Annotated in this window: 34 protein-coding genes; 16 read left to right on the top strand and 18 right to left on the bottom strand. The window is 71.6% G+C overall.

All coding sequences use genetic code 11. The features are described 5' to 3' along the window. Nucleotides 1-112: 112 nt before the first annotated feature. From HW130_RS31955 to HW130_RS31935, 5 genes are read right to left on the bottom strand one after another with little or no spacing between them, the layout of a single operon-like run. Entirely contained in the window at nucleotides 113-1,423 is a 1,311-nt protein-coding gene (locus tag HW130_RS31955; protein ID WP_177153264.1) for a DUF58 domain-containing protein, read from the bottom strand. Nucleotides 1,424-1,431: 8 nt separating this feature from the next. Continuing rightward, on the bottom strand, nucleotides 1,432-2,415 hold the full coding sequence (locus tag HW130_RS31950; RefSeq protein ID WP_177153263.1) for a MoxR family ATPase: 984 nt from the start codon (nucleotides 2,413-2,415) through the stop codon (nucleotides 1,432-1,434). After that, nucleotides 2,412-3,626 (bottom strand): DUF4350 domain-containing protein, encoded by a 1,215-nt coding sequence (locus tag HW130_RS31945; protein ID WP_177153262.1) that lies wholly within the window; start codon nucleotides 3,624-3,626, stop codon nucleotides 2,412-2,414. The genes HW130_RS31950 and HW130_RS31945 overlap by 4 nt, the downstream gene beginning before the upstream one ends. Further along, nucleotides 3,623-4,312 (bottom strand): DUF4129 domain-containing protein, encoded by a 690-nt coding sequence (locus HW130_RS31940; RefSeq protein ID WP_177153261.1) that lies wholly within the window; start codon nucleotides 4,310-4,312, stop codon nucleotides 3,623-3,625. The genes HW130_RS31945 and HW130_RS31940 overlap by 4 nt, the downstream gene beginning before the upstream one ends. A 4-nt stretch (nucleotides 4,313-4,316) precedes the next feature. Then, nucleotides 4,317-5,525 carry a glycerophosphoryl diester phosphodiesterase membrane domain-containing protein gene (locus HW130_RS31935; protein ID WP_177153260.1) on the bottom strand — a complete coding sequence of 403 codons (1,209 nt, stop codon included), beginning with the start codon at nucleotides 5,523-5,525 and terminating at the stop codon, nucleotides 4,317-4,319. Between the two features lie 179 nt (nucleotides 5,526-5,704). Between HW130_RS31935 and mtnA the strand changes: the two genes are divergently transcribed. The 7 genes from mtnA (at nucleotide 5,705) to HW130_RS31900 (ending at nucleotide 14,193) form a co-directional block, all read left to right on the top strand. Then, nucleotides 5,705-6,850: an S-methyl-5-thioribose-1-phosphate isomerase gene (gene mtnA / locus HW130_RS31930; RefSeq protein WP_177153259.1), complete on the top strand. Its 1,146-nt coding sequence runs from the start codon at nucleotides 5,705-5,707 to the stop codon at nucleotides 6,848-6,850. A 4-nt stretch (nucleotides 6,851-6,854) separates the two neighbouring features. Continuing rightward, nucleotides 6,855-7,544: a two-component system response regulator MtrA gene (gene mtrA, locus HW130_RS31925; protein WP_305737816.1), complete on the top strand. Its 690-nt coding sequence runs from the start codon at nucleotides 6,855-6,857 to the stop codon at nucleotides 7,542-7,544. A 1-nt stretch (nucleotide 7,545) separates the two neighbouring features. Further along, a complete protein-coding gene (gene mtrB, locus HW130_RS31920) occupies nucleotides 7,546-9,552 on the top strand; it encodes an MtrAB system histidine kinase MtrB (protein ID WP_177153257.1) in 2,007 nt (668 codons plus the stop codon). Continuing rightward, nucleotides 9,542-11,389, top strand: coding sequence for an LpqB family beta-propeller domain-containing protein (locus tag HW130_RS31915; protein WP_309140643.1), 1,848 nt, complete (start codon nucleotides 9,542-9,544; stop codon nucleotides 11,387-11,389). Before mtrB ends, HW130_RS31915 begins: the two co-directional genes overlap by 11 nt. Before the next feature lie 89 nt (nucleotides 11,390-11,478). Next, a complete protein-coding gene (locus tag HW130_RS31910) occupies nucleotides 11,479-12,195 on the top strand; it encodes a ComF family protein (protein WP_177153256.1) in 717 nt (238 codons plus the stop codon). 344 nt (nucleotides 12,196-12,539) lie between these two features. Then, complete coding sequence (gene hpf, locus HW130_RS31905) at nucleotides 12,540-13,229, top strand: ribosome hibernation-promoting factor, HPF/YfiA family (RefSeq protein ID WP_177153255.1); 690 nt, start codon at nucleotides 12,540-12,542, stop codon at nucleotides 13,227-13,229. A gap of 208 nt (nucleotides 13,230-13,437) precedes the next feature. After that, a complete protein-coding gene (locus HW130_RS31900) occupies nucleotides 13,438-14,193 on the top strand; it encodes a response regulator transcription factor (RefSeq protein ID WP_177153254.1) in 756 nt (251 codons plus the stop codon). Between the two features lie 23 nt (nucleotides 14,194-14,216). On the opposite strand, the gene HW130_RS31895 is transcribed toward HW130_RS31900, so the two are convergent. Both HW130_RS31895 and HW130_RS31890 read right to left on the bottom strand, forming a co-directional pair. Then, nucleotides 14,217-15,380 (bottom strand): winged helix-turn-helix domain-containing protein, encoded by a 1,164-nt coding sequence (locus HW130_RS31895; RefSeq protein ID WP_177153253.1) that lies wholly within the window; start codon nucleotides 15,378-15,380, stop codon nucleotides 14,217-14,219. A gap of 46 nt (nucleotides 15,381-15,426) precedes the next feature. Beyond that, nucleotides 15,427-16,002, bottom strand: a complete 576-nt coding sequence (locus HW130_RS31890) for a GNAT family N-acetyltransferase (RefSeq protein WP_177153252.1) — start codon at nucleotides 16,000-16,002, stop codon at nucleotides 15,427-15,429. A gap of 241 nt (nucleotides 16,003-16,243) precedes the next feature. Here HW130_RS31890 and secA point away from each other — a divergent pair, with 241 nt between their 5' ends. Further along, a complete protein-coding gene (gene secA, locus HW130_RS31885) occupies nucleotides 16,244-19,060 on the top strand; it encodes a preprotein translocase subunit SecA (protein ID WP_177153251.1) in 2,817 nt (938 codons plus the stop codon). A gap of 917 nt (nucleotides 19,061-19,977) precedes the next feature. Here secA and HW130_RS31880 read toward each other — a convergent pair. After that, nucleotides 19,978-20,409 carry an Rv3235 family protein gene (locus HW130_RS31880; RefSeq protein ID WP_177153250.1) on the bottom strand — a complete coding sequence of 144 codons (432 nt, stop codon included), beginning with the start codon at nucleotides 20,407-20,409 and terminating at the stop codon, nucleotides 19,978-19,980. Between the two features lie 280 nt (nucleotides 20,410-20,689). Here HW130_RS31880 and HW130_RS31875 point away from each other — a divergent pair, with 280 nt between their 5' ends. Together HW130_RS31875 and HW130_RS31870 are read left to right on the top strand one after the other, a co-directional pair. After that, the gene (locus HW130_RS31875; RefSeq protein WP_177153249.1) at nucleotides 20,690-21,196 is read left to right on the top strand and encodes a DUF6912 family protein; all 507 of its coding nucleotides are present in this window, start codon (nucleotides 20,690-20,692) and stop codon (nucleotides 21,194-21,196) included. Nucleotides 21,197-21,245: 49 nt separating this feature from the next. Continuing rightward, nucleotides 21,246-21,923 (top strand): HAD family hydrolase, encoded by a 678-nt coding sequence (locus HW130_RS31870; protein ID WP_177153248.1) that lies wholly within the window; start codon nucleotides 21,246-21,248, stop codon nucleotides 21,921-21,923. A gap of 39 nt (nucleotides 21,924-21,962) precedes the next feature. On the opposite strand, the gene HW130_RS31865 is transcribed toward HW130_RS31870, so the two are convergent. After that, nucleotides 21,963-22,535: a DJ-1/PfpI family protein gene (locus HW130_RS31865; protein WP_177153247.1), complete on the bottom strand. Its 573-nt coding sequence runs from the start codon at nucleotides 22,533-22,535 to the stop codon at nucleotides 21,963-21,965. A 367-nt stretch (nucleotides 22,536-22,902) separates the two neighbouring features. On the opposite strand from HW130_RS31865, the gene HW130_RS31860 reads away from it, so the two are divergent. Further along, nucleotides 22,903-27,837, top strand: a complete 4,935-nt coding sequence (locus tag HW130_RS31860) for an NAD-glutamate dehydrogenase (protein WP_177153246.1) — start codon at nucleotides 22,903-22,905, stop codon at nucleotides 27,835-27,837. A 382-nt stretch (nucleotides 27,838-28,219) separates the two neighbouring features. Here HW130_RS31860 and HW130_RS31855 read toward each other — a convergent pair whose 3' ends face one another. Genes HW130_RS31855 through HW130_RS31845 form a run of 3 tightly spaced genes read right to left on the bottom strand, consistent with a single transcriptional unit; the run spans nucleotide 28,220 to nucleotide 30,894 of the window. Further along, nucleotides 28,220-29,161: a serine/threonine-protein kinase gene (locus HW130_RS31855; protein ID WP_177153245.1), complete on the bottom strand. Its 942-nt coding sequence runs from the start codon at nucleotides 29,159-29,161 to the stop codon at nucleotides 28,220-28,222. A gap of 43 nt (nucleotides 29,162-29,204) precedes the next feature. After that, entirely contained in the window at nucleotides 29,205-29,984 is a 780-nt protein-coding gene (locus HW130_RS31850; RefSeq protein WP_177153244.1) for an ABC transporter ATP-binding protein, read from the bottom strand. Next, nucleotides 29,977-30,894, bottom strand: coding sequence for an ABC transporter permease (locus tag HW130_RS31845; protein ID WP_177153243.1), 918 nt, complete (start codon nucleotides 30,892-30,894; stop codon nucleotides 29,977-29,979). Before HW130_RS31845 ends, HW130_RS31850 begins: the two co-directional genes overlap by 8 nt. A gap of 118 nt (nucleotides 30,895-31,012) precedes the next feature. Here HW130_RS31845 and HW130_RS31840 point away from each other — a divergent pair, with 118 nt between their 5' ends. The 5 genes from HW130_RS31840 to HW130_RS31820 all read left to right on the top strand — a co-directional run bounded on the left by HW130_RS31840 (nucleotide 31,013) and on the right by HW130_RS31820 (nucleotide 38,602). Further along, nucleotides 31,013-31,630, top strand: a complete 618-nt coding sequence (locus tag HW130_RS31840; RefSeq protein WP_177153267.1) for a TetR/AcrR family transcriptional regulator — start codon at nucleotides 31,013-31,015, stop codon at nucleotides 31,628-31,630. Between the two features lie 156 nt (nucleotides 31,631-31,786). Beyond that, nucleotides 31,787-35,212, top strand: coding sequence for a bifunctional glycosyltransferase/CDP-glycerol:glycerophosphate glycerophosphotransferase (locus tag HW130_RS31835; RefSeq protein ID WP_177153242.1), 3,426 nt, complete (start codon nucleotides 31,787-31,789; stop codon nucleotides 35,210-35,212). 142 nt (nucleotides 35,213-35,354) lie between these two features. After that, nucleotides 35,355-36,587, top strand: a complete 1,233-nt coding sequence (locus HW130_RS31830; RefSeq protein WP_256356473.1) for a hypothetical protein — start codon at nucleotides 35,355-35,357, stop codon at nucleotides 36,585-36,587. Between the two features lie 34 nt (nucleotides 36,588-36,621). Next, nucleotides 36,622-38,196, top strand: a complete 1,575-nt coding sequence (locus HW130_RS31825; RefSeq protein ID WP_177153240.1) for a bifunctional glycosyltransferase/class I SAM-dependent methyltransferase — start codon at nucleotides 36,622-36,624, stop codon at nucleotides 38,194-38,196. A 34-nt stretch (nucleotides 38,197-38,230) separates the two neighbouring features. Beyond that, nucleotides 38,231-38,602 (top strand): hypothetical protein, encoded by a 372-nt coding sequence (locus HW130_RS31820; protein WP_256356472.1) that lies wholly within the window; start codon nucleotides 38,231-38,233, stop codon nucleotides 38,600-38,602. Between the two features lie 55 nt (nucleotides 38,603-38,657). On the opposite strand, the gene HW130_RS31815 is transcribed toward HW130_RS31820, so the two are convergent. From HW130_RS31815 to HW130_RS31790, 6 genes are all read right to left on the bottom strand, one after another. Then, entirely contained in the window at nucleotides 38,658-40,904 is a 2,247-nt protein-coding gene (locus HW130_RS31815; RefSeq protein ID WP_177153239.1) for a bifunctional glycosyltransferase family 2 protein/CDP-glycerol:glycerophosphate glycerophosphotransferase, read from the bottom strand. Nucleotides 40,905-40,925: 21 nt separating this feature from the next. Beyond that, a complete protein-coding gene (locus HW130_RS31810) occupies nucleotides 40,926-43,184 on the bottom strand; it encodes a bifunctional glycosyltransferase family 2 protein/CDP-glycerol:glycerophosphate glycerophosphotransferase (protein WP_177153238.1) in 2,259 nt (752 codons plus the stop codon). Between the two features lie 142 nt (nucleotides 43,185-43,326). Continuing rightward, nucleotides 43,327-44,235 (bottom strand): carbohydrate ABC transporter permease, encoded by a 909-nt coding sequence (locus HW130_RS31805; protein WP_375256606.1) that lies wholly within the window; start codon nucleotides 44,233-44,235, stop codon nucleotides 43,327-43,329. Between the two features lie 97 nt (nucleotides 44,236-44,332). Continuing rightward, nucleotides 44,333-45,679, bottom strand: coding sequence for a carbohydrate ABC transporter permease (locus HW130_RS31800; protein WP_177153237.1), 1,347 nt, complete (start codon nucleotides 45,677-45,679; stop codon nucleotides 44,333-44,335). 4 nt (nucleotides 45,680-45,683) lie between these two features. Next, nucleotides 45,684-47,039 (bottom strand): ABC transporter substrate-binding protein, encoded by a 1,356-nt coding sequence (locus HW130_RS31795; RefSeq protein ID WP_177153236.1) that lies wholly within the window; start codon nucleotides 47,037-47,039, stop codon nucleotides 45,684-45,686. Nucleotides 47,040-47,201: 162 nt separating this feature from the next. Then, the coding region (locus HW130_RS31790) for an FtsK/SpoIIIE domain-containing protein (protein WP_256356471.1) at nucleotides 47,202-50,085 on the bottom strand (2,884 nt) is incomplete at its 5' end.

The following is a 50,085-nucleotide window of genomic DNA, read 5'->3' as shown; positions in this document are numbered from 1 at the left end:
CCGGGGCTTTCCTGCGTTCCGGGGTGTTTTTGGTGTGATGCTTTTCGTGCTCGGCCGGCCCACAGGACGTGGACGGCCGAGCATGCTGAGGCTGTTTACGCCTTCATCGGCGTCACAGGCGACCGGCGGCCTTCAACGCGAGGTAGGCATCTGCCAGTGCGGGGGCGAGCTTTTCCGGTGTTGCGTCGACGACCGTGACTCCGTGGCGCTGGAGTTGTTCGGCCGTTCGCTGTCGCTGGCTTTGGGCCTGTGTGCCGGCTGCGGCCTCGTAGACGCCCTCTGCGCTGCCGCGCTTGATGGTCATCTGCTCGACGTGCGGGTCGGCGACGGACGCGACCAGCACGGTGTGCCGACGAGTGAGCTGAGGGAGAACCGGCAGCAGCCCCTCCTCGATCGGGGTGGCATCGAGACTGGTCAAGAGGACGACGAGTGATCCGCGGGGAGCGTTCTGCAGTGCGGCGGCACTGAGTCCACGGGCGTCGGTTTCGACGAGTTCCGGTTCCAGCGGCGCGAACACGTTCACCATGGCGGGGAGGATGTCACCGGCCGAGCGGCCTTGAACCTGAGCACGTACCCGCCGGTCATAGGCCAGCAGACCGACTCGGTCGCCGGCGCGTGAGGCAAGGGCGCTGAGGAGCAGTGCCGCGTCCATGGCGGCGTCCAGTCGAGGGACGTCGCCGACCCGGCCCGCCGACGTCCGGCCGGTGTCGAGGACCACGAGAATGTGCCGGTCCCGCTCCGGCCGCCAGGTGCGGACGGCGACGGTGGTCCTGCGGGCGGTGGCACGCCAGTCGATCGAGCGGGTGTCATCGCCGGGGACGTAGTCGCGGAGGCTGTCGAACTCTGTGCCCTGCCCGCGGATCAGGGTGCTGGTCCGGCCGTCGAGTTCGCGGAGCCTGGCCAGCCGCGAGGGCAGGTGCTTGCGGCTGGTGAAGGGGGGCAGCACGCGTACGGTCCAGGGGACATGGTGGTTGCCCTGGCGGGCGGCGAGGCCCAGCGGGCCGTAGGAGCGCACGGTGACGCGCTCGGAGTGCCGGTCGCCTCGACGGGTGGGAGTGAGCAGCGTCGTGATCCGTCGGCGCTCTCCTGCGGGCACTCTCAGACGGTGCCTGGAGGCCGACTGCTCGGTCCCGGGAGCCCAACTGCTCGGGGGCCATGCGTCCCGAAGATGGGCCCGGAGGGGTCGGCCGGACGGATTGGTGAGGGTCAGCTCGATCTGAGCCACGTCACCAAGTCGAACAGATGTATCACCAGATCGGGTGAAACGGAGTGTCCGCACTGGCGCGGCGAGGGCGTAGTCGCACAGGATTGCGAGTGAAAGAGGCGCGTTGACGGCGAGCATCCCCGTCCAGCTGGGGGCGAGGATGCCGACGGGGAGAGAGCCAAGAGCTGCGAGAAGCGCCGTTCGTCCGGTGAGGGCCATGGCCAGCCTCAGCGGGGGACGGGGACGTGGGCGAGGATGGCGGTGATGACGGAGTCGGCGGTGACTCCTTCCATCTCCGCTTCGGGGCGCAGCTGGATCCGATGACGCAGAGTGGGCAGGGCCAGAGCCTTCACGTCGTCCGGGATGACGTAGTCCCGGCCCGTGAGCCAGGCCCAGGCGCGGGCGGTGGAGAGCAGGGCTGTCGCACCGCGGGGTGAGGCGCCCAGGGTGAGCGATGGGGATTCGCGGGTGGCGCGGCAGATGTCGACGACATAGCCCGCGATCTCGGCCGACACCGAGACCTTGGCGACGGCGGCCCGGGCCGCCGCCAGGTCTGCGGCGCCGGCTACGGGACGGACGCCCGCGGCAGCGAGATCGCGCGGGTTGAAACCCTCGGCGTGACGCGTGAGGACATTGATCTCGTCCTCGCGTGAGGGGAGGGGCACGGTGAGCTTGAGGAGGAAGCGGTCGAGCTGTGCCTCGGGGAGCGGGTAGGTGCCCTCGTACTCGACGGGGTTCTGCGTAGCGGCGACGAGAAAGGGCTCGGGGAGGGGCCGCGGTGTGCCGTCGACCGTCACCTGGCGCTCTTCCATCGCTTCCAGCAGGGAGGACTGCGTCTTGGGAGGGGTGCGGTTGATCTCGTCGGCCAGCAGGAGGTTGGTGAACACCGGGCCTTGCTGGAAGGAGAACTCCGAGGTGTGCGTGTCGTAGACCAGGGACCCGGTGACGTCACTGGGCATCAGGTCGGGGGTGAACTGGACGCGCTTGGTGTCGAGTTCGAGGGAGGCGGCGAGTGCGCGGACCAGCAGCGTCTTGGCGACTCCGGGGACTCCTTCGAGCAGGACGTGGCCGCGGCAGAGCAGAGCCACGACGAGACCGGTGACAGCAGGGTCCTGGCCGACCACCGCCTTGGCGATCTCGGTGCGCAGGGCCTCCAGGGAGGTGCGGGCGCGGTCCGAGTTCTCGGCTGTCTCGGGGGTCGGGGCGCTCATGAGGTGCGTACCTCTCTTTCGAGGGCGTCGAGTTGGTCGGCCAGGTTGACAAGGCTGAGGTCGTCGGCCGGGGCGGGGCCGAAGAGCAGGTCGCGGATGTCCCGGGCGGTGTCGGGCAGTTGGGCCGAGACTGCGGGGATCAGGGCGTCGGGGGAGTGCGCTTCGGCCGGCGGCAGACCGAGGAGCGGGGCGAGGCGGGTTCGGGTGGCGGAGCGCAGGGAGGCGGCGGCGCGGTCGCGGGCGTTGACCTTGCGGTAGAGACGGGCGCGGCCTTCGGTGGCCTCTGAGGCGCGGATGGCGACCGGCAGGCGCTCGGTGACCAGCGGGCCGAGGCGGCGTGCACGCCAGATGGCGGCGAGGACGGCTGCGAGCGCGAGTTGGAGCGTGCCCCAGAGCCAGCCGGACGGGATGAGGTCGAGGAAGGCGCTTTCACCCTCGGCACTCTCCTCGCCGTCGTCCTGCTCTTGACCGCTGTCTACGGCGGAGGGATCGCTGAGAGACGGCATGTACCAGACCAGTTCGGGCCGTGACCCGAGGAGTTGAAGCGCAAGGGAGGCGTTGCCCTGTTTGTCGAGACGGTCGTTGTAGAGGATGTCCGGGGCGCCGAGAAGGACGGTGTCACCGTCGGCCGGGGTGTCGACCCTGAGCAGGGACGGCAGTCCGTCGCTCGGGTAGCAGCTGTCGGCGCCAGGTGCGTCGGTGCTGTAGCGCTCCCCGCCGAGTTCGGCGTCGCCCGCCCGGCGCGCGACCGGATAGGTGCACTGCGGAGTGAGGGGCGCGACCCGTGCCGGGACGTCGGCACGGACGCCCGGAGCCAGAGTGTCGATGGAGGCGGAGCCTGCGGCAAGGAGTACTATGCGCCCGCCGGAGGACGACGTCGCCGAGTGAAGGGCCTCTTGCTGGCCGCTGGTCAACAGGTCGGGTTCGGTGACGAGGAGTGTGGTGTCGGGGCCGGCGGCTGCGCCTGCCGCATCGAGTGTGGTGACGACCCGGACGGAGACCCCGCGGTTCTCGAGGAGTTCGGCAACCGCGCGGCTGCCGTACTGGTCTGCGGAGCGGGGGTCGAGGCGGCCGTGGTGATCTCCCGAGCGCACGGCGGCCATGGCGATGCCCGCCGCGACGAGCAGGAGGAAGACGACGAGGACTCCGCGAGCACGCGTCCACACCTGGCGCGCGGTGGGGGACATGGAGCTGGTGGCGGCCCCGGTCATTCGGCGGCTCCTTGGGCGGCCTGTGTCAGTTGGGGCTTGGCGCGCTCCAGTTCGAGGTCCAGGTCTCGCAGGCGTTCGTACGACTGCCGGTCCGCGGTGCGGCCGCCATATGTGATGTCGTCGAACGCTCTGGCGGCTGCCCGGAGTTCATCGGCATGGGGCGGCAGGGAGCGGCCGGCTTCGGCGGCCGCCTCGTCGGCGGTGCGCCCGGGGCGCGGCGCGAGCAGGGCTCGCTCCTCCAGGGAGCGGACGACGGCGCGCATCCGCTCCTGGACGGCCTGGTTCCAGCGAGTAGCGGCGGCGTGTTCCTCGGCGGCGATGCGGTGTTCGGCAGCGCTGCGGGGCCCGGCGTCGAAGAGGGAGTCCGCCGAGACGGGGGTGCGCTGTGGTGTGCCGAGACGCCACCACAGGGCTGCCGCCAGGGCGATGACGACGAGGAAGATGACGACCAGTCCGGCCGTTCCGCCGAAGCCTGCACCGGCTGCGCCCTCGAAGAGACCGCCGACCCAGTCCCAGAACCTGTCCAGTGCCCGCTCGAGCAGGTTCGGATCGTCCTCGCCGTACATCGGGTCGGACAGCTCCCGTTCCGCCGCCTCACGGGCGGGGACACGCGGAATGTCCACCGGCACGTCGTCGCTCGCTCGGATCAGCGGCCCAGCTGCCGTTGCGCCCCCCGCACTCAGCACCGCATCAGCCCCTGGTGGAGTGGTTGCCGGGCGGCTCGGTTCCGTAGCCGGGGAGGCCTGCGGCGCGGGCGAGCTCGAGGTCGAGTGCTTCGCGGCGGATGCGCTGGTCGACGTAGAGAAGCGCGGTCACGCCGGCCGAGATCGGGTACGTGATCGAGGAGGCGATCACGGATCCGATGCCGGTGATGATCAGGAATGGCCAGCCGAACTCGGGGGAATTGCCGCTGAAGAAGTCGCTGAGGCTGACACCGTCCACGGCGAAGCCGATGACGGTAAAGGGGATGGCGATGACCATGCTGACCAGGAAGGCCAGCAGGACGGTCAGCAGGGTGATGCCGAAGACGCGCCACCAGGCGCCCTGCACCAGCTTGGCGGAGCGACGCAGCGAGGCGATGACGCCCTGGCGTTCGAGTACGAGCGCGGGGGGCGCGAGGGCGAAGCGGATCATCAGCCAGATGACGGCCACGATCGCGGCGATGCCGCCGATGACCGACAGGAGCACTCCGGCTCCGCCGATCAGCACGCCGGGGAGGATGCCCACGCACAGGACCAGCGCGCTGCCCAGCGGCAGCAGCAGGATGAGGACGAGCAGGTGGGGCAGCCGGGGCCGGGCTTCCCGCCAGGCCTCGGGGAGCGTCACGGAACGGCCCAGGACGGAGCGGCTGATCACCACGGTGAGCAGGGCGGTGGTGAGGAGCGTGCCGATCAGCATGATGAGCAGCGCCGGGCCCATGGCGATCATGCTGGCCTGCAGGGACTCCACGGACTGCTGCAGAGCTTCCTCGGGGGTCGCGTCGGGGTTGACCTCGGGCGGTTCGGGCAACAGATAGCGCTCGACGAGGATGCTGGCGATCTGAGTGACGACGGAGACGCTGACCGTCACGGCCAGGACTGTGCGCCAGTGAGCGCGCAACGTCGACACAGCGCCGTCGAGGATCTCGCCGACGCCGAGAGGGCGGAGCGGGATCACTCCGGGCTTGGCCGCGGCAGGCGGACGACCCCAGCCTCCCTGCGGCGCGCCGCCCCAGCCGGAGGCGGGAGGCCGCGGGACAGAACCGGATCCGCTCGGCGCGGACCACTGGCCGGGCGGCGGCTGCTCCTTGGACCACTTCGAGGAAGGAGCGTCGGCGGGCTCGGCGGGATTCGGCACGCCGGCGTTCTGCCCGTTGGAGGGAGCCGATCCGGGCGAGGCCCAGCCCGGAGTGTCGTTCACGGTGGTCCACCTCATGGATTGGTCGCGGGGCCGGCTCGCCGAGCCGGCAGTTCACGGTGCCCTTCCGCCCGGCAGGGCGGCTGTGGCAGCCATCGTGCCACGCGGCGGCCGCCGGTGGGCGGGGGCATCGGTCACCTTCGCACCTTCATTGTTGGAGCCTCACCGGGCAGACTGGGCGGATGGCTGATCAGTACGCACAAAACCCTGCCGAGGCGGTGCCGCCGAAGCTTCCGGTGCTGCGCTGGGACGAGCCGCCCGAAGGTCCTGTACTGGTGCTTCTCGACCAGACCCGGCTGCCGGTCGAGGAGGTGGAGCTGGTCTGCACCGATGTTCCGGCCCTCGTGCGGGCCATCCATACCCTGGCGGTGCGCGGGGCGCCCCTGCTGGGGATTGCGGGCGCCTACGGTGTCGCTCTGGCGGCTGCCCGGGGCTATGACGTCGAGGAAGCGGCGGCGCTGCTCGAGAATGCGCGGCCCACCGCGGTGAACCTGGGGTACGGAGTGCGCCTGGCGGCCGCCGCGTACCGGACGGCAGTGGAAGCGGGTGCGGACGGCGAGCGGGCGGCGGCAGCGGCGCTCGCGTCGGCGCGGGAGCTGCACCGTGCGGACGCGGAGGCGAGCCGGCGAATGGCCGCGCACGGGCTGGCGCTGCTCGGGGAGCTGCTGCCCGGGGGCGGGCACCGGATCCTGACGCACTGCAACACCGGGGCACTGGTGTCCGGTGGGGAGGGCACGGCGTTCGCGGTCGCGTTGGCCGCGCACCGGGCCGGTGAGCTGCGCAGGCTGTGGGTGGACGAGACGAGGCCGCTTTTGCAGGGTGCGCGGCTCACGGCGTACGAGGCGGCGCGCAACGGTATGCCGTACAGCCTGCTGACGGACAGCGCCGCGGGCTCGCTGTTCACCGCGGGGGAGGTGGATGCGGTGCTGATCGGCGCGGACCGGATCGCCGCGGACGGATCGGTGGCCAACAAGGTCGGCAGTTATCCGCTCGCGGTGCTGGCCAAGTACCACCATGTGCCGTTCATCGTCGTGGCGCCGACCACGACGATGGATCCGAGTACACCGGACGGCGCCTCGATCGAGGTGGAGCAGCGATCCGGCAGCGAGGTGACGGAGGTCACATCCCCGCAGGTGGGGGCAGCGGGGGCCGCAACTGGTGGAGTGTCCGTAGCGCCGCTCGGAACTCAGGCGTACAACCCCGCGTTCGATGTCACGCCGCCCGATCTGGTCACGGCCGTCGTCACCGAGGAGGGTGTGGTGTCGCCGGTCACGAGGGCCGGCATAGCCGAGCTGTGTGCCAGGTCACGCCAGGTAACGATTAGCTAATGGGATGATGTCGAATATGAAGGGACGAGTCCTTGTCGTCGACGACGACAACGCGCTGGCCGAGATGCTCGGGATTGTGCTGCGTGGTGAAGGTTTCGAGCCGTCGTTCGTAGCGGACGGTGACAAGGCACTTGCCGCCTTCCGGGAGAGCAAGCCGGACCTGGTGCTGCTGGACCTGATGCTGCCCGGCAGGGACGGCATCGAGGTGTGCCGGCTCATCCGGGCGGAGTCCGGTGTGCCGATCGTGATGCTGACGGCCAAGAGCGACACGGTGGATGTGGTGGTGGGTCTCGAGTCCGGGGCCGACGACTACATCGTCAAGCCGTTCAAGCCGAAGGAGCTTGTCGCCCGTATCCGGGCGCGGCTGCGGAGGTCGGAGGATCCTGCTCCGGAGCAGCTTGCCATCGGTGACCTGGTGATCGATGTGGCGGGGCACTCCGTGAAGCGGGACGGTCAGTCGATAGCGCTGACGCCGCTGGAGTTCGACCTGCTGGTCGCGCTCGCGCGCAAGCCGTGGCAGGTGTTCACCCGCGAGGTGCTCCTCGAGCAGGTCTGGGGTTACCGACATGCGGCGGACACCCGACTGGTCAACGTCCATGTGCAGCGGCTTCGCTCCAAGGTCGAGAAGGACCCGGAGCGGCCGGAGATCGTGGTGACCGTCCGGGGTGTCGGTTACAAGGCCGGGCCGAGCTGACATGTCCCTTGGCAGCGTTGCTCCGAAGCCCGGGGAGCCGGGAGTCCGTACGGGGCGGGCTGCCGGACCGGGGCGCAAGCCCGCGCGATTCGGCCGCCTGTTCCAGGGGGGCCTGCTGCTCCCGGACGGGGCGGCGTCCGGCGGGCCTGTGCCTCGGCTCGTGATGCGCTGGTTGCGCCGTCCCCTGCTGCCCGCTGTCCGCCTGTGGCGGCGGAACATCCAGCTCCGCGTGGTCGTGACCACGCTGCTGATGTCGCTCGGTGTGGTTCTGCTCCTCGGTTTCGTCGTGATCGGGCAGGTGCGCAACGGTCTGCTCGACGCGAAGAGCAAGGCGGCGCAGAGCCAGGCGGCCGGCGGCTTCGCCGTCGCGCGGGAACTGGCCAGTGCGCCGGTCGACCCCGTGGGCCCGGACGGTGCGGCATCGGGCAGGAACGCCAACTCATGGCGGTCCGATCTCGTCGTGCAGCTCGCCAGCGGCGGTCAGGGCTCGTACAACGTGGTGGCTCTCAGCGCCGACTCCCAACAGGACGGGTCCGGGCGCGCGCCGCGTACGTCGGGTCTGGTGGACCCCGCGAGCATTCCGCAGGCGCTGCGGGACGCCGTGGGCCAGGGCTCGGGGACGTACGAGACGTACGTCAGCATCCGGTACTGGAACAACGCGTTCGACCCAGAGCCCGGGCTGGTCGTGGGCACCCGGCTGAACGACATCGAGGGGCAGCCGTACGAGCTGTACTACCTGTTCCCGCTGGCGCAGGAGGAGCAGTCCCTCAACCTCGTCCGGGGGACGCTCGCCACGGCCGGGCTGTTCGTCGTGGTCCTGCTGGGCGCCATCGCGTGGCTCGTCGTGCGCCAGATCGTCACACCCGTGCGCATGGCCGCGGGGATCGCCGAGCGGCTTGCCGCCGGGCGGCTCCAGGAGCGCATGAAGGTCACCGGTGAGGACGACATCGCCCGGCTCGGTGAGGCCTTCAACAAGATGGCGCAGAACCTTCAGCTGAAGATCCAGCAGCTCGAGGAGCTGTCCCGCATGCAGCGCCGCTTCGTGTCGGACGTGTCGCACGAGCTGCGGACGCCGCTCACGACCGTGCGCATGGCGGCCGATGTCATCCACGAGGCGCGCAGCGACTTCGACCCGGTGACGGCCCGTTCCGCCGAGCTCCTCGGGGACCAGCTGGACCGTTTCGAGTCGCTGCTGTCCGACCTGCTGGAGATCAGCCGTTTCGACGCCGGGGCCGCGGCGCTGGAGGCGGAGCCGATAGACCTGCGCGAGGTGGTACGGCGCGTGATCGGCGGCGCCGAGCCGCTGGCCGAGCGCAAGGGCTCCCGGATACGGGTGGCCGGCGACGAGCAGCCGGTGGTGGCCGAGGCCGACGCCCGCCGGGTGGAGCGTGTGCTGCGCAATCTCGTGGTCAACGCCGTGGAGCACGGCGAGGGCCGGGACGTCGTGGTGCGCATGGCGGCCGCCGGCGGGGCCGTGGCCGTCGCCGTGCGGGACTACGGGGTCGGACTCAAGCCGGGCGAGGCGACCCGGGTGTTCAACCGGTTCTGGCGCGCCGATCCGGCGCGCGCCCGCACCACGGGCGGGACCGGTCTGGGGCTGTCGATCGCCGTCGAGGACGCCCGTCTTCACGGCGGCTGGCTGCAGGCCTGGGGGGAGCCGGGCGGGGGTTCGCAGTTCAGGCTGACCCTGCCGCGTACGGCGGACGAGCCGCTGCGCGGTTCACCGATCCCGCTCGAGCCCGAGGACTCGCGGCAGAACCGTGAGCGTGCGCGGTCCTCGGCCGAGGCACCGGTGAACGGGCACCGGCTGACGTCCGTGCCCGTGCAGGCGGGGGCCGAGTTCGCGCCGCTGCCCGGCCAGGTGCGGGGCGCGGCGCCGCGGGGCGTCGACCCGGCGGCGCTGCCGGGCAGTGGTGCCCGGGTCGTGGCGCGGCCGGCCGGGGAGCGGGGCGACGAGGCCGCGGGCAAGGTTCCGACCGAGCAGGAGGGCACGAGTCGTGGGCGCTGATCCCCGTCGTCAGGGGCGCGCGGGTGGGGCACGTGCGGTGGCGCTGCTCGGTGCGAGCGGTGTGCTGCTCGCCGGATGCGCGTCGATGCCGGACAGTGGCGACGTGCACCCCGTGAAGGCGTCGCAGCGCGGCGACTCGCAGGTCCGGGTGTACGCCGTGCAGCCGCGCAAGGGCGCGACGCCCGACGAGATCGTCACGGGCTTCCTCGAAGCGATGACCAGTGACGACTCGAACTTCGCCACGGCCCGTTCGTACCTCACGCCGGAGACGTCGCAGAAGTGGCGGCCCGAGGCGAGCACGACGGTTCTGGAGGCCGCGCCCGTCCCCGGCATGCCGGTCCTCGGCGACCGGGACGACCCGGGCATGAACTATCCGCTGTTCGGCCGCCAGATAGCCACGGTGGATTCCCAGCGCGCCTATCAGCCGGTGACGCCCGCGGACTACCGCAGGACCATTCACCTGTCGCAGCAGAGCGGTCCCGACGGCAAGGAGTGGCGGATCGACAGTCTGCCGCCCGGTCTGCTGCTCGGTGCGTCGGACTTCGAGCGCAACTACGTCTCGGTCAACAAGTACTACTTCGCCTCCGGGCGGAGCGTCATGGTGGCCGATCCCGTCTACATCCGGCAGCGGCAGGACCCGGTGACCCGGCAGGACCCGGTCACGCAGGCCGTCTCCGCGCTGCTGGAGGGCCCGACGAACTGGCTGAAGCCGGTGGTCGAGTCGCGTTTCCCGACGGGCACGGCCCTGAAGAAGGGCACCAGGTCGCTGTCGTTCGACGACCGGAACGGACTGAGGGTCCCGCTGAACGGCAAGGCGTCCGGCGTGGGCAGGCCGCAGTGCACGAGGATGGCCGCGCAGATCCTCTTCACGCTCAAGGACCTGTCGTCCTCGCGTGCCGAGCAGGTGGAGCTGCTGCGGTCGGACGGCAGCCAGCTGTGCGTGCTCACCGCCGGCCAGGCCGAGGAGTACGCGCCGGACCACGGCTCGGACACCCACGACAACCAGTACTTCGTCGACGAGAAGCACCGGCTGGCGCTGCTCGCGGCCGGGACCAAGGAGATCGGCGCGCCGCAGAACGTGCCGGGGCCGTTCGGCGACGGCGCTCTGTCGATGAGTTCGGTGGCGGTCTCCCGCGACGAGCGCACGGCGGCGGCGGTCTCCCCCGACGGGAGCAAGCTGTACGTGGCGTCCATCACCTCCGGTACGGAGCTGGGCGGTCCCTTGGTGACCAGCCGGGGCAAGGGCGGCAACCGTCTGTCCGCACCCAGCTGGGACGGCAGGGGAGACCTGTGGGTCGCGGACCGGGATGCCGCCGATCCGGCGCTGATGCGGGTGCCCGGTGGTGAGGAGACTCCTCAAGACGTCAAGATCGTGCCGGGGCTCGACGGTGCCCGGATCGAGGCGGTGAAGGTGTCGGCGGACGGTGTCCGCGTGGCGCTGCTGCTGACGAAGGACGGCAGGACGACGCTGAAGATCGGGCGCGTGGAGCGGCACGGCCCGAGCGACGACCTTGCCGTGACCGTGACCGAACTGCGTCCGGCGGCTCCTCAGTTGGAGACGGTGACGGCGGTGTCCTGGGCGGGTCCCAGCCGGCTGGTCGTGGTCGGCAAGGAGTCCGGCGGGGTCCAGCAGGTGCGCTACATGCAGACCGACGGGTCCACGTCTCCCAACGCGATCCTGCCGGGCCTGAACCAGGTCAAGGCGGTCGCCGCGTCGGACGACGAGAGCAGGCCGCTGGTGGCGCATTCGGAGGAGGACGGCATCGTGCGTCTGCCGGCCGGCGCGAACTGGCAGACGGTGGTCGAGAAGGGGTCGTCACCCGTCTATCCCGGCTGACAGGGACCTTTTCCCGTCCGGTGGGCGGGTTCCGGTGCGTTGTCCACAGGGGTGGCCCCCGGGTGGGGACCTCGGCACAGTGGATTTCCGTGCGGGGATGGTGGCGGGAGATCTCCGGTCTGGTGCTGCCGGTTGCCTGCGGCGGCTGCGGCAGGCCGCGTACCGAGCTGTGCGAGCGCTGCGCGGCCGCGTTGCACGGGAGGCCGGCACGGCGTGCGAGACCGGTGCCGGAGCCGGAGGGCCTGCCGGTGGTGCATGCCGCCGCCAAGTACACCGATGCCGTGCGGGCCGTGTTGCTCGCGCACAAGGAACGGGGTGCGCTGGGGCTCTCCAGGCCGCTCGGCCGGGCCCTCGCGGGCGCGGTGCGGGCATCTGCCCGGCGGCCCCATGGTGCGGCGCACGGGGCGCTGCTGCTGGTGCCGGTGCCGTCCGCCCGCAGGGCGGTGCGGGCTCGCGGTCATGATCCGGCGCGCCGGATCGCGCTGGCGGCGGCGGCCGAGCTGCGGCGCACGGGGTGCCCCGCTCAGGTGCTGCCGGTACTGCGCCAGCACCGGCCGGTGGCCGATCAGGCGGGGCTGACCGCCCGCGAGAGGCTCGTCAATCTCTCAGGGGCACTGCGGCTGCGGCAGGGGGCGGCGCGGCTGCTGAAGGGCGGTACAGCAGTGCTGGTGGACGACGTCATGACGACCGGCGCTTCTTTGGTGGAGGCGGCGCGGGCACTGAGTGCCGTGGAGGAGGCGGCGGGTCCGGGATCAGTACGGCCGAGTGCGGCAGTCGTGGCGGTGCCACCGGTGTCCTTCGAATAAACCGGAACTGAAGAGGAACTTGCATCGTTGCAGGTAGTGAGAGGGCAAAAACGCCTGATCGGAGGTACCTTCAGGTATCGGGTGCCGACATCCGTCCGAGCGAGCTATGTTCGGTTGTGAGGAATGGCGATGCCCGAACCTCACCGAATGCGCTGCCGATTTCCCGGCCGGGGATTCGGGACAGGGACAGCCTCGAAATTGGGTGGGGTGGGGATCTTGTCGACTGGGGAGGAGGAGGTGAAAGTCGCCAAGTCCGAGGCCCCGGTGATCACCGGAGCCTGGTGCAAGAGGGAGATGCTCCGCGGCCGGTGAGCCGTCGGAGTTATCCGGGAACGGAGTTCTGCGTGGACATCGTCGTCAAGGGCCGCAAGACCGAGGTGCCCGAGCGGTTCCGCAAGCACGTGGCCGAGAAGCTGAAGCTGGAGAAGATCCAGAAGCTCGACGGCAAGGTGATCAGCCTCGACGTCGAGGTGTCCAAGGAGCACAACCCGCGGCAGGCAGACCGTTCCGACCGTGTGGAGATCACGCTTCGCTCCCGCGGCCCGGTGATCCGGGCGGAGGCAGCTGCCGCCGACCCGTACGCAGCGCTCGACCTCGCCACCGGCAAGCTGGAGGCCCGGCTTCGCAAGCAGCACGACAAGCGCCACACCCGGCGCGGCACCGGTCGGCTGTCGGCGGCAGAGGTGGCCGATGTGGTGCCCGGTGTCGCCGAGTTGAACGCCAATGGCAAGACTCTCGCCGAAGAGGCGACGGAATCCATTCCCACCACCCGGATCGGTTCGCTCGAAGTACAGGGCGAGGGACCGCTGGTGGTTCGCGAGAAGCTGCACACGGCAGCGCCGATGTCGCTCGACCAGGCTCTCTACGAGATGGAGCTGGTCGGCCATGACTTCTATCTTTTCGTCGACTCCGAGACGAAGCAGCCCAGTGTCGTCTACCGGCGGCATGCCTACGACTACGGCGTGATCCGCCTGGAGACCGACCCGCTGGCCGGTTCCGAGGCAGGTGGAGCCGGAGGTGCGCTGGGCGGCTGACCCCGGCGCGTACTGAGCCCCGTCAGCGATGAAGTGGTGCCCCTGGAGCGCCCTGTGCGCCCCCCAGGGGCACCCCCGTGCAACCACTGGATCACCGCTCTGTCGTCCGGGCATGAAAGCATGGTGTGGCAAGCCAACGGATCTGCGTCGCAATGAGGTTGGCAGACCAGACATGATCTTCGGGCCACGGCCTTCAGGGGGAGGAACGATGGCGGACAGCTTCGGGCCGGTGCACAGCGAAGCGGGCGGCCGCCCCGCAGTCGTCGACACCGAGGCGGAGGAGCCGCGCGGCTCCTGCGCGGCCGAGCCGATCCGGGTGCTCGTGGTGGACGACCACGCGCTCTTCCGGCGAGGGCTGGAGATCGTCCTCAAGCAGGAGGAGGACATCCAGGTCGTGGGCGAGGCCGGTGACGGGGCGGAGGCGGTGGACAAGGCGGCCGACCTGCTGCCCGACATCGTGCTGATGGACGTGCGGATGCCCAAGCGCGGCGGTATCGAGGCATGCACCTCCATCAAGGAGGTGGCCCCCAGCGCCAAGATCATCATGCTGACGATCAGCGACGAGGAGGCCGACCTCTACGACGCGATCAAGGCCGGCGCCACGGGCTATCTCCTCAAGGAGATCTCCACGGACGAGGTCGCGACCGCGATCCGCGCCGTCGCCGACGGCCAGTCGCAGATCAGCCCCTCCATGGCCTCCAAGCTGCTCACCGAGTTCAAGTCGATGATCCAGCGCACCGACGAGCGCAGGCTCGTGCCGGCCCCCCGGCTGACCGACCGGGAGCTGGAGGTGCTCAAGCTCGTCGCCACGGGGATGAACAACCGCGACATCGCCAAGGAGTTGTTCATCTCCGAGAACACCGTGAAGAACCACGTCCGCAACATCCTGGAGAAGCTGCAGCTCCACTCCCGGATGGAGGCCGTGGTCTACGCGATGCGGGAGAAGATCCTCGAGATCCGCTGAGACCGGCGGCGGTGCGGGGCGCGTCAGCCCAGTGCCCGGACCAGATCCGCCGCGAGCTCGGGACGGTCGGCCTTCTCGACGCGGACGGCGTCGCACCCCACCCATTCGGCTGCCTCGCGCAACGCCTGCGCCATCGGGGCGACCGCCTTGGGGCCCGCCAGGGACACCTGCCGGGCCACGAGCGTCCGGCCCTCGCGCGCCGGATCGACCCGGCCGAGGAGCCGCCCGCCAGCCAGCAGCGGCATCGCGAAGTACCCGTGGACGCGCTTCTGCTTGGGGACGTACGCCTCCAGGCGGTGGGTGAAGCCGAAGATGCGCTCGGTGCGCGCCCGCTCCCAGATGAGCGAGTCGAACGGGGAGAGCAGCGTCGTCCGGTGCCGGCCGCGCGGCGGGGACGCGAGGGCCGCGGGATCGGCCCATGCGCGCTTGCCCCACCCCTCGACCGTGACCGGCACCAGACCGGAGTCCGCGACCACGGCGTCGAACTGCTCTCCCTTGAGACGGTGGTAGTCCGCGATGTCCGCGCGGGTGCCCACGCCCAGCGCCTGGCCGGCCAGGCGGACGAGACGGCGCAGGCACTCCCTGTCGTCCAGGTCGTCGTGCAGGACGGCGTCCGGGATCGCCCGCTCCGCGAGGTCGTACACGCGCTTCCAGCTGCGCCGCTCGGTGCACACCACCTCCCCGTACATCAGGGCACGCTCGACGGCGACCTTGGAGGCGGACCAGTCCCACCACTCGCCGCCGTTCTTCGCGCCGCCCAACTCGGTCGCGGTGAGCGGACCTTCGGCGTGCAGCTGCTTGATCACCGCGTCGTACGCACCGTCCGGCAGGTCGTGGTACCACTGCGGGCGGGTGCGGTAGGCGCGGCGGCGGAAGGCGAAGTGCGGCCATTCCTCGACGGGGAGGATGCACGCGGCGTGCGACCAGTACTCGAAGCTGTGGCTCTCCGTCCAGTACGCGTCCTCGACCGTCCTGCGGCCCACGGCGCCCAGACGCGCGTACGGGATGAGCTCGTGCGAGCGTGCCAGCACCGAGATCGTGTCCAGCTGCACCGCTCCGAGGTGGCGCAGCACGCCGCGGACGCCACCGCGCCGGTCCGGCGCGCCGAGGAGTCCCTGGGCGCGCAGCGCGATGCGGCGCGCCTCGTCGGCGGACAGGTCGATGACGGGCGGTGGCAGCGTGGTCATGGTGGGCACCCTAGAGGCCGTCACTGACAACCGGCCGGGGAATGGGTCACGTACTGGCGGGCAGATAGGGGTGGGCGCTCGTCAGGCCGAGATCGGAGGGCAGCAGGGAGCCGACCCACACGTCACGCAGCGTGCCCTTGTTGAGCAGGGCGGCGCGCAGCTCGCCCTCGATGCGGAATCCGGCCTTCTCGGCGACCGCGCGTGAGCCCTTGTTCCCCACCTCGGCCCGCCATTCCAGCCGGGTGGCACCGAGCCGCATGAAGGCCCAGTGCGAGACGGCGGCGACGGACTCGGCCATCACCCCGCGCCCCCGGTGCTCCTTGCCGGTCCAGAAGCCGATCTCCCACGTGCCCGAGAAGGTACGCAGAGTGACCGCGACCGAGGCCATCAGCGGCCCGCCCTCGCGCGGCAGCACGGCGAAAGTGCACATGGTGCTGTTGCGCCAGCCGTCCGGGACCATGTGCTCGGTGAACTCGACGGCGTGCTGTCGTTCGTACGGCGACGGAACCGTCGTCCACCGCTGGATGTCCGGGTCCTGGCAGGACTGGTAGACGGCCTCGGTGTCCGCGGCCGTGAAGGTACGCAGCAGCAGGCGCTCGGTGGTGAGTGTGATCGGCTCCATGCCGGGATTGTGGACACCTCCTCCGCCCGATGCGAGCACTTTTGGCCGCTCCCCGGCACCTTCGGCGCTTCCCGTGCGTTCTCCTGTAGGGCGGACGGCAGGCCCGCGTGGCGATGGACCTCCCGACGTGGCGGTGTCCTCGCTTACGATGGCCGATGCGGTGGGGACCACCTGCCGTGCCCGCGCCAGTGTCCGTCACACGACCCAGTGCCAGGCCCGACCGGCAAGGAGACCAGCCTCAGTGTCCGTCTTCAACAAGCTCATGCGTGCAGGCGAAGGCAAGATCCTGCGCAAACTGCACCGCATCGCGGACCAGGTCAACTCCATCGAAGAGGACTTCGTCAACCTCTCCGACGCCGAGTTGCGGGCGCTCACCGAGGAGTACAAGCAGCGCCACGCCGACGGCGAGAGCCTGGACGATCTGATGCCCGAGGCGTTCGCGACCGTCCGCGAGGCCGCCAAGCGCGTTCTCGGCCAGCGCCACTACGACGTCCAGCTCATGGGTGGCGCCGCGCTCCACCTCGGGTACGTCGCGGAGATGAAGACCGGTGAGGGCAAGACCCTCGTCGGCACGCTCCCCGCGTATCTGAACGCTCTGTCGGGCAAGGGCGTCCACCTGATCACGGTCAACGACTACCTCGCCGAGCGTGACTCCGAGCTGATGGGCCGGGTGCACAAGTTCCTCGGCCTGACCGTCGGCTGCATCCTGGCGAACATGACGCCCGCGCAGCGCCGCGAACAGTACAACTGCGACATCACGTACGGGACGAACAACGAGTTCGGCTTCGACTACCTGCGCGACAACATGGCGTGGTCCAAGGAAGAACTGGTCCAGCGCGGCCACAACTTCGCCTGTGTGGACGAGGTCGACTCGATCCTCGTCGACGAGGCCCGTACGCCGCTGATCATCTCCGGGCCCGCCGATCAGGCCACCAAGTGGTACGGCGACTTCGCCAAGCTCGTGACGCGTCTCACCAGGGGCGAGCCGGGCAACCCGCTCAAGGGCATCGAGGAGACCGGCGACTACGAGGTCGACGAGAAGAAGCGCACCGTCGCCATTCACGAGGCCGGCGTCGCCAAGGTCGAGGACTGGCTGGGCATCGACAACCTCTACGAGTCGGTCAACACCCCGCTCGTCGGGTACCTGAACAACGCCATCAAGGCCAAGGAGCTGTTCAAGAAGGACAAGGACTACGTCGTCCTGGACGGCGAAGTCATGATCGTCGACGAGCACACCGGCCGTATCCTCGCCGGCCGCCGCTACAACGAGGGCATGCACCAGGCGATCGAGGCGAAGGAAGGGGTGGACATCAAGGACGAGAACCAGACCCTCGCCACGATCACCCTGCAGAACTTCTTCCGCCTGTACGACAAGCTCTCCGGCATGACCGGTACGGCCATGACCGAGGCCGCCGAGTTCCACCAGATCTACAAGCTCGGCGTCGTGCCGATCCCGACCAACAAGCCGATGGTCCGCAAGGACCAGTCGGACCTGATCTACCGGACCGAGGTCGCCAAGTTCGCGGCCGTCGTGGACGACATCGCGGAGAAGCACGAGAAGGGGCAGCCGATCCTCGTCGGCACCACCTCCGTCGAGAAGTCCGAGTACCTCTCGCAGCAGCTCAACAAGCGCGGCATCCAGCACGAGGTGCTCAACGCGAAGCAGCACGACCGTGAGGCGACGATCGTCGCCCAGGCCGGCCGCCGCGGCGCCGTCACCGTCGCCACCAACATGGCCGGCCGTGGTACCGACATCAAGCTCGGCGGCAACCCGGACGACCTGGCGGAGGCGGAGCTGCGCCAGCGCGGGCTCGACCCGGTCGAGCACGTCGAGGAGTGGGCCGCGGCCCTGCCCGCCGCGCTGGAGCGCGCCGAGGCGGCCGTGAAGGCGGAGCACGACGAGGTCAAGGAGCTCGGCGGACTGTACGTGCTGGGCACCGAGCGGCACGAGTCGCGCCGCATCGACAACCAGCTGCGCGGTCGTTCCGGCCGTCAGGGCGACCCGGGCGAGTCCCGCTTCTACCTGTCGCTGGGCGACGACCTGATGCGACTGTTCAAGGCGCAGATGGTCGAGCGCGTCATGGCGATGGCGAACGTCCCCGACGACGTCCCGATCGAGAACAAGATGGTGACCCGGGCGATCGCCTCCGCGCAGTCCCAGGTCGAGCAGCAGAACTTCGAGACGCGCAAGAACGTCCTCAAGTACGACGAGGTGCTCAACCGTCAGCGCGAGGTCATCTACGGCGAGCGCCGGCGCGTCCTGGAGGGCGAGGACCTGCACGAGCAGGTGCGCCACTTCATGGACGACACCATCGACGACTACATCCGCCAGGAGACGGCCGAGGGCTTCGCGGAGGAGTGGGACCTCGACCGCCTGTGGAACGCGTTCAAGCAGCTCTACCCGGTCAAGATCACGATCGAGGAGCTGGAGGACGAGGCGGGCGACCGGGCGGGCATCACCGCGGAGTTCATCGCCGAGACGATCAAGGAAGACATCCACGCGCAGTACGACGAGCGCGAGAAGCAGCTCGGCTCGGACATCATGCGTGAGCTGGAGCGTCGCGTGGTCCTCTCCGTGCTGGACCGCAAGTGGCGCGAGCACCTCTACGAGATGGACTACCTCCAGGAGGGCATCGGCCTGCGCGCGATGGCGCAGAAGGACCCGCTGGTCGAGTACCAGCGCGAGGGCTTCGACATGTTCACCGCGATGATGGAGGGCATCAAGGAGGAGTCCGTCGGCTACCTGTTCAACCTGGAGGTCCAGGTCGAGCAGCAGGTCGAGGAGGTCCCGGTGCAGGACGCCGCCGAGAAGACGTCGCTGGCCAAGGAGGACGCGGTGCCGGCGGGCGCGGCGCGCCCGGAGATCCGCGCGAAGGGCCTGGAGGCCCCGCAGCGTCCGGACCGCCTGCACTTCTCGGCGCCGACCGTGGACGGCGAGGGCGGCGTCGTCGAAGGCGACTTCGAGAACGACGGCGGGCCGCGGTCGGAGACGGACGGCATGACCCGTGCCGAGCGCCGCAAGGCGGCGAAGGGCGGCGGTCGCCGCCGCAAGAAGTAACGCGGCGGGTTGATCGATCCGGGGCCGGACACCGAGGGGTGTCCGGCCCCGGTGTCGTGTGTGGCCCCGCGGGCCCGCTGGGCCGGGAGGGCGGACTTGGCTGGTTTTGGAGGGGCCTCCTGCCTCGTGCCCAGGTGACGTTCTGGCCCCGTGGAGGCCGGCTGGGGCTCTCGGACGGGTCCCGGGAGATGGGTCCTCCGGCCTGTGGCAGCACTCCGCTGCGCGGGTGTCCGGTCTGTTCGGTTGGAGCGTCGCCCTCTGTCGCGAGGTCTTCGTCTGCGCCCGCCCGGTCGGCGGGCTGCGTCCGGACCCACGTGTCTGCGTCCCCGCTGGCTGCAGGTGCCGCCACGGGGCTGACCAGCGCCCATGCCGATCCCGACGGGCCCCACCCCCGCGCTACGCCCAGCGGGGGCCGTTCCTGCGCCCGCACATGGGCGGAGTGGCATCTCCAGTAGGTTGCACCGCGCGCCGCCGGTCGGCCGGCACCCGCGCCCGTGCCTTCGGCGGCGGGCACGTGGCCGGAGCCGGTCGTCTGCACGCGCGTACGCCTGCGTCGGCCTGCGGCCCCGGCGGACGGGCCCCGCCAGCCCCGGTGCCACCGCGGCCGGAGCCGGTCGGCTGTCGGCATGTTCGTGCGTGGGCCTGTCACCCACGGGCCGCGCCCCCAGCCGGGCCACCCGGCCCAATGGGCTGCCGCGGACGCGCCCCGGCGCCGTCGCGGCGGCCGCCCAGCCGCCCCTGCGGGCGGGCTGCTTCCTTGTCCACCCGCGGACGCGCGCCCGCGCCTCCAGCGGTGGGCGCCTGGCCATGGTCGCGGTGTCGACACGCGTGCATTCGCTTCGGCCCGCGGGCCCGGCGACCGGGCCGCCGTGCCCACCCAGCACGGCGGGCCGTGCCCGGCGCCCAGCCCGCGCGGGTCAGGCGCGGCCCTCCGTCGTGTTGCGTTCGCCGCCCAGTTCCACCGCTGCGCAGCGCCAGCGGCGGTCCGAGCCCTGTTCCAGGCGGAACGCCATCGCGGTGACCCGGTCGCCCGAGCCGATGCGGGCGAACGCCTCGATCACGCCCGGCCCCGGGTGGAACTCGCCGCAGTGGCGGACGACCGGCATCACCCGGTCCGCCGGGCGCAGCGGCGCTCCCGGGGCCAGGTGGACCAGTTGCTCGTACGCCTCGCCGATCGTGTGCCCGAGCATCCAGTGCACCGGGCGCTGGCCGCTCAGGACCGCCAGCAGGCGGTCGGCGAACCAGTAGTGCGGTTTGTGCTGCCTGCCTCGTGCGCGCGTCAGCGCCGTGGCCGCCGCCGCGGCGGGCCTTCGCTGGTCGCGTCGGCCCGCGGGCCGGGTCCTGTCCATGCAGATCGCCCCCGATGTGCCTGGTTCCCAAGGGGATACCGGGAAGTAGCTTCGACGGGGAACTTGTACGGCGCGTCCGGACCGGCTGCAACAACCCCGGCCCTCCTGTCGGCTGCCCGGGAAGGATCACCTATCAGGGTGGACCGGCCCGTGGCACGCCTGCGCGCACGCCGTTCCAAAAGTGCGTGCGGTGGACGCTCTGAGAGGCCCGGGCAGACCCCCGAAGGGGGACGTCGCACGTATCCTGAGGGCGCATTTCCGACTACGAAAGCGGCCAGCCATGCGCGTCTACGTCCCCCTGACCCTTCCCGGTCTCGCAGAGGCGCACAAGACGGGCGAGCTCGGCCCCGGCCCGCTGTCCGCGTACGCGGTCACCCCGGGCCTGCGCGAGTGGTACGTGTCCGACGACATCGAGGAGCTGGAGTACGCGGCGCTCAGCCGTGCCGCCGCCGCCTCCCTGCGCCTGCTGGCCGGCGCCCCCGACGCCCCCCGCCGCCGCGTCGTCGTCGCCGTCGACGTGCGTGACCAGGACGCCATCGCCGATCCCGACCAGGTACTTGACGCGAGCGCGCTCGGCGAGGTCCGCATCGCCGCCGCCGTGCCCATGTCCAAGGCCGCGGCCGTCCACGTCGACGCCGACGACGCCGTGGCCGACGTGACCGCGGCGGTGGACGCGCTCGGCGCCGCCGACCACGGGGACGACGACGCCCGGTTCACCGTCGACGGCGCCGAGGACCACGAGCTGCTCTGGTACGGCGTGCAGGAGATCCCGAACATCGTCGGCTGACACGGGGCCGGAGCACTGTTGTCGTACCCGGCCGGTACCGTTTCTCGGCATGGGGACTTCGGGGCACCACAGCGCCCACCTGGTGTGGGACTGGAACGGCACACTGCTCGACGACATCGCCGCGGTCATCGACGCGACCAATGCCGCCTTCGCGGAGATAGGGCTCGAGCAGATCACGCTCGAGCGCTACCGCGAGCTGTACTGCGTGCCCGTCCCGCGCTTCTACGAGCGGCTGATGGGCCGGCTGCCCACGGACGCGGAGTGGCTCGTCATGGACGCCGCCTTCCACAAGCACTACTGGGCGAGGGCCGACGCGTGCGGTCTGGCGGCGGGCGCTGCCGAGCTGCTCGCGGGGCGGCAGCAGTCCGGGCTGACCCAGTCGCTGCTGTCCCTGGCCCCGCACGAGCATCTGATACCGATCGTGCGCCGGCACGGCATCGAGGAGCGGTTCGTCCGTGTGGACGGGCGCGTCGGGGCCTCGACCACGGGCAAGGCGGAGCACATGGTGCGCCATCTGGCCGCCCTGGAGGGCGTGATGCCGGACCGCGTCGTGGTCATCGGTGACGCGGTGGACGACGCCGTGGCGGCGGGCCACGTCGGGGCGAAGGCCGTGCTCTACACAGGCGGATCGCACAGCAGGGGCAGCCTGAAGAAGGCGGGGGTGCCGGTGGTGGACTCGCTGCACGAGGCCGTGGCCGTGGCGGAGGAGCTCGTGACCGCGGCGTAGCCGCCCGACCGGGGCCGGGCGGCGGTGTTCGCCCGCCTGTCAGTCCCGCGTGACGGGCGCCTTCTCGCGCAGTACTTCGAGGAACGCGCGCATCCAGGCGGGGTGGTCCGGCCATGCTCGCGACGAGACGAGGGTGCCGTCGACGACGGCCTCCGAGTCCTTGAACGACGCTCCGGCCGCCTGCATGTCGAGTTCCAGAGCGGGGTATGCGGTCACGCGGCGGCCCTCCACGCCGCCGATCGCCGCCGTGAGCAGGGGACCGTGGCAGATCTGCGCCACGGGCTTGTCCGCGTCGAAGAAGGCCTTGAGAATCTTGCGCAGCTCGGCGTCGTTGCGCAGGTACTCCGGGGCGCGCCCGCCGGGGATCACGACGGCGGCATACGCCCCGGTGTCGACCTCGGAGAAGGCCAGATCGGCGGGCCAGGTGTAGCCCGGCTTCTCGGTGTAGGTGTCGAAGCCCGGCTCGAAGTCGTGCACGACGAACTGGAGCTTCTTGCGGGTGGGGGCCGCGATGTGCACCTCGTACCCCTCCTCCAGCAGCCGCTGGTAGGGGTAGAGGACTTCGAGCGACTCGGCGGCGTCCCCGGTGACGATGAGGATCTTCGTGGTCATGGCTGCTCCCGGTGAGTGGTTGCCAGAAGGGCCTGTGTCGCTGTCCAGAGTGTCAAACTTCGGGGCCCTCTTTTGTACACATACGGCTCATGACGGTTCGGGGGTCAGGGGCGATAGCCTGGGGGCGTGATCAGCGCGATACGCCGTGGGGGCAGCGAAGCCCCCGGCCTGCGCCCGGAGTGCCACCGTGCCCGGGCGATACCTGATCTTCTCTGTCCGGCCTTCCCGCCTGAATCGGCTGAAAACGGATCGGACATCTCTCATCGCGGCATAACGTCGACTGCGACCGGACACCCCGCGTCGTGGCGTTGCGTCGCAGCATCTTTCACCTACGTCACGCAACGGCGCGCGACAGGAGCCAGAGGACATGCAGACCAAGCTGGACGAAGCCAAGGCCGAGCTGCTCGCACGGGCTGCCCGGGTAGCTGAGAACAGCCCGGTCGGGGGGCACCTTCCGACTGGGGCCGAGCAGGGGAAGCGTCCCGACCGGGACACCGTGCTCTCGTTCCTCCAGCGCTACTACCTGCACACTGCTCCCGAGGACCTCACCGACCGTGACCCGGTCGACGTCTTCGGTGCGGCACTTTCCCACTACCGGCTCGCCGAAAACCGCCCCCAGGGCACGGCGAACGTCCGGGTCCACACCCCGACCGTGGAAGAGAACGGGTGGACCTGCAGCCACTCCGTCGTCGAGGTCGTCACCGACGACATGCCCTTCCTCGTCGACTCGGTCACCAATGAGCTCTCCCGGCAGGGCCGCGGCATCCACGTCGTCATCCACCCGCAGGTCGTCGTCCGCCGCGATGTGACCGGCAAGCTCATCGAGGTGCTGCCGGCCGAGCCGAGCGCCAAGGGACTGCCGCACGACGCGCTGGTCGAGTCCTGGATCCACGTCGAGATCGACCGCGAGACCGACCGCGCCGACCTGAAGCAGATCACCGCCGACCTGCTGCGCGTCCTTTCCGACGTCCGCGAGGCCGTCGAGGACTGGGAGAAGATGCGCGACAGCGCGCTGCGCATCGCCGACGAGCTGCCGAACGAGCCGACCGCCGACGACCTGCGCGAGCAGGACGTCGAGGAGGCCCGCGAGCTGCTGCGCTGGCTCGCCGCCGACCACTTCACGTTCCTCGGCTACCGCGAGTACGAGCTGACCGACTCCGACGCGCTGGCCGCCGTTCCCGGCACCGGCCTCGGCATCCTGCGCTCCGACCCGCACCACAGCGAGGACGAGGCGCACCCGGTCAGCCCCTCGTTCAGCAGGCTGCCCGCCGACGCCCGCGCCAAGGCCCGTGAGCACAAGCTGCTCGTCCTGACGAAGGCCAACAGCCGTGCCACCGTGCACCGGCCGTCCTACCTGGACTACGTCGGCGTCAAGAAGTTCGACGCCGAGGGCAACGTCGTGGGCGAGCGCCGGTTCCTCGGCCTGTTCTCCTCCGCCGCGTACACCGAGTCCGTGCGCCGCGTCCCCGTCATCCGCCGCAAGGTCGACGAGGTCCTCCAGGGAGCCGGCTTCGCGCCCAGCAGTCACGACGGCCGCGACCTGCTGCAGATCCTGGAGACGTACCCGCGCGACGAGCTGTTCCAGACCCCGCCCGACGAGCTGCGCGAGATCGTCACCAGCGTCCTCTACCTGCAGGAGCGCCGCCGGCTGCGGCTGTACCTGCGCCAGGAGGAGTACGGCCGGTACTACTCGGCCCTCGTCTACCTGCCGCGCGACCGCTTCAACACCACCGTCCGCGAGCGCCTGACCGGCATCCTCAAGGAGGAGCTGGGCGGCACCAGCGTCGACTTCACCCTCATGAGCACCGAGTCGGTGCTCACCCGGCTGCACTTCGTCGTGCGCGTCGCGACCGGCACCGAGCTGACCCACCTCACCGACGCCGACAAGGAGCGCATCGAGGCCCGGCTGGTCGAGGCCGCCCGCTCCTGGGCCGACGGCTTCGCCGAGGCGCTCAACGCGGAGACCGGCGAGGAGCGCGCCGCCGAGCTGCTGCGCAAGTACAGCAACGCCTTCCCCGAGGGCTACAAGGCCGACCACTCGCCGCGCTCCGCCGTCGCCGACCTGGTCAACCTGGAGCAGGTCACGAGCTCCGGCCGCGACTTCGCGCTCTCCCTGTACGAGCCGGTGGTCGCCGCGCCGGGCGAGCGCCGCTTCAAGATCTACCGGATCGGCGACCAGGTCTCCCTCTCCGCCGTGCTGCCGGTCCTCAACCGGCTCGGCGTCGAGGTGATCGACGAGCGTCCGTACGAGCTGCGCTGCGCCGACCGTACGCACGCGTGGATCTACGACTTCGGCCTGCGCATGCCGAAGTCCGACGGCAACGGCGACTACCTCGCCGACGACGCCCGCGAGCGGTTCCAGGACGCGTTCGCCGCGGTGTGGACCGGCCAGGCCGAGAACGACGGCTTCAACTCCCTGGTGCTGGGCGCCGGGCTGAACTGGCGCCAGGCCATGGTGCTGCGCGCGTACGCGAAGTACCTGCGCCAGGCCGGTTCGACCTTCAGCCAGGACTACATGGAGGACACCCTCCGCAACAACGTCCACACCACCCGGCTGCTGGTCTCCCTCTTCGAGGCCCGGATGTCGCCGGAGCGCCAGCGTGCGGGCACCGAGCTGACCGACGGCCTGCTGGAGGAGCTGGACGGCGCGCTCGACCAGGTCGCCTCGCTCGACGAGGACCGCATCCTGCGTTCCTTCCTCACCGTCATCAAGGCGACGCTGCGCACCAACTTCTTCCAGAAGACGGAAGACGGCGGGCAGCACGGCTACGTGTCGATGAAGTTCGACCCGCAGGCCATCCCGGATCTGCCGGCCCCCCGCCCCGCCTTCGAGATCTGGGTGTACTCGCCGCGCGTCGAGGGCGTGCACCTGCGCTTCGGCAAGGTCGCGCGAGGCGGTCTGCGCTGGTCCGACCGGCGCGAGGACTTCCGTACGGAGATCCTCGGCCTGGTCAAGGCACAGATGGTCAAGAACACCGTGATCGTGCCGGTCGGCGCGAAGGGCGGCTTCGTCGCCAAGCAGCTCCCGGACCCGTCCGTGGACCGCGACGCCTGGCTCGCCGAGGGCATCGCCTGCTACCGGACCTTCATCTCGGCGCTGCTCGACATCACCGACAACATGGTCGCGGGCGAGGTCGTCCCGCCGGCGCAGGTCGTCCGGCACGACGAGGACGACACCTACCTGGTGGTGGCCGCCGACAAGGGCACCGCGTCGTTCTCCGACATCGCCAACGAGGTCGCCGTCTCCTACGACTTCTGGCTCGGCGACGCCTTCGCCTCGGGCGGCTCGGCCGGTTACGACCACAAGGGCATGGGCATCACGGCCCGCGGCGCGTGGGAGTCCGTCAAGCGGCACTTCCGCGAGCTGGGCCACGACACCCAGACCCAGGACTTCACGGTCGTCGGCGTCGGCGACATGTCCGGTGACGTGTTCGGCAACGGCATGCTGCTGAGCGAGCACATCCGGCTCGTCGCGGCCTTCGACCACCGGCACATCTTCATCGACCCGACGCCGGACGCGGCCGTCTCGTACGCCGAGCGGCGCAGGCTCTTCGAGCTGCCGCGCTCGTCGTGGGCGGACTACAACACGGAGCTGCTGTCGCACGGCGGCGGCATCCACCCGCGCACCGCCAAGGCGATCCCGGTCAACGCGGCGATGCGCGAGGCACTGGGCATCGACCCGGGCGTCTCCAAGCTGACGCCCGCCGAGCTGATGCAGTCCATCCTCAAGGCGCCGGTCGACCTGCTGTGGAACGGCGGTATCGGCACGTACGTCAAGGCGTCGACCGAGTCGCACGCCGATGTCGGCGACAAGGCCAACGACGCGATCCGCGTCAACGGCGAGGACCTGCGCGTCCGGGTCGTCGGCGAGGGCGGCAACCTGGGTCTGACCCAGCTGGGCCGTATCGAGTTCGACCGCCACGGCGGCAAGGTCAACACGGACGCGATCGACAACAGCGCCGGTGTGGACACCTCCGACCACGAGGTGAACATCAAGATCCTGCTCAACGGGCTGGTCGCGGACGGCGATCTGACCGTCAAGCAGCGCAACCAACTGCTGGCGAAGATGACCGACGAGGTCGGCGCGCTCGTCCTGCGCAACAACTACGCGCAGAACGTCGCCCTCGCCAACGCGGTCACGCAGTCGCCGTCCCTGCTCCACGCCCACCAGCGCTTCATGCGGCGCCTCGAGCGGGACGGGCACCTGGACCGGGCGCTGGAGTTCCTGCCCAACGACCGCCACATCCGGGAGCTGCTGAACGCCGGCAAGGGGCTCAGCCAGCCGGAGCTCGCCGTGCTGATGGCGTACACCAAGATCACGGTGGCCGACGAGCTGATCCGTACGACGCTGCCGGACGACCCGTACCTGCGCCGGCTGCTGCACGCGTACTTCCCGAAGCCGCTGCGCGAGCAGTACGGCGACGCGATCGACGCGCACGCGCTGCGCCGCGAGATCATCACGACCGTGCTGGTCAACGACACGGTGAACACCGGTGGTTCGACCTTCCTGCACCGCCTGCGGGAGGAGACCGGCGCGTCGGTCGAGGAGATCGTGCGGGCGCAGACCGCGGCCCGCGAGATCTTCGGTCTCAGCGCGGTGTGGGACGCGGTGGAGGCGCTGGACAACACGGTCGCCGCCGATGTCCAGACGCGCATCCGGCTCCACTCGCGCCGGCTCGTCGAGCGCGGCACGCGCTGGCTGCTGGGCAACCGGCCGCAGCCGCTGGAGCTGGCCGAGACCGTCGACTTCTTCGCCGAGCGGGTGGAGGACGTGTGGGCCTCGCTGCCGAAGATGCTGCGCGGCGCGGACCTCGAGTGGTACCAGGGCATCCTGGACGAGCTCACCTCGGCGGGTGTCCCGGAGGACCTCGCGCTGCGGGTGGCCGGGTTCTCGTCGGCGTTCCCGACGCTGGACATCGTGGCGATCGCGGACCGTACGGGACAGGAGCCGCTGGCGGTGGCCGAGGTGTACTACGACCTCGCTGACCGGCTCTCGATCACGCAGCTGATGGACCGGATCATCGAGCTGCCGCGGGCGGACCGCTGGCAGTCGATGGCCCGCGCCTCGATCCGCGAGGACCTGTACGCGGCGCACGCGTCGCTGACGGCGGACGTCCTGTCGGTGGGCAACGGCAGCGCGACGCCGGAGGAGCGGTTCAAGGCCTGGGAGCAGAAGAACGCGGCGCTGCTGGGGCGGGCGCGGTCGACGCTGGACGAGATCCAGGGATCGGACACGTTCGATCTGGCGAATCTGTCGGTGGCGATGCGGACGATGCGGCAGTTGCTGCGGATGCATCGCTGAGGGGCGGTGGGCGGGGTGGTCTTCCCCACCCCGCCCCTTCCCGTAACCGGGGCTGCGCCCCAGACCCCTGGTCGGGCGTGGGGCTGACGCCCCATGCCCCTGCGGCGGCTTCCGTGCCGCGTACTGGGTGGTCTGGCTGGCGCCGTTCGTGACCGTGGGGAGAGCCTCTCGCCCCGGGGCGGGCTGGGGCAGGCGCCCCGACGCCGCCTGCGCCCACTGGGGCGGCGGCTTCGCGCCGTGGGCGCCGGGCGGATCCGGCTTGCGCGGGTGCGGTTCCTGACAGTGGGTGCTTCGCCGTGCATGCCATCGGTATGCGGCTCCTGACGTCCCGCCCGGGCGGCGGCTTCGCCCCCGCGCGGGGGACCTGTGCCGCCGGCTCGGGTCAGCGCCAGGGGGACGTGCGGGGGTCCGGGGGGAGGGTGGAGCGGTGGATCGCGGTGACCGCCGCTGTTACGGACGGCGGTAGCCAGTCCGGGGAGTGGTGGGGCGGCGTGCACAGCGACGCCACGTCGGCGGCCGGCGGGCGGTCCTCAGGGCGGGGCGCGAGCGTCGCCGTCAGGAGGCGGCGCAGCGGTTCGGGGTGGACGCTCAGGTCCGGGGGCTCGTGGGCCGTGCCCGCGATGCGGGTCGCGACGACCAGGCCGCCGCCCTCGCCGTACGGGTGGCGTCCCGTCGCCGCCTCCGCGGCGACGAGGCCGAGCGTGAACACGTCCGACGCGGGCGTCAGCGCACGGCCCAGCGCATGCTCCGGGGACATGTACTTCGGCGTCCCGACCATCCGCCCCACCGTCGTCAGCGCGGACGTGCCTCCCACGGCATCCCAGGCCCGCGCGATGCCGAAGTCGAGCAGCCACGGTCCCCGCGCGGTCAGCAGCAGGTTGGCGGGCTTCACGTCCCGGTGGACCAGCCCGGTCGCGTGCACCGCGCTCAGCGCCCGCGCCGTGCAGGCCGTCAGCCGCAGGACGCAGTCGAGCGGCAGCGGCCCGAACTCGCCGAGCGCCTCGTCGAGCGGCAGGCCCGGCACGTAGCGGGTGGCGAGCCACGGGCGTTCAGCGTCCGTGTCGTGGTCCACCACGGGCACCAGATGGTGGCCCTGGACCGTGCGCGCCGCCTCCACCTCGCGGGCGAAGCGGCGCCGGAACTTCTCGTTCTCGGCGTGCTGGCGGCGGATCAGTTTCAGCGCGACGGGCAGTCCGTCGTCGCGGCCGCGGGTGAGGAAGACCGTTCCCATGCCGCCTTCGCCGATACGCGCCGTGAGGACGTATCCCGCGATCTCCCGCGGGTCCTCGTCCCGCAACGGCTCCGGACCACGCTTGCCCCTCATCCCGACCCCCTCGCCGACGGCAGGGGAGCCTACCCCGCCGCCGTCACCTCCTCCCTCCGGTGAACTCCTCGTACGCCGCCACGACTTCCTTCGCGGGCCCGTCCATCCGCAGGACCCCAGCCTCCAGCCATATCGCGCGGTCGCAGGTCTCGGTGATCGTCGAGTTGCTGTGGCTGACCAGGAACACCGTGCCCGCCTCCTTGCGCAGCTCCTCGATGCGCTGCCGGCTGCGGCGGCGGAAGCGGGCGTCGCCCGTGGACAGGGCCTCGTCGATCAGCAGGACGTCATGGCTCTTGGCGGCGGCGATGGAGAAGCGCAGCCGGGCACCCATGCCGGAGGAGTACGTGCGCATCGGCAGCGAGATGAAGTCGCCCTTGTCGTTGATGCCGGAGAAGTCGACGATGTCGTCGTACCGTTCGCGGATCTGCCGGCGGGTCATGCCCATCGCGAGCCCGCCGAGGACGACGTTGCGTTCGCCGGTGAGATCGGACATCAGGGCCGCGTTGACGCCGAGGAGCGAGGGCTGGCCGTGGGTGAAGACCGTGCCCTTCGCGGTGGGCAGCAGCCCCGCGATGGCCTTGAGCAGGGTGGACTTGCCCGAGCCGTTGGAGCCGATGAGGCCGATCGCCTCGCCCTTGTACGCGGCGAAGCTGACGCCCTTGACGGCGTGCACCTCGCGCACGCCGGGCGTGGCGCGGCGGGAGACGATCCGGCTGAGCGCGGAGGTGGCGCTGCCCCTGCCGGTGCGGGCGCCGTTGACCTTGTACGTGATGTGGACGCCGTCGACGACGACGGTGGGGACGGGCTCTGCCGGATCAGCCACGGCCGTACTGCTCCTCTGCCTTCCAGAAGTACAGGAAACCGCCGGCGCCGGCGAGCACGGCCCAGAGCAGGGCGGCGGCCCACACGTGCGGGGGCAGCCGGTCGGCGGTGAAGGACTCGATGAACGCGAAGCGCACGAGGTCGATGTAGAGCGCGGCCGGGTTGTACCGGATCAGGACGGCCACGAGGTGGGGCAGCCGGTCGCTGCCGAGGACCTTGTCGATGGACCACATCACGCCGGACGCGTACATCCAGGTGCGCAGGACGAACGGCATGAGCTGGGCGACGTCCGGGGTGCGGGCGGCGATCCGGGCCATGGCCATCGACAGGCCGGTGTTGAAGGTGGCCTGGAGGACGAGCGCGGGGATCGCGAGCAGCCAGGAGCCCCTCGGGAACTCGCCGAAGCAGAACAGGATGGCGACGAGCGCGCCGAGCGAGAAGAGCAGCTGCTGCAGCTGTTGGAGGGCGAGCGCGATGGGCAGGGAGGCGCGGGGGAAGTGCAGCGCGCGCACGAGCCCGATGTTGCCGGAGACGGCGCGGGTGCCGGCCATGATCGAGTTCGCGGTGAACGTCCAGATGAAGACGCCCGTGACGAGGAACGGCACGAAGTCGGGGACGTCGTCGCCGGTGCCGAGCAGCTTGCCGAAGATCAGGTAGTAGACGGCGGCGTTGAGCAGCGGGGTCGCGAGCTGCCAGACCTGCCCGAGGCGCGCCTGGCTGTACTGGGCCGTGAGTTTGGCCGTGGCGAAGGCGGTGATGAAGTGCCGTCGCGACCAGAGCTGGCGGATGTACGCGCCGAGGGATGGCCGGGCGCCGCTGACGGTCAGGCCGTGGCGGGCGGCGAGCGCGGCGAGGTCGGTGGGCGGGGCGGCGGCGGCCGGGGACGGCCGGGACGGGGTGGCTGTGGTCACGCGGGGTCGCTCTCGTGGTGACGGCGGAAAGCAGTTTCGACGGAACGGGACCGTATCGTCGCTACGGCGAGAGTAGGACGGCCGAGCGTCGGAACGCAACCGTTTCGTCGTGACGGGTATGATTCCGGCCATGCCTACGGACTCCGGAACCCCGCGCCGCCCCCCGGCAGGAGCCGCCGTGCTCCGCGAGGAGGTGACCGACGCGATCCGCAAAGCCGTCTTCGAGGAACTGGCGGCGGTCGGTTTCGCACGCATGTCGATCGAGGGAATCGCGCGGCGGGCGGGCGTCGGCAAGACGGCCGTCTACCGCCGCTGGAAGTCGAAGCTGTCGCTGGTGCTGGACCTGGTCTCGGCCGTCGCCGTCCAGGGCCTGCCCGCACCGTCGACCGGCTCCCTCCACGGGGACGTGCGGGCGCTCCTGGAGGTGGCGGCGCACGCGCTGCGCCACCCCGTCGCCTCGCAGGTCATCCCCGACCTGCTGGTGGAGTCGGCGCGCAACCCCGAGATCTCGGACGCGATCAAGGCGGCACTGCTGGACAGCCAGCAGGGCGTGGCGGCGGTGGTCGTCCGCGAAGCGGTCGCCCGGGGCGAGCTCCCCGAGGGCACGGACCCCGACAGGGCCCTCGACCTGATCGTGGGACCGCTGTACTGGCGGCTGGTGGTGGTGCGGGGTGGGCTGCCGAAGGGATACCTGGACGGGCTGGCGACGGCGGCGGTGGCGGCGCTCCAGTCGTGACGCCCCGGCGGGGCGTACTGCGGGTCCGTCCTCGGCGCACACGCACCCGTTGCGCGCCCCCGGGATCACCCGTTCGGCGCAGGGCGTGGTGACCCTCCGGCGGTGGACCGGTTGTCCTGCGCAGCAACCCCGCGCTCTTGAACGGACGTGTCCACCATGCCGATTCGGCTCAGCGTCGTCGTCCCCGTCCACAATGTGGAGGACTATCTCGAGGAGTGCCTGCGCTCCCTCGCCGAGCAGAGTCTGCGGGACATCGAGGTCGTCATGGTCGACGACGGCTCCACCGACGGCAGCGGTGACATCGCACGGCGCTTCGTCGCGGAGGATCCGCGGTTCACGCTCGTCTCGCAGGAGAACGCCGGGCTCGGAGCCGCGCGCAACGCAGGGATCCGGCGGGCGCGCGGCGAGTTCCTGGCGTTCGTCGACAGCGACGACGTCGTGCCGGCCGACGCGTACGAGAAGATGGTCGGCTCGCTCGACGCCTCGGGGTCCGACTTCGCCACCGGCAACGTCCACCGGCTGCGGGCCGGCGGCAGGACGCAGCAGTCGCCCATGTTCCGCGAGCCGATGGCGACCTCCCGTACCGCCACCCACGTCACCCGGGACTGGGCGCTGCTGTACGACCGCATCGCCTGCAACAAGGTGTTCCGCAGGGACTTCTGGGTCCGGAACGCCTTCGCCTTCCCCGAGGGCGTCCTCTTCGAGGACATCCCCGTCGTCGTCCCCGCGCACTTCCTCGCCCGCTCCGTCGACGTCCTGCACGACACGGTCTATCTGTGGCGCGACCGCGACGGGTCCATCACCACCCGCAGGGCCCGGCCGGAGGCCGTGCGGGACCGGGCCGCCTCCGTCACCGCGGCACGCGGCCTCCTGGGCGGCGAGGCGCGCCGGCGCTACGAGGCGAGCGTCCTCGCCAGTGACCTGATGCTCTTCATGGACGCCCTGCCCGACGGCGACGACGACTACCGCGAAGCCTTCCTCCGGCACGCGGGGGACTTCGTGACCAGCGTGTCCAGGCCCGTCCTGGAGGGGCTCGTGCTGCACCAGCGGGTCAAGTGGCAGCTCGTCCGCGAACGGCGCCTCGCCGAACTCCTCGCGCTCCTCGCCTTCGAGAAGAAGGAGGGCCGCGACGTCTTCCGCATCCGCGGTCCGCGCGCCCGCCGCGCCGAATACCCGGCGCTCACCGCGCCCCTCCCGCGCGGCGTCGACCGGCCCGCCCCCGCCGACCTGCCGGTCCTGTCCGACATCACCGAGGCGGTGTGGCGGGACGGAAAGCTGCACCTCAAGGGTTACGCGTACGTCCGCAACCACCCGGCGGGCGAGCGACGGCCCCGCACGTTCGCCTGGCTGCGGTCCGGGCGCAGACGAGTGCTCCCGCTGCGGCTGCGTCCCGCGGACGTGCCCGAGGCGAACGCCGGCTCCCGCCAGAGCCTGCACCCCTACGACCGGGCGGGCTTCGAGGCCGTCGTCGATCCGGCCCGGCTGAGGACCGGCACGTGGAACCTCGAGGTCGGCATCGTCGCGGCCGGGACGCTGCGCCGCGGCCCTCTGCGACTGCTCGGCAACCGGGCGGCCCCCGCCGTCCACGACGTCGGCGACGAACTGCGCATCGTTCCCGAGCTGTCCGGCGACAAACTGCGCCTGAAGGCGGAACGCGTCGCGGCCAGGCTCACCGCCCACGGGGCCACGGACGACGGTGTGCGGATCGAGGGGATCGTCACCGGCCCCGCCCCGACCGCGGTGCGGCTGCACAACAGCCACACGGGGGAGGAGCGCGAGGTGCCCGTCGTCCCCGGCCCGTCCGGTGCCTTCACCGTCGACATCGCCCTCACGAGCGCGGGAGCCGACGCACCGCGCGCCTCGCCCTGGACCGTCCGACTCGTCCGTGCCGACGGCAGCCGGGTGCCCGTCGCCGTCCCCCGTGCGACCGCACCGGGGCGGTACGGGCTGGGCGATCCGGCCCGGGAGCTCGCCGTCACCGCGAGCGCGGCGGGCAACCTCGTGCTGAGCGACCAGTGCCCCCAGCCCGTCGTCCACGCCTTCTCGTGGACCCCTTCCGGCGAACTCGTCGTCGAAGGGGGTTTTCCGCAGCACGCCCTGCGGCGGCCGGAGCTGGTGCTCCAGCACAGCGGTTGCCAGGAGGAGGCCGTCTTCGCGCACGAACTGCGGGACGGCCGCTTCCGCGCCGTCATCGCCCCCGCCGCCGTCGACGGGCCTGGCGGCGAACTGCCGCTCGCCGAGGGCCGGTGGTTCCTGTTCTTCCGCGAGCGGGGCGAGAGCGACCCGGCGTGCTACGCCCCCGTGCGCCTCGCTTTCGCCGAGCACGCCGCCGTACCCTCCGTGCGGCGCGTGCGGGGGCGCGACTTCGCGCTCGACCGCCGCTACCACGACCAGCTCCTCGTGGAGTCGGGCCCGGTCCTCGGCGCCCACGAGCGCGGCGGTGTGGCCGAGCGGCGGATGCGGGAGCGGTTCGCAGCCCTGCGCGGCGGCCCCCGGCGCGAAACCGTCCTGTTCAGCAGCTTCGACGGCCGCCAGTTCTCCGACTCGCCGCGCGCCGTCCATGAGGAACTGCTGCGCCGCAAGAGCCCGTTCGAGCACCTGTGGGTGGTGCGCGACCAGCAGGCCGGGCTGCCCGCAGGCGTGCGGGCCGTCCCTCACGGCGGCGCCGAGTGGCACGAGGAAATGGCCACAGCCCGGGTGGTCGTGACCAACACCCAGCTGCCCGAGTGGTTCCAGCGCGGCACCGACCAGTTCGTGGTGCAGACCTGGCACGGCACACCGCTCAAGCGCATCGGCCGGGACCTGCTGGGCACCTCCCAGGCCAACCGGCCCTACATCGAGTCCCTGCCGGCCCGCGCCGCGCAGTGGAGCGTGCTCGTCTCGCCCAACCGCTTCTCCACCCCGATCCTTCGCCGCGCCTTCGGCTACGACGGCGAGGTCGTCGAGTCCGGCTACCCGCGCAACGCCCTGCTGCACGCCGAGGACCGGGCCAAGGTCGCCGCGAGCGTCCGCGAGCGCCTGGACCTCCCCGGGGACAGGACCGTCGTCCTGTACGCCCCGACCTGGCGCGAGGACCGCCCCAAGGGTGGCGGCCGCTACGCGCTCGACCTCCGGCTCGACCTCGCCGCCGCACGCGCCGCGCTCGGCGACAGCCATGTGCTGCTCGTGCGCCGCCACTACCTGGTCAACGACCGGCTGCCCGACACCGGCGGCTTCGCCCGCGACGTCTCGCGCTACCCCGACGTCGCCGAACTGATGCTGGTGAGCGACGTGCTGGTCACGGACTACTCCTCGCTGATGTTCGACTTCGCGCAGACCGGCCGCCCCATGCTGTTCCACACCTACGACCTGGAGCACTACCGCGACACGCTGCGCGGCTTCTGCTTCGACTTCGAGAAGCAGGCCCCCGGGCCGTTCGTCGCCGACGGCGCCGAGCTGATCGAAGCGCTGCGCGACCCGGCCGCGGCGACCGCCGGCCACGCGGAGGCGTACTCGGCGTTCTGCCAGGTGTTCTGCGACCTCGACGACGCGAACGCCGCCGCCACGGTCGCCGACCGGATCCTGAAGGAGACCGCGCCCTGAGGGAATGGACCTTCCGGGTGATTCGCGTGCCGGGACTTTGCCAAAGATCGCAGCGCAGTCAACTGTCCAGCATTTAGTGTGTTTATCGGGTGCCAGCCGCCGACGTCGACGATTGCTACGTTCGGCGGCCATGGACCTGCGAATGCGAACGAAAACGGGAACGCTCGATGTGCGCCGGGCGCGATCCGTCGTCCTCACAGTGTCGGCACTCGCCTTCGTCGCGAAAATGGTTCTCGCCGCTCAGACACGCGGCCCCGCCGACGTCCGGTTCTTCGACGCGTTCGCCCGGGCGATCGCCCAGGTGGGCCCGGTGCGCATCTACGAACACCCGATGCCGCGCCTGCCCGTCTACAACCACCCGCCGCTCGCGAGCTGGATGCTCCTCGGGCTCGACGAACTGGACCGGCTGGGAATTCCGTTCGCGGTTCTGATCCGTACGCCCGCCTGCCTCGCCGATTTCGTCTCCGCCGTTCTCGTATTCGAGATCCTCCGCCGCCGGAGGTCCACCGGAACGGCCATGGCGTGCGCCCTCGGCTGCGCCCTGAGCCCCGTTCTCTTCGCCACGTCCGGATATCACGGCAACACCGATTCGGTCGCCGTCATGTTCGCCGTTCTCGCCGCCCACCTCCTCGCCGACCGCAGGGCACCGCTCGCCGCGGGGGTCTGCGCCGCCGTCGCGGTGAGCATCAAGCTCATTCCGGTCGTCGCGATCCCCGCCCTGCTCGTGGCGGCCTTCCGCGCCGGGCGCCCCGTCCTCGTACGCTTCGCCGCCGGCCTCGCCGCCGTCATGCCGGCGCTGTGGGGGCCGGTGCTCGTGACCGTGCCGGAGCCGCTGCGCCAGAAGGTCCTCGAATACGAGGGCGGGCGGGCCAGGCTGTGGGGCTTCGTGCGGTTCGCCGACTGGGCGGGCGCCTCCGACGCGTTCATCGTCGCCCTCCACAGCGACTTCCGTTTCCTCTTCGTGCTCGCGTGCATGGCGGCCGGCGTCTGGCTCGCGTGGGTGCGGCCCACCGCGCCCGCCTACGCGGTCGCCCTGTCGCTCACCCTGCTGCTTCTGCTCAGCACCGGCTCTGCCGTCCAGTACCTCGCCTGGCCGGTGGTCGGCCTGTGCCTGTTCGGCCTCTGGGAGGGCGCCGCGTTCGGCGTGGTCGTCGGTGTCGTCACGGTGTGCGTGTACTCGGGCCCCAGCGCCGTCCGCTGGAACGACTGGGCGCTGAACCTCGCCGCCCTCGGCTGGCTGCTGCTCGCCGCCGGGATCGTGACCGGCCTGCGCCGCGTGCTCGCCGAGCCGCCCCCGGAGCTCCCGCACCGGACGCCGTCCGTGGTGGCGCCCCGGGCGAAGAGCCCGTCCACCCCTGCATCCCCTGTCAACTGAAGCGAACCGACGAAAGAGTAGAGAAGCGCTGGTGATGGAGAGCACGCTGGAGAGCTCGCGGACCGCCCCCCACGGCGGCCGGCCGTCCGGCCCGGGACCGCGGATCGGCATCCTCGTGGTGGCGTACAACGCCGAGACCACGCTGGAGAAGACGCTCGACCGCATCCCGAAGGACTTCCGGTCCCGCATCGCCGAGATCCTCATCCTCGACGACGCGAGCAGCGACGAGACGTTCACGGCGGGCTGCCGCTGGTCGCAGCTGCGGGGCATGCCGCCGACCGTCGTCATGCGGCACACCAAGAACCTCGGCTACGGCGGCAACCAGAAGGCGGGCTACGCCCTGGCCGCCGAACGCGGACTCGACATCGTCGTCCTGCTGCACGGCGACGGCCAGTACGCCCCCGAGCTGCTGCCCGAGATGGTCGCCCCCATCGAACGCGGCGAGTGCGAGGCGGTGTTCGGCTCGCGCATGATGAACCCGGGCAGCGCGCTCAAGGGCGGTATGCCGTTCTACAAGTGGCTCGGCAACCGCGTCCTCACCCGCTTCGAGAACGCGCTGCTCGGTTCCCGGCTCAGCGAGTTCCACTCCGGGTACCGCGCCTACAGCGTCGCCGCACTGCGCCGGCTGCCCATCGACCGCAACACCGACGCCTTCGACTTCGACACCCAGATCGTCGTCCAGCTGATCCACGCGGGCATGCGGATCCGGGAGATCCCCATCCCCACCTACTACGGCGACGAGATCTGCTACGTCAACGGCATGCGCTACGCCAAGGACGTGGTGAAGGACGTGCTCGAGTACCGGCTCGCGCTCAAGGGCTTCGGCACCTGCCCGTGGATCCCCAAGCCCGTCGAGTACGCCTTCAAGGAGGGCGACGGCTCCTCGCACTCGGCGATCCTGCGGCTCATGCGCACGATGCCGCCCGGCCGCGTCCTCGACGTCGGCTGCTCCGGCGGCCTGTTCGCCGAGCGCCTGGAGGCCCTCGGCCACACCGTCACCGGCCTGGACTTCGTCGAGGTGCCGGGCGTACGCGAGCGCTGCACCGACTTCGTCCTCGCCGACCTGGAGGAGGGCCTGCCGCCGGACATCGCCGCCGACTACGACTACGTGATCGCCGCAGACGTCATCGAGCACCTCTCCCGGCCCGAACGCGTCCTGTCCGACCTGCGGGACGTCCTGCGCCCCGGCGGCCGTCTCCTGCTCTCCGTACCGAACTTCAGCCACTGGTACGCACGGCTGCGCGTCGTCCTCGGGGTGTTCGGATACGACCGGCGCGGCATCCTCGACGAGACGCATCTGCGTTTCTTCACCCGTGCCAGCCTGCGCCGCACGGTGCGGGCGGCCGGCTACGACGAACTGCGGCTCGCCGCCACCGGGGCGCCGTTCTGGTCCGTGCTCGGCGGCGGACCCGTGGCGAAGGTCCTGGGCGGGGCGTCCCGGCTGCTGACCCGTGTGCGGCCGACACTCTTCGGCTACCAGTACGTCGCAGTGCTCACCCCGCATGCGGCGCAGACGATCATCGCCGGGGAGCACGTCGATGTCCAAGACATTCTCAACCGCCAGTACGTCCCCGCCGAGCAGGCCGACCGCGTGGGTGCCACGACCTGAGCCGAAGCCCCGTCCCCCGCGCCGGAGGAAGATCTTGACGCTGTCCAGCCTGTTGCTGCTGCTCTTCGCGGTGTTCTCGTCGGCGGGCGGCCAGATCATGCTCAAGCACGGCATGCGGTCCGCCGCCGCTGCCGCCCAGCACGGCGGCGGCTCGCTGGTGATGCGGGCCGCCACGACCCCGTGGGTCGTCATCGGACTGGTCGTCTTCGCCGTCTCCGCGGTGGCGTGGATGTCGACGCTGGCCCGCGTGCCGCTGAACATCGCGTACCCCTTCAACGCCCTGGGATACCTGCTGATCGTCCTCGCGAGCTCCACCGTGCTGCACGAGCGGACGTCGCTGTGGACCTGGGGCGGCTCGCTGATGGTGGTGGCGGGGCTTGTCACGGTGATGGCGGGCCAGCAGTGATGGCGGGCCGGCAGTGAGACGGGCGGCTCGGGCGAGGGCCGAGCCGCCCGTCGGCTCAGACCGCCGTCCCGGCCGGTGCCTCGCTCTGCTCGGCCGCCGCCTGCCGCGGCAGCGCCACCGCGCCCCGCTCCTCGGGCGGCGTCACCGGAAGCAGTTCGCGTTCCCCCAGCAGCACGTGGCGCACCACGCGCTCGGCCGCCCGGCCGTCGTCGAGCGCGCAGAAGCGGGCCCGGAAGGCCGCACGCAGCCCGGCGTTCGCCGCGCTGTTCCAGGTGCCGTCCGTGAAGACGCGGATCAGCTCGTCGGTGCTGCGGGTCACCGCTCCGGGGGTGTCTCCCGGGGCTCCCGACAGCAGGTCGAAGCAGACGCCCCGCACCGCGCGGTAGATCTCCCAGTCGGGGGCGTGCACCACGATGGGCCGGTCCAGGTTGGCGTAGTCGAACATCACGGAGGAGTAGTCCGTGACCAGCGCGTCCGCCGCCAGGCACAGCTCCTCGGTGCTCGGATGGCCGGAGACGTCCATGATGCCCGAGTATGCGCCGAGTCCGCTGCCGTCGTGGAAGTAGTGGGCCCGGATCATGAGCACCGTGTCCTCGCCCAGCTCCCGCGCGATCCGGGCGAGGTCGAGCCGGCAGGTGTAGCCGCGCTCGTGGTCGCGGAAGGTCGGCGCGTACAGGACGGCGCGCTGTTCGGGGCCGATGCCCAGCGAGGCGCGTACGGCGGCGACCTGCTCGGGCGTGGCGTTCACGAGGACGTCGTTGCGGGGGTAGCCGGTCTCCAGGTGGCGCACGGCGCTCGGGTAGGCGCTCGTCCATGCCTCGGTGGAGTGCGGGTTGGCCGACAGACTGACGTCCCAGCGGTCGACGCGGTGCAGCAGATCAGGGAAGTTGAGGCCCTGCGCGGCCGCCGGGTACTGGTACTGGCCCACGCCCATCACCTTCAGCGGCGTGCCGTGATGGGTCATCACATGGATCTGACCGCGGCGCTTCACCACATGGTTCGGGAAGTTGACGTTGCTGATGAAGTACGTGGCGCGGGCCATGACCGCCCAGTAGCGGCGCGAGCCCGGCACGACGTGGTCCACGCCGGGCGGGAGGGAGGCGGCCGCCTTCTTCGACACCACCCACACCCCGTGGACGTCAGGGGCCAGCTCGGCGGCCTTGTGGTAGATCGCCGCGGGGTTGCAGCTCATGCCGCGGTTCCAGTACGCGCTGTACACGGCGAGCCGGGGGTCCAGCGGGCGCAGCCGGTGGAGCCGGTACAGCACGGGGAGCACCCTGCGTGCCAGCCGGGACCGGGCCCCGGACGCCGCGGCCCGCAGCCCGCGCCGCACGGTGAGCGCCGCGTCGAGCCCGCGCAGCGCGGCCGTCCGGCCGCCGGCGAGGAGACGCAGCCGCAGCGAGGCGAGGCCGCCGGGCGGCCGGTACCCGCGGGGCCGGTACTGCCGGTGGAAGGCGGCCACGGCCCGCACGTACGCGCGCCGGCGGCGTGAGACCTCCGCGTACGTCTCCAGCAGGTGATGCGAGGCCAGCTGGAACAGCGGGGCGTGCACCCCTGCGAAACGCGGCGTGCCGCGCAGGGCGTCGAACAGGTCGCAGAACTGCTCGACCACGTCGTGCGGCGCAACCCGTTCCGCGGGGTCGTCGAGCCCGGGGACGTACCGCCGCCGGCGGTGCTCGACGCAGGGCACGGGCAGCGCGGCGACGGTCTCCGCCGTCGCGAGCGTGCCGAGCGCGTACATCCGGTCCCCGTACGGGCCGGGGGCGAAGGGCACCTGGCCGCTCTCGTGGAAGTCGCGGCGGACCGCGCGGTTCCAGCAGACGGCCGCGACCCCGAGCAGTTCCGGGCGGTCGGCGAGCGTGCACAGGTCGGTGTCGCCCATCTCCGTCAGCAGGCGCAGCGAACGGCTCGGCAGCGGCAGTCCCCGGAACGGCCTGCGGACATGCCCGAACAGCAGCACGTCAGGGTCCTTCGCCGTCTCCAGCCGGTCCGCGATCAGCTGGAGCGCGCCGGGCAGCAGGACGTGGGAGCCCTCCAGGAACAGCAGGTAGTCGCCCGTCGCGCGCTCGGCGCCCGCCGTGCGGCGGCCGTCCGAGCCCGCCGGTTCGGCGAGGTGCACGGCGCGCACGCGGGGGTCACGGGCGGCGATCTCGTCGAGCAACTGCCCCGAGCCGTCCGGTGATCCGTCGGCGACCCCGATGATCTCGACATCGGCGAACGACTGCGCCAGCACCGATTCCAGGCACTCGCGCAGGCTTCCGCGCACTCCACGGACAGGGACGACGATGCTCAGGCGGGGCATGAAGACTCTTTCTCGTACGGGTCACAGGGGGCGGACGGAGAGCGGGGCGCCGGGGGCGGGCCGTGGGCAGGGCAGCTGCGGCACGGTCCCGGCCGGCGGGACCGGGATCCGTTCGGCCGGCGGGACGAAGGCGGGCAGGCCTCCGGTCTCGTTCAGGAAGACCCGCCGCACGACACGCTCCGCCGCGTGGCCGTCGTCGTACGGGCAGAACCGCTCCCGGAACGCGGCCCGCAGCTGGGCCGAGCGCGAGCCGCGCCAGTGGCCCGTGGTGAAGATGTCGATCAGCTCCTCCTCGGTGCGGGCCACCGCGCCGGGCGGGCAGGTGCGCACGTCGAAGTAGGTGCCGCGGGCCGCCTGGTAGGCGTCCCAGTCGGAGGTGTGCAGCACGATGGGGCGGTCCAGGCCCGCGTAGTCGAACATCAGGGACGAGTAGTCGGTGACGAGGGCGTCCGAGGCGAGCGCCAGGGACTCGACGCTCGGATGGCCGGAGACGTCCACGACCCGGTGAGTTGCTCCGAACGCGCCGCCGTCGGCGAGGTAGTGGGCGCGGGCGAGCACCACGAAGCGGTCGCCGAGCGCGTTCGCGAGCCGCGCCGGGTCCAGGGGCGGCCGCTGGGTGCGGCGGTAGTCGCGATGGGTGGGCGCGTACAGGATCGCGGTGCGGCCCTCCGGGACGCCCAGCGCGGCGCGCAGCCGGGCCACGTCGGCGGGCGTGGCCTTGTGGAAGACGTCGTTGCGGGGGTAGCCGTACTCGAGGACGGTGCGGACCGCGGGGTACGCGCGCTCCCACACGAGCGTCGAATGCCGGTTGGCGGACAGGGAGTAGTCCCACTTGTCGGCGTTCGCGAGCAGCTGCGCGAAGTCCATGTCACGCGCCGCGGCCGGGTGTTCGCGAAGATCGATGCCCATCGTCTTCAGCGGGGTGCCGTGGTGGGTCTGGAGCATGATCTGACCGGGGCGCTTGACCATCCGGCGGTCGAAGTTCACGTTGTTGACCAGGTACTTGGCGCGGGCGAGCGCCGACCAGTGGGCGAACGAACCCGGCCGCAGCCGCCGTGTCGCCGCCGGAATCGTGTGCTGGTGGGCGGGGTCAGCGATCCAGGCGGTGCGGATGTGCGGTGCGAGTTCGCGGACCTTCTCCTCGATCGCGGCCGGATTGCACGCGTAGCCGCGGTTCCAGTACGCGGAGAACACGGCCAGGTCCTTGCGGACGGGCAGCCTCAGCTGGATGCGGTAGTGCACCCGCACCGCGGCGGCGTGCAGCACCCGGCGGCCGGAGCCCGCGACGTGGCGGGCCCGTGCGCGCAGCAAGTCCGTCGTCCACAGCAGGCGGTAGACGCGGTGGCAGCCGTGCCGCATCAGCACGTGCCGAAGCCGCCCGCGCAGCGAGGGGCGCGCCCCCGGCGCACGGTGGCGGGCGCAGTGCGCGCGGGCGCGGCGGAAGAACTCGGAGCGGCTGCCGCGGGGCAGCCGGCCGCGGGTGGTGGCGAGCGTGGAGAAGTGGTCGACCATGCGGCAGAACAGGGCGGCCCGCCAGTGCGCGAGCTCCGGCCGCGCGTCGAGGAACGCGAAGACGCGGTCGTACTGGTCGAAGATGTCGAAGTGCTTGCGGCTCGTGGTGGCGAGGATGTTGCCGCCCTCCCGGCGCTGGCGGTAGTGCACGCACACCCGGTCCAGAGTGGCGACGGTGGACGCCGCCAGCAGCGCCGGATACGTGAACGGGGTGTCCTCGTAGTAGCCCGGCGGGAAGGCGAGCCCCTCGCGCTCGACGAACTCCCGCCGGTACGCCTTGTTCCAGACCACCATCAGCAGTTTCAGCAGCCCGGGCCGGTCCTCCAGACGGAACGTCGCCGGTTCCCGCTCGCTCAGCAGCGCGGCGAACCTGTTTCGCGTGATCTCACCGGTCCAGTAGGTGCGGGCGTAGTCGTAGACCAGGACGTCGGGCTCGTCCGTGTGCTCGAGCCGGTCGGCGATCGCCTGGAGCGCGCCGGGTACGAGGGTGTCGTCACTGTCCAGGAAGATCACGTACTCGCCGCACGCGCGGGCGAGTCCGGCGTTGCGTGCACCGCCCAGGCCCGCGTTCTCCGGCAGGTGCACGGCCCGCACGCGCGGGTCGCGCGCCGCGACCTCGTCGATGATCGCACCGCAGGAGTCCGGCGAGCAGTCGTCGACGGCGATCAGTTCGAGGTCGTCGAAGCTCTGACTCAGCACCGACTCAAGGCATTCATGCAGGTACGCCTGGACCTTGAACGCGGGCACGATGACGCTGAACCGGGGCACGGCACATCCATGGGTCGGCGCGGGCAGATGGCCCGAAAACGGCCAATGGGGTGACTTGGTTACGCCGCACGTGGCATACGGGGGACGAACGCGTGAAGGCGGCCCGGTTACGGGGAACCGGGCCGCCTCCTGTGCACGAGGGTCACTTGACGGCGCCCGCCATGACACCCGAGACGAACTGCCGCTGGAAGGCGAAGAACACGACCAACGGGATGATCATCGACACGAACGCGCCGGGCGCGAGCACGTCGATGTTGTTGCCGAACTGCCGTACCTGGCGCTGGAGCGCGACCGTGATCGGCGCGGACTCGGAGTCCGCGAAGATCAGCGCGACCAGCATGTCGTTCCACACCCACAGGAACTGGAAGATGCCGAGCGAGGCGATCGCCGGTCCGCCCAGCGGCATCACGACCCGGGTGAACAGGCGGATCTCGCCCGCTCCGTCGAGCCGGGCCGCCTCCAGCAGCTCCCGGGGGATCTCCGCGAAGAAGTTGCGCAGCAGGAAGATCGCGAAGGGCAGGCCGAAGGCGACGTGGAAGAGGATCACGCCGATCGTCGTCTCGAAGATGCCGATGAGACCGAAGAGTTCGGACACCGGAACGAGCGCGACCTGTACGGGGACGACGAGGAGCCCGACGACGACCATGAACCACCAGTCGCGGCCCGGGAACTCCATCCACGCGAAGGCGTATCCGGCGAGCGCACCGATCACCACGACGAGCACGGTGGCCGGGACGGTGATCACGACGGTGGAGACGAGGGAGCCGGTGATCGCCTCGTTCTCCAGGAGGCGGGAGTAGTTCTCGGTGGTGAGCTGGGCGGGTGCGGTCAGCACCTCCCACCAGCCGCTCGCGGCGATGTCACCGGGACTGCGGAGGGAGGAGAGCAGCAGACCGACGGTCGGCATCAGCCAGAACAGGGCGGCGAGGACGAGGAAGACGCGCATCACGCCACCGCCGGTGCGGGCGGCGATGCGGGTGGCGAGGGACTGCTTCGCCTTGACGGGCGCAGCGCTCGTGCCGGCCGCGCCGGTGCTGCTCATGGTGCTCATCGCCCGGCCTCCTTCCGCATCCGCCGGATGTTGCTGTGCTTGCCCGGGGGGCGACCCCCGGACCCCCGGCAGGGGCCGGGTGCGGTGCGGCGCGTGTTCATCGCCCGGCCTCCTTCCGCATCCGCCGGATGTTGAAGAACATCACCGGCAGCACCAGCAGGAGCAGCAGGACCGCGATCGCGCTGCCGAGGCCGAGGTTCGCGTCCGTGCCGAACGACGAGCGGTACAGCTGGAGCGCGAGCACGTTCGCGTCGTCCTGCGAGGAGCCCGGCGCGATGATGAACACCAGGTCGAAGATCTTCAGCACGTTGATCATCAGCGTCACCAGCACCACCGCGAGCACGGGCGCCAGCAGCGGCACGGTCACCCTGCGGAAGACCTGCCACTCGTTCGCGCCGTCCACGCGGGCCGCCTCCAGCAGTTCGCGCGGCACACTCGCCAGTCCCGCCGCGATCAGGACCATCGCGAAGCCGGCCCACATCCACACGTAGCTGCCGATGATCGCCGGGGTGACGAGACTCGGACCCAGCCAGTTCACGCCGTTGTACGGCTCGCGGAAGTTCTCCGCGGGCAGCCGCAGCAGCGCGCCCTCCGCCGAGACGGGCAGGGAGAACCGCCCGTCCGCCCCGGCCCGCGCCTCCGCGACGACCTTGCCGTCCTTGACCGCCTCCACCTTGATGCCCTTGAGCCCGAGTTCCCTGGCGTCGACGACGTTCGGCTTTCCGCCGCCGCCCCGGGTGAAGTCCAGCCACGCCGTGCCGCTGATCCCGTCACCGCCGGCCTCCGGTGCCTTCGCGGGCTCCGCGTCCGACGGCATCTTCGCGGGCGCCACCCCGACCAGCGGCAACTGGACGGGTTTTCCGGCCGAGACCGGCTCCTTCGTGACGAACGAACCGCCGCCGCCCGCCTTCAGCGGATGCGCGGGCAGCGGATGCGCCTTGGGGAAGCCCGCGGACTCGTTGAACGTGTCGTGCACGCCCACCCAGACCGCGTTGGCGACCCCGCGCTCCGGGTCCTGCTCGTACACCAGCCGGAAGATGATGCCCGCGGCGAGCATCGAGATCGCCATCGGCATGAAGACGATCAGCTTGAACGCCGTGCCCCAGCGGATCCGCTCCGTGAGCACGGCGAAGATCAGGCCGAGCGCGGTGGAGACGGTCGGCGCCACGACCACCCAGATCGCGTTGTTCTTGACGGCGGTCAGGATGGTGTCGTCGGTGAAGATCTCCCGGTAGTTCCCCAGCCCGGCGAAACCGCTGCCGGCCTGATCGAAGAACGACCGGTAGAGCGAGTACCCGATCGGGTAGACCACGAGCGCGCCCAGCAGCACGAGCGAGGGCAGCAGGAAGCCCGCCGCCACGACTTTACGTGTGCCTGTCACGCTCTTGCGTGTACCGGCGGGGGGCGCCGGACGGGCCGGCCCCCCCGCTGTCGCGGCCGTCACGGCTTCAGTCCTGGTACGCCTTGGCCGCGTCGGACTCCAGCCGCTGCTGGGTGCCCGCGATGTCCTTCGGGTTCTTCAGGAAGTCCTGGAGCGCCTTCCACTCGCCCTTGCCGGGCGTGCCGCCGAACGACTGCGGCATCTGGTCCGACATGTCGAAGCGGAAGTCGTCGCCCGCGGCGATCAGCGCCTTGGCGATGTCGCGCTGCACGTCGTTCGGGTACGCGGCCACGTCGAGGGACTTGTTCGGCGAGATGAAGCCGCCCGCCGCCGCCGAGATCGCCGCCGCGTCGGGCGAGGCGAGGAACGTCAGCAGCGCCTGTGCGCCCTTGCTGTCCTTGAGCGCCACGGCCGCGTCGCCGCCGGTCACCACGGGCGCCTCCGCACCGACCGCGGGGAAGGGGAACACCTTCGCGTCGCCGCCGATCTCCGCGTCCGTCTGCGCGATGTTGACGGTGACGAAGTCGCCCTCGAAGACCATCGCGGCCTTGGGCTGGTCACCGCCGCTGAACGTCTGCGTGACGGAGGCGGGGAACTCGGTCTGGAGCGCGCCGTCCGCGCCGCCCGCGATCAGGGACGGCTTTCCCCACAGCTGCGCGAGCGTGGTGAGCGCGTCCTTCACGGACGGGTCGGTCCACTTGATCTCGTGTTTGGCGAGCTGGTCGTACTTCTCCGGTCCGGCCTGGGAGAGGTAGACGTTCTCGAACCAGTCGGTGAGGGTCCAGCCGTCCGCGCCCGCGATCGAGACCGGCGTGACACCGGACGCGGAGATCGTCTCCGCCGTCGAGAGGAAGTCCTTCCACGTCTTCGGCGCGCCGGCGCCCGCGTTCTCGAAGACCGCGTTGTTGTACCAGATCAGGGACTTGTTGGCGGCCTTGTAGTAGACGCCGTACTGGGTGCCGTCCACCGCTCCGAGGTCCTGCCAGCCCTTCGAGTAGTTCTTCGCGAGCTGGGCTTTCGCCTCGGGCCCGACGGGCTTGGCCCACTTGCGCTGCACGGCCTGCTGGATCGCGCCGACCTGCGGCAGCATCGCCACGTCCGGGGGACTGCCGCCCGCGATCTTCGTACCGAGGAAGTTGACGATCGGGTCCTGGGCGGGGACGAAGGTGACCTTCGCGCCCGTGCGCTTCTCGAACTCGTCCAGGACCTTGGTGAAGTTCTCCTGCTCCGGTCCGCTCCAGACGGCCGCGACCTGGATGTTCTCGCCGTCCAGCTTGGGCAGTTGGACGGTCGTCGTCGGCTTCGTGGTCTCGTCGCCCTTCGGCCGGCCGGCGTCGCTGTCGCCGCCGCATCCGGTGAGGGCGAGCGCGCCGATGGCGGCGAACGCCACCGCGGCCCTGCTCGTACGAAGAGTTGTGCGCATTGCTGCCCCGTCTCTCCTGTGCGCTGCTGTCCCGTGACAGCAGGTCTACGCCCGAGCTGCGGGTGTCGCAATACCGCCTCCGGCGACAAGCGGCCTTTCGTGATGGCCTTGTGACGCGATGTCAGGCGGATGGCCCCACGGCCCGCCGCGCCCACGAGCGGATCAGGGATGCGCCGGGATGAGGGGCGGGACGGGACCGGCGTTGACCGACTGCGCGGCCCGTTGCAGAGCGCTTGCGAGCAGCGCCAGATCGGTCGGTCCGTTGCCCAGCTCGCGGACGGGACGGCGGGCCGGCGGGTCGCCCATCCGCTCCCACTCCAGCGGGACGACCGTGGGACGCAGGGTCGCCGTCCTCGGTATGCGGCCCGTGACGCGGCCGCTCTGGAACGGGGTCACCCGGCCGTCCGGATGCCCCAGCCTGCCCCGGCCGGGCGCCGGGTCGTCCGGACCCGGCGAGGCGGGCGGCGCCTGCAGCACCACGCGCAGCCGGGCCCCCTCCGCCAGGTGCGTGTCGGCAGTCCGGTCCGGACGCGAGGATGTCGCCACGAGATGCACTCCGAGCCGCCCGCCGTCCCGGGCGACCGCATCCAGGGCCCGCACGACCGAACCGGCCGCCGGCCGGCCCGGGCTGCCGAGCGCCGGGGCCACCAGCGCGTCGAAGTCGTCGACCAGCACCACGAGGCGCGGCAGCGGGTCCGGCTCCTGGCTCTGCGTACGCCCGCCGGGGCGCAGCCGCAGGGTGCCGGACGCGGGCGAGTCCAGATCGCCGCGCTGCTCGGCGGGGCTGGGGCCGCGCTGGCCGACCATGCGGCCGGCGACCTCACGCCGCGCCTGCCACTCGGCGAAGCCGACACCGTCCAGGAGCTCCGCGCGACGCTTGAGCTCGGCTCCCAGTGCCTGCGCGAACACCCGCATCCGCACCGGATCGCTCGCCACCAGGTGCTCGGTGACGTGCGGCAGCTCCGTGCACGCGGCCAGGCCCTCACCGCGCTCGCCGCCCGCGCCGTCGACCAGGAGCAGACCGAGCCGGTCAGGGCGGCCGGCGGCGGCCAGGGACGCGGCGGCCGCGCGCAGCAACTCGGTGCGGCCGCTGCCCGCGGGGCCCTCGATCAGCAGGTGCGGGCCCTCTTCGGCGAGGTCCACGGCGAGCGGGCCGCGCGGTCCCGAGCCGAGGACCACCGTGCCGTCGCCCGCCGAGGCCCAGCGCGCCATCAGCGAGGCGGGCGTGGCCCGGGCGAGCCCCAGCTCGTCCAGCAGCCGGGCCGACTGCGGCAGCGTCGCGACCCGGCCCGGGTGCATCGGAGCACCCTCGGCGCGCAGGGGCGCGAGCGCGCGCCCGAAACGCTCCGCCCACGCCGGTGACACCGCGTCCACCGCACCGACCGTGCCGTGGCCCGCGGGCCGCCCACCGGCCACCCGCATCAGCCGCAGCGCGGTCGCCACGTCACCGCTGAGCATCGCGACGGCGCCGCACTCCCGGAAGGCGAGCGACGCCGCGCACGCGGACTCGTACGTCGCCGCCACGGGAGAGAGAGGGGAGGCGGCCGGGGTCTCGGCCAGACAGATCAGGTGGATCCCGGCGGCCGGGCCCGCGCCCGCGAGCCGCGCGGTGGTCTCGCGCAGCGCGGCGGACCCGGGGTCGCCGTCGACGATCACGACCGTACGCGGGCCGGTGTGCCGGTCGGCGGCGTCCGCCACGGCCCGGCGGTCGGCGCTCGGCCAGCCCTGGCCGAGCGGCCCATCGTCCAGCCTGCGCGTCAGCTCGGCGGTGCGGGCGGTGGCCTGGTCGCGGTCGTAGGCGAGCAGGAGACGGCAGTCCTGGCCGTGCGCGGGACGCAGATGCGGCAGCCAGCCCAGCCATGCCCATTCGCTGCGCCGCTCCTCCAGGGTCCGGGAGCGGTCCGTGCTGATCAGCACGAACTCCAGATCGGAGGGGGAGTGCAGCGCGGCGAGCTGCGCCACGGCGGAGCGGGCGAGTCCGGCCAGGCGCGCCCGCGGACCGGCCAGCCCGAGCGAGCCCGCCTCGCGCAGCGCGACGGTCACCGGTACGGAGGGCAGCTCGGCGCGGTCGGTCGTGCCGAGCCGGATGACGAGGGACTCGGGGTGCTCGGGACCGCGCTCCCACAGCCGGGGGCCGGGACCGAGCGCGGTCAGCAGTACGGCGGCGGGGTCGGGCCACGCCTCGACGGCGGGCGGGCCCGTGGTGAGGTCAGGGCCGGCCGCCTCGTGCGGCTCGGGCAGGCGCGCGTCGCGGCCGCCGGCGAGCCGCCGCGCCCAGGCGCCGATGCCGCGGCGCCGGGCGGTCGGCCCCGCGGGGGCCCGACCGCGGACCGGCTCCCCGCCGGACACGTCGAGCGCCCGCCCGTGGGTGTCGCCGCCGCCGGGGGCGTACTGAGCGGGCACGCGGAGCCTCTCGGCGTCGGCCCGATACGTCTGTGACGACCCCGACCGGTCGGCCCGCTGGCGCTGCCCCTCGCGGGCCACGGTGTCCGGCCCGTCGCCGCCATCGCCGTACCGCCCGGCGCCGTCACGGCCGCGCCCGTACACATCGGCCGGATCGGACCGGTTGCCCGGGTGACCGCCCGGGCCGTGGGCGAGGCCCGCGCCTCCGGTGCCCGTCGGCTCGCGCCACACGTTGCCGTGCTCGTACGGGTCGGCCGACTCGGCCGGGGGCGTGTCGGTGCGCCCCACGCCCTCGACGCCGCCGTGTCCGTACGCCTCGGCGGGCCGGGCCCACCGGGGCCGGCGCACGCCGCTGTCCTGTGCCCCTGCGCTCTCCGGGCCGGGCCCGCCCGGCCCCGCCGGTCGGGGCCACCCGTCCCGGCCGCCGCCGGTGGCGGGCGCATCCGCGCGGCCCGTACTCCCGCGGCCGGTGCCGGCCTGACCGTATGTGCCCGCCGGCCGCCTGGCGTCCGTGCTCTGCGCGTCTGCGTGCCCTGCCCCCTCGGCACCCGCCGGTCCCGGCCGGCCGTCCCGCCCGCCGCCACCGCCGTGGGCGGCCGGCGGTTCCCGCCAGGCGTCACCGCGTCCGGCGGGCCTTTGGTCC

The organism is Streptomyces sp. PKU-EA00015, assembly GCF_013387495.1.
Lineage (GTDB): Bacteria > Actinomycetota > Actinomycetes > Streptomycetales > Streptomycetaceae > Streptomyces.
The sequence above is the reverse complement of the archived record's forward strand: the minus strand, read 5'-3'. Positions and strand labels throughout refer to the sequence as shown.

Excerpts from the sequence above, each read along its gene's own strand:
- HW130_RS31955 (WP_177153264.1), bottom strand. The coding sequence starts at position 1,423 with ATGGCCCTCACCGGACGAACGGCGCTTCTCGCAGCTCTTGGCTCTCTC.
- HW130_RS31950 (WP_177153263.1), bottom strand. The coding sequence starts at position 2,415 with ATGAGCGCCCCGACCCCCGAGACAGCCGAGAACTCGGACCGCGCCCGC.
- HW130_RS31945 (WP_177153262.1), bottom strand. The coding sequence starts at position 3,626 with ATGACCGGGGCCGCCACCAGCTCCATGTCCCCCACCGCGCGCCAGGTG.
- mtnA (WP_177153259.1), top strand. The coding sequence starts at position 5,705 with ATGGCTGATCAGTACGCACAAAACCCTGCCGAGGCGGTGCCGCCGAAG.
- mtrA (WP_305737816.1), top strand. The coding sequence starts at position 6,855 with ATGATGTCGAATATGAAGGGACGAGTCCTTGTCGTCGACGACGACAAC.
- mtrB (WP_177153257.1), top strand. The coding sequence starts at position 7,546 with ATGTCCCTTGGCAGCGTTGCTCCGAAGCCCGGGGAGCCGGGAGTCCGT.
- HW130_RS31900 (WP_177153254.1), top strand. The coding sequence starts at position 13,438 with ATGGCGGACAGCTTCGGGCCGGTGCACAGCGAAGCGGGCGGCCGCCCC.
- HW130_RS31895 (WP_177153253.1), bottom strand. The coding sequence starts at position 15,380 with ATGACCACGCTGCCACCGCCCGTCATCGACCTGTCCGCCGACGAGGCG.
- HW130_RS31890 (WP_177153252.1), bottom strand. The coding sequence starts at position 16,002 with ATGGAGCCGATCACACTCACCACCGAGCGCCTGCTGCTGCGTACCTTC.
- HW130_RS31880 (WP_177153250.1), bottom strand. The coding sequence starts at position 20,409 with ATGGACAGGACCCGGCCCGCGGGCCGACGCGACCAGCGAAGGCCCGCC.
- HW130_RS31875 (WP_177153249.1), top strand. The coding sequence starts at position 20,690 with ATGCGCGTCTACGTCCCCCTGACCCTTCCCGGTCTCGCAGAGGCGCAC.
- HW130_RS31870 (WP_177153248.1), top strand. The coding sequence starts at position 21,246 with ATGGGGACTTCGGGGCACCACAGCGCCCACCTGGTGTGGGACTGGAAC.
- HW130_RS31865 (WP_177153247.1), bottom strand. The coding sequence starts at position 22,535 with ATGACCACGAAGATCCTCATCGTCACCGGGGACGCCGCCGAGTCGCTC.
- HW130_RS31860 (WP_177153246.1), top strand. The coding sequence starts at position 22,903 with ATGCAGACCAAGCTGGACGAAGCCAAGGCCGAGCTGCTCGCACGGGCT.
- HW130_RS31855 (WP_177153245.1), bottom strand. The coding sequence starts at position 29,161 with ATGAGGGGCAAGCGTGGTCCGGAGCCGTTGCGGGACGAGGACCCGCGG.
- HW130_RS31840 (WP_177153267.1), top strand. The coding sequence starts at position 31,013 with ATGATTCCGGCCATGCCTACGGACTCCGGAACCCCGCGCCGCCCCCCG.
- HW130_RS31835 (WP_177153242.1), top strand. The coding sequence starts at position 31,787 with ATGCCGATTCGGCTCAGCGTCGTCGTCCCCGTCCACAATGTGGAGGAC.
- HW130_RS31830 (WP_256356473.1), top strand. The coding sequence starts at position 35,355 with ATGCGAACGAAAACGGGAACGCTCGATGTGCGCCGGGCGCGATCCGTC.
- HW130_RS31825 (WP_177153240.1), top strand. The coding sequence starts at position 36,622 with ATGGAGAGCACGCTGGAGAGCTCGCGGACCGCCCCCCACGGCGGCCGG.
- HW130_RS31815 (WP_177153239.1), bottom strand. The coding sequence starts at position 40,904 with ATGCCCCGCCTGAGCATCGTCGTCCCTGTCCGTGGAGTGCGCGGAAGC.
- HW130_RS31805 (WP_375256606.1), bottom strand. The coding sequence starts at position 44,235 with ATGAGCACCATGAGCAGCACCGGCGCGGCCGGCACGAGCGCTGCGCCC.
- HW130_RS31795 (WP_177153236.1), bottom strand. The coding sequence starts at position 47,039 with ATGCGCACAACTCTTCGTACGAGCAGGGCCGCGGTGGCGTTCGCCGCC.